Raw genomic sequence first — 55,668 nt, forward strand, 5'->3', positions numbered from 1 at the left:
CCGTCGGCGTCGGTGCCGTCCGCGTCGGTGCCGTCGGCATCCGCGCCGGGGCCGGCGGCGACGCCGGTCGGGTCAACGCCCTCGGTGCTCATCTCGTCGTCGCCGAGGGGGTTGTCAGGAGTCGTCGTCATGGATCCTCCTATGCGCGCCGCGACGGACGGTCCGCCCCGGGTCTGGCGTCGAGTCTGGTGCTCGCCAGCTCCACCGTCCCACACCCTTCGGGACGTGGTCAGCCCCCGACGGACTCCGTCTCACGGACCTCGTAGCGGGTGGTGCCCTTCACCTTGTCGTCGCCGCAGGACTGCCGTCTCGTCGGGCCCGGGACGGCCACGAGCTCGTCGGCGGGGTCGCCGCCGGCGAGGACGTGGAGCTCGCGGGCCTGGTCGAGTGCCGGACGGCCCGCCCGGCCCCGCGTCAACGGCAGGGGCACCTCGCCGCGCTCGACCGCGGCGCACGCCTCGACGGCGGTGTCGGTGTCGAGCCGGCCGAGGGTGATCCCGCTGGGAAGCCCCAGCAGGGTGCCGGAGAACCGGTGGCCGCCGAGGTGGGTGGTCTCCCACGTCGCGTTGGGCCACGTCTCCGCGAGCCGGCGGGCGATCGGTCGGCCGATCTCGGCGCAGCAGCGGTCGCGCTTGCCGTTGGTGCAGACCAGCCACAGCGCGCCGTCGTACGCCGGCATGCGGGCGAGGTCGAGCTGCAGGAGGTCCTCCGGACGGTCGAGCACCGCGGCGCGGACGTCGTAGCCCGTCTCGGTGGCGCGGGCGTGGAAGACGTGGGTGCCGGCACCGGCGCTGCCGTCGGGTCGGCGGAGCAGGAGGACCTTCACGTCCATCGAACCGAGGTGCTCGCGGACCGCCTCGGGGAGGCGGTTGTCGCTGACGGCGTCGCGCCCCCACGGGCCGGGGCTCTCCACGAGGAGGACCTCGGCGTCCGTGGGCGCCGTCCCGACCATCGGCTCGTCGTCGACGAGGCTGGCGATCGAGCAACGGAAGTCAGGCATGGCGAGAAGTCTGACCGACGGGTCCCACCCGGCTGCTGCCAGTACTGCTGGTCCGCCCGAGCACACCTGCTGCGGCGTGCTCCGCGGTACGACGCCCGACGCGGCCTCGTGTCAGAGGAGCCCGCGGCGGCGAGCCACCGCGGCCGCCTCGGTGCGCGACGCGGCCTCGAGCTTGGCCAGGATGTTGGAGACGTGGACCGACACCGTCTTGGTGCTGATGAAGAGCTGCTTGCCGATCTCGCCGTTGGAACGTCCCTCGGCGACGAGCGCGAGGATCTCGCCCTCCCGCGGGGTGAGGGTCGCCGCCTGCGCGCCGGTGGCGGGCGCGGGCGCGGACCCCTGGGCGGTGAGCTCGTCGAGCATCGGCCGGGCACCGAGCGCGTGGGCAGCCTGCCGCGCCTGGTCGGCGACGGTCCGCGCGCCGGCGGCGTCCCCGACCGCGCGCAGCACCCCGGCCAGCCGCACCCGGGTCTGCGCGACCTCCGGGACGCTGCCGTAGGCGACGGCGGTCTCCTCCGCGGCGCGCCAGGCCGCGACGAGCTCGTCGGCCGAGGGCGGGTCGACCTGCGCCAGCCAGCGCCAGCGCAGGTGCTCGGCGGTGCGGCGGGCCACCCACATGCGGTACTCCGGGCCGTGGCTGCCGTCGTAGGGCGCGTAGAAGTCCATCACCCGGGCGCCGTCGGCCATCAGGCGCTCGACGTCGTGGGCCGCCGACTCCCGCTCCTCGGCCGACTGGTGCGGCGCGGCAGCAGCGAGCGCGGCCAGGGTGAGGGTCGCGAGCCGGAGCCGCGCCTGGAACCACTCGTGCCACAGCGGCACGACCGCCGCCACCACGTCGTCGTAGACCGACACTGCGCGGGGCCCGTCGCCGGCGCTGGTGGCCCGCAGGATCTCGGCGCCGCCGGACGAGATGGCCGTCAGCCCGTCGGTGCCCCAGTAGTCGCGGAGCCGCTCGAGGGCGTGCTCCTTGCGGTGGCCGCGGAGGCCGATGGTGATCAGCATCTGGTGGGCGAAGTAGAGCCACTCGTAGACCATGGGCGGGTTCTGCCCGCTGACGTCGAGGAGGTCCCAGGCCTTGTCGAGCAGACCCTGGTGGGTCAGCGCGACCGCCAGCAGCAACCGCGCCTCGGCGGGGTAGGGCGACCAGGTCAGCCCACCGACCTCACTCCGCTCGATCACCTCGCGGTAGACCTCGACGGCCCGGGGCAGGTCACCGTCGTCGTGGTGGAGCCGGCCGAGCAGGTAGAGCGCCCGCAGCTCGGGCTCGATCAGCCCGGCGCGCCGCGCTCGCTCGGCCGCCGCCCGCCAGCCGGCGCTCGGGCTCACACCGCCCTCGGGGTCGAGCCCGGCGACCGTCGCGTGGAGCTCGACGGCGAGGCTGGTGAGGTCGTTGCGCTCGGCCAGCTCGAGGGCCTGGACCGCGACGCTCCGTGCCTCGTCGGCGTGCCACCCGCCCAGGCTCTGGGCAAGCACGAGGAGCGCGCGGGCGAGCAGCTTGGGCGGGCCGCTCCGCAGCAGCTCGACGGCCTCGGCCGCGATCTCGCGGGGCGAGTCGGTGGTGTCGGTGAGCAGCAGCGCCGACGCCAGGGCCGTGAGCAGCTGTCCGCGGTCGACGGCGGCGCCCTCGGCCGGCAGGGTCGCGAGTCGCGCCCGCAGCACCTTCACCGCCTTGGGCACCCGGCCCGAGGCGACGAGCGCCTCGGCGCACCGGCGGGCCAGCGCGAAGGCGTCGACGTCGGGCAGCGGCTCGCGGGCGGTGTCGACCAGCTCGAGCGCGTCGAGGAAGTGGGTCGCCGCCTCCGAGGGTCCGCCGACGGCCAGCGCCTCCTCGCCCGCCTCGATGGAGGCGCGGACGGCGACCGGTCGGTCGTCGGCGCGGCGGGCGTGCTGCGCGAGCTCGGCCGCCGTGCCGATGGCTCGGCCCTCACCCAGCGCGGCGACGAAGGCGGCGTGGAGCCGCATCCGCTCGCCGGGCAGCAGGTCGTCGTAGACCGCCTCGCCGAGCAGCGCGTGCCGGAAGGCGTAGGTGCCGCCGCGCGAGGCCACCAGGACATGGGCGTCGACAGCGGTGCGCAGCGCGCCCTCGAGCTCGGCGGAGTCGAGGTCGGAGACGGCGGCCAGCAGGCTGTGGCTGACCTGACGGCCCGCGACCGAGACCAGCCGCACGACGCGGCGGGTCGTCTCGTCGAGGCGGTCGAGGTGGACGAGCAGCACGTCGGCGAGCTCGCCGGGGACCTGGCCGGACCACGCCGCGCCGACGAGCTCCTCGATGAAGAACGGGTTGCCCTCGGCACGGTCGACGATGGAGGCGTACTCCGCCTCGGACAGCGTGGACGGGTGGAGCGCGCGGACGAGGCGGCGTACGTCGTCGTCGGCGAGCGGCTCGACCGCGAGCCGCTCGACCTCGCGCAGGCGCATCCACTCCGCGACCTGACGACGGAGCGGGTGGCGGCGGTGCAGGTCGTCGGAACGGTAGGACACGACGAGCGCGACGCCCGGCACCGGACGGGAGAAGAGGAAGCTGAGCATGTCGCGAGTGGACTCGTCGGCCCAGTGGGCGTCCTCGACCACGACGAGGACCGGGGCGCGCTCGGCGACGGCGGCGAGGAGGTGGCCGAACGCGTCGTAGACGTTGCCGCGGTCGAGCGCCTGGTCGCCCGACGCGGTCTCGCTGCTGCGGATCCGGCGGCCGGGCTGGAGGCGGGCGAGGGTGGGGTGCACCTCGAGCACGCGGCCGGCCACGTCGGGGAGGTCGACCATGAGGCGACCGAGGATCTCGGAGAAGGGGAGGTAGGGGAGGGAGCTGTCGGCGAGGTCGAGGCAGTGGCCGGCGACGACCTGCCAGTCGGCCTCGAGGGCCGCGTCGCGCAGGGCCATCAGGAGGCGGGTCTTGCCCACGCCGGCGTCGCCGCCGACGAGCACGGCTCGCGCGGGAGCAGTGCGGGCATCATCGGCCCCGGCCCCGGCAGGGTCTGCGGACGTGCGAATGCCGAGCTGGGCGGTCAGTTGCTCCAGCTCGGCATCGCGTCCGATGAGATCGGTGGTCCGCAGGGCCGGCACGGACGACATTGTGTCGTGCCGCTCCGACACTCGCGGGTCGATCGCGGTGCGGGTCACTTCTGGGTGTCGTCGGTGCGGACGCGGGTCCAGCGGTGGTGCCCGTAGTCCTTCCGGATCCTGTCCTGTCGGTAGGTGATCTCGGCTCCCAGGAAGCTGTCGGTGGTGAACATGTCCTTCTCCTCTTCTCCTCGGCCCGGTTTCGGACCGTGAGTAGAGATTCCGTCCATGAGGTAGGCCGGGACATCGGGCGCGTGCCCTATCTCCGGGTGGCCGGCTACCTCAGACGCGGTCCCGGACGGCGTACGACGGTGGTCTGAGGTAGCTGTGGACTACCCCGGGACGACGGGGCGGCCCGCCTGCCAGACGCCCGCGACGAGCGGGACGCCGGGACGGTAGGCGAGGTGGACGTACGACGGCGCGTCGAGGAGGACCAGGTCGGCCACCTTGCCGGGGGCGAGGACCCCGACGTCGTCGCGGGCGAGGGCGGCCGCGCCCATGGCGGTCGCGCCGTGCAGGGCCTCGGCCGGGGTCATCCGCATCTCGCGGACGGCCAGGGCGATGCAGAGCGCCATGGAGGACGTGAAGCAGGAGCCGGGATTGCAGTCGCTCGCCAGCGCGACCCGTACGCCGGCGTCGAGCAGGCGGCGCGCGTCGGGGTAGGGCTGGCGGGTGGAGAACTCCACGCCCGGCAGGAGCGTGGCGATGGTCCCTGAGTCTCCCAGCGACTCAACGTCCAGGTCGCTCAGGAAGGTGCAGTGGTCGACCGCGACGAGGCCGAGCTCGCAGGCCAGCTGCACGCCTCCGCCGTACGTCAGCTGGTTGGCGTGGAGGCGTCCGCGCAGGCCGCTGTCGGACCCGGCGGCGAGGATGGCTCGCGCCTGGTCGACGTCGAAGGCGCCGTCCTCGCAGAACACGTCGATCCACCGGGCGTGCGGTGCGGCCGCCGCGAGCATGGGGCCGGTGACGAGGTCGACGTAGTCCTCGGGGTTGGTGGTGTCTCCCTGGAACTCGACAGGCACGACGTGGGCGCCGAGGAAGGTCGTGTCCTGCGTGAACTGGCGGGCGACCGCGAGGCCGCGCGCCTCGTCGTGGACCGTCAACCCGTATCCGCTCTTGATCTCGACGGAGGTGGTGCCCTGGGCCCGCATCTCGGCGACGAGCCGGGCGACGTGCGAGGTGAGCTGCTCGTCGGTGGCGGCACGGGTCCTGGCGACCGTGGTGCGGATCCCGCCGGCCGTGTAGGGCTGGCCGGTCATCCGCGCCTCGAACTCGGCGGAGCGGTCGCCGGCGAAGACGAGGTGGCTGTGCGAGTCGACGAAGCCGGGGATCACCGCGCGGCCGCCGGCGTCGACCTGGACGTCGGCGGCGGGTGCCTCGGCGGCCGGACCGACCCACGCGACCCGGCTGCCCTCGACGACGACGGCGGCGTCGCGCACGAGCCCGAGGAGGCCGCCCTCCTCGACCCGCGTCGGGTCGTTGGTGGCGAGCTCGCCGATGCCGGTGATCACGGTCGTGCTCATCAGTGGTCCTCTCCCCAGGTGCGGGCGACGGCTGCCTCGAGCTCGAGCCCGATGTCGTACCGCTCGCCCTCCTGCACCACCCACCGGCCGTCGACCATCACGCGCTGCACGTCCTCGGCGGACGCGGCGAAGACCACCGCGCCCTCGTCCCTGCCGGCTCCTGCGGTCCGCGGGCTGGCCGGGTCGACGACCACGAGGTCGGCACGCCGGCCGACGGCGATGGCGCCGGCGTCGTCCCAGCCGAGCGACCCGTGCCCGGCGGTGGTGGCGGCGGTGAGCAGCTCGGCGGCGGTCCAGTGACCGCGCTGCTGGGTGGCCAACCGCTCGTCGAGCTCGACGGCGCGCATCTCCTCGAAGAGGTCGATCACGGCGTGGCTGTCGGAGCCGAGGGTCAGTCGTGCGCCCGCGTCGTGCAGCCGACGGCTCGGCCCGATGCCGTCGCCGAGGTCGCGCTCGGTCGTCGGGCAGAAGCTCGCGTGGGCGCCGGCTCCCCCGATCAGCCCGATGTCGTCGTCGGTCAGGTGGGTGGCGTGCACCAGGCTGGACGTCGGTCCCAGCAGGCCGTTGTCCGCGAGCAGCCGCGCCGGCGTGACGCCGTACGCCTCGAGGCAGGCGGTGTTCTCGGCGACCTGCTCGGAGAGGTGCACGTGGAAGGGCCGGCCCTCGAGGCGTGCGGCCACCGCCGGCAGCTCGGCGGCCGGCACCGCGCGGACGGAGTGGACCGCCATGCCGGTGACGGCGTGCGGGGCGGCGTCCAGGGCGTCGCCCATGGCGTCGACCCGGTCGGCCCACGCCCCGAGGCTGCCGTCGCTGTAGCGGAGCTGCGCGCCCTCGGGCGGCACCCCGAAGCCGGAGGAGAGGTAGAGCGTGTCGAGGAGCGTGATCCGGATGCCGGCCTGCCGGGCCGCCTCGACCAGCACGTCGCCCATCTCGTTGGGGTCGGCGTAGGTCGAGCCGTCCGGGCGGTGGTGGACGTAGTGGAACTCGCCCACGCACGTGATCCCGGCCGCGGCCATCTCGCGGTACGTCGCTCGCGCCAGGGCGAGGTAGGTGTCCGGGTCAAGCCGCGCGGCGACGGCGTACATCTGGTCGCGCCAGGTCCAGAAGGTGCCACGCTCGCGCTGGGTGCGGCCGCGGAGCGCGCGGTGGAAGGCGTGGCTGTGGGTGTTGGCGAGGCCGGGGACGACGAGGCCACGCACGGGGATCGCGCGGGGCGGGTCGGAGTCCGGGGTGACGGAGGTGAAGCGACCGTCCTCGACCTCGACCAGCACGTCGTCGAGGAAGCGGTCGCCGACCCAGGCGCGCTCGAGGAGGTACGCCGTCACGCGGGCGCCCCGGGACGAGCGAGCTCGGCGAGCACGTCGGCGAGCGCCTCGACGCCGGCCAGGCAGTCGGCGGTCTCGGCGTGCTCGTCGGGCGAGTGCGAGACCCCGGTCGGGTTGCGCACGAAGACCATCGCGGTGGGGATGCCTGCGTCGGAGAGGATGCCCGCGTCGTGGCCGGCCTGGGTGGGGATGACCGGCCACCCGGCAAGGCCGGCGAGGCGGGCAGCCAGGTCCGGGTCGAACGCGACGGAGCCCGAGACCGACTCCGCGGTGACGTCGAGCGACGTGCCGTCGCGGTCCGCGCGGTCGTGCGCCTGCCGCGAGACCGCCTCCACGAGGGTCGCGAGGGCCTCGTCGGACGACGCCCGCGCGTCGAGCCAGGCGGTGACCAGCGACGGGACGGCGTTCGTGCCGTTGGGCTCGACGGCGATGCGGCCGAAGGTGGCGCGCTGACTGGCGATCCGGGCCTGCTTGTTGGCGGCGAGCGCCGTCATGGCGTAGGTCAGCATCGGGTCGCGCCGGTCCTCCATGCGGGTGGTGCCGGCGTGGTTGGCCTGGCCCGCGAAGTCGAAGCGCCACCGTCCGTGCGGCCAGATCTCGCTGGCCAGCCCGACGGCCACGTCCCGGTCGACGAGGTCGCGGCCCTGTTCCACGTGGAGCTCGACGAAGGTGCCGACGCGGTCGAGGTCCAGGAGGCCGTGCGCAGGGTCCAGCCCGGCGGCGTCGATCGCGTCGGCGAGGAACACGCCGTCACGGTCGCGGAGCTCCTTCGCCTGCTCCCACGTCGTGGCGCCGGTGACCAGCCGCGAGCCGAGGCAGGCGCGCCCGAACCGCGACCCCTCCTCCTCCACGAAGACACCGATCCCGATCGGGCGGCCGGGCTCGAAGCCCCGGGCCCGCAGGGTGTCGACGGCGGCGAGCGCGGACGCGACGCCGAGCGGGCCGTCGTACGCACCGCCGTCGAGGACCGAGTCGAGGTGCGAGCCGGTGAGCACGCCCTTGTCGTCGGGGTGCGCGCCGGCGGAGGGCTCCCACCAGGCGACCTGGTTGCCGATGCCGTCGGTCTCGACGGCCAGCCCGCGCGCCGCGCACTCCTCGGCGAACCACGACCTCAGCTCCGACTCCGCCGCCGTCCAGGGCTGGCGGAAGTAGCCGCCCGACGAGCTCGACCGGCCGACCGGTGCCAGGTCGCGCCACATCTGCTCGAAGTCCGACGTCGGGGCCATGCGTGCAGTCCACCGGGATCGCCGACGCGGGTCAACGAGCCGCCCCGGTGCGGCGTCTCGGATCCCAGACCGGTCCGGCGGGCGGGCAGCGGGTGAGAGGCTCGGCCCATGGAGTTCCGCGAGGTCGTACGCCGCCGACGGATGGTGCGCCGCTACGCCGACCGGCCGGTCGACCCGGCCGTCGTCGACCGGATGCTCGAGCACGCCCAGCGCGCACCCAACGCCGGTTTCACCCAGGGGTGGGCGTTCCTGGTGCTGGACACCCCCGAGGACGTCGCGCTCTTCTGGGCGACCACGGGCGCCGACCCCGACGCCCACAACGCCTGGCTCGACGGCATGCGCACGGCCCCGGTCGTGGTCGTTCCGCTGACCAGCAAGGCCGCCTACCTCGACCGCTACGCCCTGCCGGACAAGGGCTGGACCGACCGGGACGAGGCCCGCTGGCCGGTCCCGTACTGGTGGGTCGACGCCGGGATGGCGGCGCTGCTCGTCCTGCAGACCGCCGTCGACGAGGGCCTGGGCGCCTGCTTCTTCGGCATCGAGGCCCGCCACCTCGACGGGTTCCGGGAGGCGTTCGGCATCCCGGAGGACCACGCGCCGGTCGGCGCGATCACGGTCGGCCACCGCGAGACCGACACCGGTGCGCCGGGGTCACCGGCGCGTCGCGAACGACGTACGAATCTCGTCCACCGCGGGCGGTGGGGCACTACGGTCGGCGCATGACCGACCGCGTGGTCGCCGCCCTGCAGGCGCTCGTCCGCATCCCGACCGTCTCCGACCGCGACCCCGCGCGCGTCGACACCGACGCCTTCGACCGGCTGCTGGCCGAGCTCGGGACGCAGTTCCCGCTGCTGCACGAGCGGCTGGAGCTCACGCGGGTCGGCACGCACGGCCTGCTCCTCCACTGGGCCGGCGCCAGAGCCGAGCGTCCGGTCGTGCTGATGGCGCACCTCGATGTCGTGCCGGTCGACGCCGATGCCCCGTGGCAGCACGACCCGTTCGGCGGCGAGATCCACGACTCGCCCACCGGCCCGGCGATCTGGGGCCGCGGGACGCTCGACGACAAGGGCTGCGTCGTGGCCGTCTGCGAGGCTGTCGAGTCCCTCCTCGAGGCCGGGCACACCCCCGCCCAGGACGTGTGGCTGTCGTTCGGCTGCGACGAGGAGGTCAGCGGCACCGCGGCGGTCGAGGCGGTCGGCGTGCTTCGCGACCGCGGCGTCACCCCGTGGCTCGTGCTCGACGAGGGCGGCGCGATCGCGGGAGGGGCGTTCCCGGGCGTGAAGGCCCCGCTGGGCGTCGTCGGCGTCACCGAGAAGGGCACCACCTCGCTCGAGCTCGTCGCCGAGGGGCGCGGCGGGCACGCCTCCACGCCCGCGAGGAACGGCCCGACGGCGCGCATCGCCCGCGCCATCCTGCGGATCGAGAAGGCGCCGTTCCCGGCGTCCGCCCCGGCGCCGACGCTCGAGCTGATGCGCCGCCTCGCGCCGCACGTGCCGCTGCCGCTGCGCCCGCTGCTCGGTCGGGCCGACCGGCTGGCCCCGGTGGTGACCCGGGCGCTGCTCGCTGCGGGCCCGGAGGCCGCGGCCATGACGCGTACGACGGTCGCGGCCACCACCCTCAGCGGGTCGCCCGCCCTCAACGTGATCGCCTCGACCGCGAAGGCCGGGCTCAACATCCGCGTGATGGTGGGTGACACGGTGGCCGGCGTGGTGGAGCACGTCCGGAAGGCGGTCGACGACGACTCGATCCGCATCGACGTGGTCGAGTCGGGCGAGCCGTCGCCGATCTCCCCGATGGACGAGGCGTTCGAGCTGCTCGAGGACTGCATCGCCGACGTCTTCCCTGACGCGGTCGCGACGCCCTACGTGATGATGGCCGCCACCGACTCGCGCCACTTCACCGCGATCAGCGAGCACGTGTACCGCTTCGCCCCGTTCCGGATGACCAGGGCCCAGCGCGAGGCCATCCACTCCTACGACGAGCACATCGGTGTCGCCGACCTCGTCGACGGCGCCCGCTGGTACCAGCTGCTGATCGAGAGGCTCCCGTCATGACGACCACGAGGCCCCAGGCCCAGACGGCGGTCAAGGGCCTCGCCGCGATCGTCGGCTTCCTCGTGATGGTGGAGTTCGCCAGCGGCATCCTGCAGGGCTACTACACCCCGATCTACCCGCAGATCGCCGATCACCTCTCGATCAGCGAGGGTGACATCAACTGGTTCGAGGCCGCGCAGCTCATCGTGAGCGCCCTCTGCATCCCGTTGCTGGCGCGGCTCGGGGACCTGTCCGGGCACAAGCGCGTGCTGCTCGTGTCGACGGCCGTGACCGCGCTCGGCTCGTGGTGGCTGGCGTTCGCGCCGTCGTTCACGACCTTCCTCGTGGGCTGGGCGATCCAGGGCGCGTACGTCGTGTGGTTGCCGCTGGAGGTCGCGATCGTCCACCGCCGCACGCGCGACTCCGGCCGTCAGGAGCTGCTCACCCGGCGCGGGGCCGCGATCCTCGTCGGCTCCCTCGAGCTCGCCGTCATCGTTGGTGCCGTCAGCAGCGGCCTCCTCGTCGAGACCCTCGACATGAACGTCCTGCTCGCCGTGCCCGCCGTCGTGGTGACGGCGGTCTTCTTCGTCATCCTCTTCGGCATCGAGCAGGCGCCCGGCGACGACTCCGGCAGCATCGACTGGACCGGGCTGGCACTGATCACCGTCGCCCTGGGCGTGCTGATGGGCGGCCTGGTCCGGCTGCGCCTCGACGGCGCCGGGTCGCTGCTCGGCTGGTCGACGATCGTGCTGTCCGTCGCGGTGTTCGCCGTGTTCTGGCGCTTCGAGCTGCGCCACCCGGACCCGATCGTCGACGTGCGCCTGCTCAGCAGCCCGGCGCAGTGGCCGGTGCAGGTGACGGCGTTCCTCTTCGGGATCCCGGTGCTGGGTGGGCAGATCCCGCTGTCGACCTACGCCCAGGCCGACCCGGCCGAGCGCGGCTACGGGCTGGGCGCGGATCCGGCGTTCATCTCCACGCTGATCGGGCTCTACGTCGTGACCCTGGCGATCGGGGCCTTCACCCTGCCGCTGACGACCCGCCTGTTCGGCGGCGTACGACGCGCGCTGGTCGTCGCGTGCTGCCTCGTCGGGCTGGGCTACCTGCTGTGGCTGCCGTTCAACTCCGAGACCTGGCAGGCACTGATCAACATGGGCATCGCCGGCCTGGGCTCGGGCGCCCTGGTGGCCGCGCTCCCCGCCGCTGCGGCAGCCGCCGCACCGCCCGAGCGCACCGGCATCGCCACCGGCATGACCAACGGCACCAAGACCGTCGGCGGTGCGATCGCCTCCGCGATCTTCGCGATCGCGCTCACCGCGACCGGATCGCTCGACGCGACGTCCGAGCAGGTGGCGCCCTTCAGCGGCTACCTCACCGTGTGGGCCGTCTGCGCCGGCGCGTCCTTCCTCGCCGCGCTCGCCCTCCTCGCCGCACCCCGCCACGCCTTCAGCGACGTACCGACCTCACCGGTGCCGTGATCGCCGCCGAGGGGCGCGCGTCGCTGGTGGCGCGTTCCCCGGATATCCGGGGAACCACCCGCTTGTCGGCCGAAACTCCGGCCGACAAGCGGGTGGTTCGGCCGACAAGTCCGCCGGATCAGGCGTCGCCGCCGGGCCGTTGCTCGCGCGAGCTGAACGGTGACTCGGGCCGCTCCTGGCGCACCCCGTCGACGGTGAGGTCCACCAGCTCGTTGTAGAACGCCACCCGGCCGGCGACGGCGCCGACCGCCGGTGCCGGCGAGGAGTACATCCAAGCCACGTTGGGCAGGGCGGGCGGACCCGGCCAGGTCCAGTAGCCGTCGGTGCGGCCCTTGTAGGGGCAGACGGAGACGTTCTCCGTCGGCTCCAGCAGGTCGAGCCGTACGTCCTCGACCGGGAGGTAGTAGCGCGTGGGGAGGTTGGTCTCGAAGAGCAGGACCGGCCGGTCGCTGCTGGCGAGCGTCACGCCGTCGACGGTGACCTCCACCCGCCGCGAGCTCGCGATGGCCTCGACCCGCTTGTGCGGGTCGCGGGGGTGCCCGGTGACCGGCTCGTCCTCCTCGGTCCACTCCAGCAGCCCGGGCTCCCACGTGAGCACGACGCGGTCGGCCACTGCCTCGTCGGCCAGCGCCCAGGCGGCCGCCGGAAGCCCGCGGCCCGCTGCAGCGACGTCGTACCACTGCGACACCGGGACCTGCGGGGCGAAGAAGGAGAAGCCTTCACGCACCGGCGGATCGGTGGGCAGGAGCACCCCGTCGGCGATCTCGTCGCGACGGAACGCGTAGACCGGCGGGAACATGCCCTGCCACACGAGCAGGGGCTCGCGGGACTCGACGACCACCTCGCCGTCGAGACGGCCCCGCACCCACTTGTCGATCGGCTCGGTCCGCAGCACCTCGCCAGTGTGCTCCCGCTGCTGACTGCTACGCCACCGTCCCGCACGACTTCCTCGGAGGGCGCCTCAGCTCGTGAGAGCTCCCTCGAGCCGCTCCAGCCCGGCTCCGGCGAGGTCGTCGAGCGCCGCGGCGCGACCGGAGACGGCCATCAGCAACGACACCAGTGGACCGCTGACCTCCGCGCCGTCGCCGTGGGACCAGTCGGCGTCGGTCGCGACGAGCCGGACCCCGGCCGCGCGTTGCCTGCCACCGCCCAACCCGACCGACGTCCGGAGCTGGTGGGCAAGGGCGCGCTCGACGGTCTCCGTCGAGTAGTCACGGTGCACACCGAGCGGGCGTCGTACGTCCTCGCCGTGGACGACCTCCTCGACGAGCCGGCTGTCGAGCGGTGCGGGAGGGGTCGTACGCCGTCCCACCACCGCGCGGAGCCGGTCGAGCGTCTCGGCCGGGGTCGCGCCCTTCTCCCGCGCGACGCCGGCGTCGTTCTGCCGGTCGAAGTCGAAGCGTGCGCGCACCATGGCGACCACGATGCCGAGGCGGGTGGTGCGGGCGTTGTCGACGAGGTGGGCGGCGACGTCGTGGACCGTCCAGCCGCCGCACAGCGACGGCAGCTCCCACTGCTCGTCGGTCAGCCCGGTCAGGTCCTCGACCAGCGCCTCGCGCTCGCGGCGCACCAGCTCCCACACGTCCGTCATGTCGCCAGCCTGTCAGGACCCGACGACACTGCACGGCCGACGGGCGAGCGGCGGCGCCGTCAGCGCAGGTGCGGGGCGGCCGCGGCGGCCTCGATGCTGTCCTCGGAGGGCATCAGGAACCACAGCAGCGGGTAGACGAGGAACTGGCTGCCCGGCAGCACGAAGAGCGTCACGACGAACAGCAGCCGGGTCACCCACGGCGTGAGCCCCAAGCGCCGGCCAACGCCGGCGCAGACGCCGCCGATGATGGCCCGGTCGGTCGAGCGGACGAGGCCCTGACGGGCGAGGGAGGTGCGGATCTTTTCCATGCCTCCAGCATGCGCCGCGCGGGCGCTGCGCACCATCGGGGTCAGCCCCTGCCGCACCCCGACCTCGGCTCGGGACTTCTCTCCGGGCCATTTAGCCTTGGACGTACGGAGGTGATGCGAATGTCCGACCTCGAGCCGTCCCCGGAGGAGTCCGGCGTCGAGCCCGTACGCCGTGAGGCCGCACGCGACGACCGCACCGGCCGGTCCGCCGCCGCCGCCCGGATCGCCCAGCAGTCGACCTGGGTCGACCTGCAGGTGCGCCAGGCGATGGAGCGGGGTGAGTTCGACGACCTGCCCGGACGGGGCAAGCCGATCGAGGACCTCGGCGTCGAGCACGACCCGGACTGGTGGGTCAAGAAGCTCGTCGAGCGCGAGAACATCGCCCTCCTCCCGCCCGCGATCGCCCTGCGCAAGGAGGACGCCGAGCTCGACGACCGGCTGGACGCGATCACGGCCGAGAGCGAGGTACGGCGCGAGCTCGACGACTTCAACAGGAGGGTCGTCGAGATCCGCCGGCAGCTGCAGGGCGGCCCGCCCGTGGTGACCCCCACCCGCGACGTCGACGCCGAGGTCGCAGCCTGGCGCGAACGTCGTACGGCCCGGGTCGAGGCGCAGCGCGCAGCCGTCGCCGCGACCCGGCCGGCACCGGGCAAGCGGTCGTGGTGGAGGCGCCGGCGCGGCCGCTGAGCGCCCGGTCGGGTCAGTCCCCGCCGAGGCGGTCGCGCGTCGGTCAGACCGTCCGGACCCGGACTTCGCTGCCGAAGCTCCCGCTTCGCCCCCGAAACTTCGGCCGACAAGCGGGAGGTTCCCCGGATATCCGGGGATCGCAAGGGGAGAGACATGCGTCATATCCGGCCCCCGGCGCGCGGCGGTAGTTTGCGGCCATGACACGCCCCGCCAAGGACTTCTTCGCCCCGCTCGCCGTCGGTGCGCCCGCGCCGCCGCGCGAGATCCCGGCCCGCCCGAGCCGCGCCATCCACTTCTTCGACCCGGGCAACGAGAAGATGGCCGCCAAGGTGCCCGACATGGTCGGCACGGTCGACGTGCTGCTCGGCAACCTCGAGGACGCGGTCAAGGCGGAGAACAAGGAGAGGTCGCGCCAGGGCCTCGTCGACATAGGGAAGGGAACCGACTTCGGTCCCACGCAGTTCTGGACCCGCATCAACTCGCTCGACAGCCCGTGGGTGCTCGACGACCTCACCACCCTGGTGCCCGAGATCGGCGACAAGCTCGACGTGATCATGGTGCCGAAGGTGCAGGGCGCGGAGGACATCCACTACGTCGACCGCCTGCTCGCCCAGCTCGAGGCGAAGGCCGGCCTCGACCGGCCGATCCTGGTGCACGCCATCCTGGAGACGGCGCGGGGCGTGGCGAACATCGAGGAGATCTGCGCCGCCAGCCCGCGCATGCAGGGCCTGTCGCTCGGTCCGGCCGACCTGGCCGCGGACCGCCGGATGAAGACGACGCGCGTCGGCGGCGGCCACCCCGGCTACCTCGTCCGCGAGGACCCGGTGCGTGACGACCTCGGCGTGCCGCAGTACGACGCCCAGCGGACGTCGTACCAGCAGGACCTGTGGCACTACACGATCGCCCGGATGGTCGACGCGTGTGCGATGCACGGCATCTACCCCTACTACGGGCCGTTCGGCGACATCAAGGACACCGTCGCGTGCGAGGACCAGTTCCGCAACGCGTTCCTCCTGGGCTGTGTCGGCGCCTGGAGCCTGCACCCGGCGCAGATCGCGATCGCCAACAAGGTCTTCTCCCCCAGCGTCGAGGACGTCGCGCACGCCCGACGGGTGATCGCCGCGATGGGCGACGGGACCGGTGCCGTGATGATCGACGGGAAGATGGAGGACGACGCCTCCGTGAAGCAGTGCCAGGTGATGGTGGCGCTCGCCGAGGAGCTCGCCGCCATCGACCCCAGGCTCAAGGAGCAGTACGACGCCATCTCGAACCAGGACGAGGTGACGGCATGAGCGAGTTCACCCCTCTCCGCTCGGTCCTCTACATGCCGAGCTCCAACGAGCGCGCGCTGGAGAAGGCGAGGACGATCGCCTGCGACGGCCTGATCCTCGACCTCGAGGACGCCGTGGCGCCCGACGCCAAGCCGGCCGCCCGGGAGGCGGCGGCCGCCGCGGCGGCCAGCGGTGACTACGGGCGTCGCACGGTCACCATCCGCGTCAACGGCCTGGGCACCCAGTGGCACGACGACGACATCGTCGCCGCCAGCCAGGCCGGGCCCGCCGCGATCGTGGTCCCGAAGGTCGACAGCGCCGAGGACGTCGGGCGGCTGGTCGCGGCGATGGAGAAGGCCGGCGCACCCGACCACACCCGTCTCTGGGCGATGGTCGAGACTCCGGTCGCGATCCTGGACGCCCTCGCCATCGCGCGGGCCTCGGAGCGGATCGGTGCCTTCGTCCTCGGCACCAACGACCTGGTCAAGGAGCTGTACGCCGAGCACGTGCCGGGGCGCGGGCCGATCCTGCCCAGCCTGCACACCGCCCTCCTCGCCGGCCGGGCCGCGGGCATCGCGGTCATCGACGGCGTCTACAACGACGTGAAGGACACCGAGGGCTTCCTGGCCGAGTGCGAGCAGGGCCGCCAGATGGGCTTCGACGGCAAGACGCTCATCCACCCCGGTCAGGTGGAGGGCGCCAACCGGGCCTTCGCCCCGAGCGATCAGGCGGTCGAGGACGCGCGGGGACTGATCGCTGCCTGGGAGGACGGCAAGGGCGCGGGTGTGGTCACGTTCAACGGCAAGATGGTGGAGAACCTCCACGTCGAGTCTGCACGTCGCACGCTGGCGATCGACGAGGCGATCCGGGCGCTCGGCACCGACTGAGCGCGCTCCCGTCGGGACGGACACAGCACGAACAGGTCCTCACCCGAAGGGAGGACCCCACTTTGCCAACGCGGTCGGGGACCGCCAGAGTGATCCGGCCCGCCCCCCATGGGCCGGATCGCATCACCCCGCACCACCTAGGAGGCACACCCATGATTGTCCTCGGACTGATCCTTCTCATCCTCGGACTCCTGCTCCCCCAGCAGATCCTGCTGACCCTCGGCATCATCCTGATCGTGGTCGGTCTGGTGCTGAACTTCGTGCCGATCGGTGGCTCCGCCCGACGGGTCTGGTAGCGCCTCGCCACCACCTGGCGACAGGGCCCCGGACACCAGCTGGTGTCCGGGGCCCCGCTGCGTGACGGGCCCGTGCCGGACCGGAAATTCGGGTGCCGGGGGCAGGTGGACGGGGACACAATCCTCCGGTGACGACCGACGACCGGCAGGCGGCTGCCCGCACCAGGACCCACCACGTCGCGCTGGTCCACGACGGGACGGTCTGGTCGGAGGACGGCGTGCTCCCCTCCTTCGTCCACAGCGACGACGACGACGACGACCCGACCCGGGCGGCGACCCGCCACGTGGCCGACGGCGTGCACGCCGCCCCACCCATCTCGCTGCCCCCACCCGACGAGGCCGGCAGGGCGAACGTCCTCCACGTCCTGGCGCTGAGGGGAGATCCCGACCTCGTCGCCGGTGGCACGTGGTCGCCGGTCGGCGACCTCGCCGAACCGTTCGGCGCGCGGGTCGGCGCCGCGCTCGCGCAGCACGTCGGCACGGCGCCGCGGCAGCGACCCGACTGGTTCCGCGCCGGGTGGTACGACCGGGTCGAGACCTGGATCGACGACTGCCTGGTCGCTCGCGGCAGCCGACGGACGGAGCCGCTCCGCACCCACCGCGTGTGGTCGATCTCCGCGGTGCTCGAGGTCCCCACGTCGGACGGCGTCCTCTGGTTCAAGGCGTGCTGCGACCACTTCCGCGCCGAGGCGGCGATCCTCCAGCGCCTCTCCATGCGGCTGCCCGACCTGGTGCCGACCGTGGTGGCGGCCGACGACGCGGCGGGCTGGTTGCTGATGGAGCCGCTCGCAGGCGCGTCGGACCGCGCCGCCGGCGCGCCCGAGGCGCTCGCACCCGTCTGGGCGGCAGCCCAGCTCGCGTCGCTCGCCTGGCTCGACGAGCTCCGGGCGGCCGGCTGCCCGGACCGCGGCCCCGGGCCCACGCTGGCAGCCTGGCGCGGCGTGCTGGCCCACGACCCGGAGATGGCACTGCTGAGCGACGAGGAGCGTGATGCGGTCCTCGGATCGGCCGACGAGGTGGAGGCGCGCGTCCGGGAGCTCTGGAGCACCGGCCTGCCCGACACGTTGGCCCACGGCGACCTGCACCCCGGCAACGTCGCCTACGACGGGCAGGACCTCCGCCTGTTCGACTGGACCGACGCGTGCATCAGCCACCCGTTCCTCGACGGCAGCCACCTGGCGTACTTCGTGTCCTCCGACGACGCGGAGGCGGATGCCGAGCAGCTGCTTGCCGCCTTCGCCGAGCCGTGGCGGGAGTCGTACCCCGAGGCGGACGTCGACCGTGCCCTGACCCTGGCGCCGCTCGCCGACCTCGTCTTCCAGACCGTCACCTTCGCGGCCATCGCGGCCGCCACCGAGGCGGGCGCGGGCGACTTCCCCGGGATCGTCGCCTTCCTGCTGAAGGCGTCGGCGCGACGGGTGGGCGCCCTTCCTGCTGAGACCTGACCCGCCCCGGACGTCCGGGAGCGCGCTCAGGCGCTCTCGGGCCCCCGGCGGAAGCGGTCGTTGATCCAGGTGCTGGCCGCCCCCATCCATCCGGCGAGGTCGTGGACCAGCCGGCCGAGGGTGTCCTGGGTGCGCGCGAACGTCGCGGTGTAGCTGGCAGCCGCCTCCTGGGCTGCCGCACTGACCGACGCCGTGGCGTCGTCGGCCCGGCGCGGGTAGTCGCCACCGAGGATCGTCGTGTAGGCGCCGGAGTCGATCCAGCGCCGCAGCTCGGTCGCCCGGACTACTGCGAACGGGTGGCTCTGCTGCTGCAGCAGCGAGAGCTTGATCAGGGACTCGCGGACGTCGCCGCCCTCGTCGTACTCCGATCCCTGCTGGAGGAACGACGTGACGTCGAGCTCCTCGAGCGTGCCGCCGCTCGCGATCTTCATGTGGGTGCGCAGGGCCGCGGTGGGGTCCTGGGTCGCCAGCAGACCGGCGCGGTCCGCGGAGAGCTCGGCCTTGCGCGACCACTCCAGCAGGCCGACGGTCACCATCCGGATGCCGATCGCGCCGCCGGGCAGGGCGTAGAGCAGCCCGCCGAGGCCGAGGAGCCGCACCAGCAGCGTGCGGTAGACCGCGTGCCCGCTGACGGCGTGACCGAGCTCGTGGCCGATCACGAAGCGCAGCTCGTCGTCGTCGAGGTGGTGCACGAGCCCGGACGAGAGCATGATGATCGGCTTGTCCATGCCGACCGTGACGGCGCTGAGCGAGGGGTCTGCCTGGACGTACAGCTCGGGCAGGTCGCTGACGTCGAGGTTGCGGCCGACCTCGGCGAGCAGTCGGTGCAGCCGCGCGAACTGCCGCTCGTCCACCCGCACCGCGGAGCCGAGCAGCGTCAGCCGCCAGGCCCGCTCCCGGAAGACCCCCGACATGGTCTTGAGCAGCACGTCGAAGCCCTGGAGCTTGCGCAGCGCGACCAGCGCGCCCTTGTCGGCCGGGTGCTCCCACGCCCGCGAGCTGATCTCCGTGAGCACGACGCGCGCACGCGCCGGCTTCTTCTCCCCCGATGCCATGGAGGGATCCTGACGTACGCCGCCGTGGATGTCAGCCGTTCGACGACGGACGCGGTGCGGTCAGTCCCCTGCCGCGCGCGCGGCCGCCTCGATCCGCGCGCGTCGGTCGGCCCAGAACGCCGTGCCGTGCCCCTCCGCCGCCATCGCCTCCGCGTCCGTGCCGACCGCTCCGTCCAGCTCCTCGCGGAGGATGTCCGCGTGGCCCGCGTGCCGGCTCGTCTCGGCGAGCAGGTGCACCAGGACGTTGAAGAGCGGCACCTCGGCACCGCCCCACCACTCGACCCGGCCGACCGCGTCGAGGTCGAGCGCCGCCACGGTCGCATCGCCGTGGGCCCACACCCGCCGGTAGCGGTCGACGACGTCGCTGCGCGACTCGTCCTCGGTCGCCCACATGTCCGCGAGCCGGTCCGCCTCCACGTCCCACCGGGGAAGCGGCTCGGGGAACGGACGGTCGAAGACCTCGCCGAGGTAGCGCGCCTCCCAGGTCGCCAGGTGCTTGACCAGCCCGAGGAGGTTGGTCCCGGTGACGGTCAACGGGCGCCGGACGTCGTACTCCGACAGGTCGTTGAGCTTGGCGAGCACCGCGTGGCGCTCGTGCTTCAGGTAGGTGTGCAGGTTGGCCTTCGCGGCGTCGGCGTCCATGGGACTGCACCCTGTCACCGACGCCGCGACGGCCGCTGGTCATCCGTGCGGGTCGGGGACGAACGGCCCGCGCTCACGGATCGTGTCCGCGGGCACCGTGTCCCGCGTCCACAGCGACCCGTCGGCAGCGGCCCGGAGGATCGCCGTGCCGGCGACCTCGGTCTGCTTCGCGATCATGCCGCTGCTGGGCTGGCCCATGTCACCGCGAGCCTCGTACAGCACCGAGGCGGACCCGAGAAGGCCGTAGGCGTTGCGGGCGATGCCGGGGAACGGGGTGCTCGGGTAGCGCGTGATGTTGGCGTATCCCTTGCCCTCCAGCGCATCGAGCATCTCCGACACCACGCGCTTGGAGTCGGTCACGACGCCGGCGAACTGCTCGCTGATGCCGAGGGCCGCCGCCTCCGCCTCCGCGTTGGGCCACATCACCGAGCCGGTGATCATCCGACCGTCGTCGTCGACGTACGTCCCCTGGTGGTGGAAGTCCACGACGAGCCGCGGCCGCCGCTCGTCCCACAGCAGCCGCATCGCGATGGCCTCCGGCACCGGGTTGTCGGTGTCCGGGCCGGGCTGGTACGGGTGGTCGTAGGCGCTCGCGGAGTAGGAGTGGTAGCGATTGATGTCGTAGCCGCGACCGGCTTGGTAGAACTCGCAGAAGCTCGGGCACGAGGTGTCGAAGTTCTGTCGCCACGGCGTCGTGTTGCCGGCCAGGTCCACCACGTCGGCGTCGAAGCCGTCGACGTTGACGCGCGGGACGATCGTGACGGTGAGCGCGTCCCTGATCGCCCGCGCCTCCGCGGATCCCCCGGCGAGCCCGCGGACGACGCTGATCATGGCGTTGGAGACGATGTACTCGTCGCCGTGCTGGTTGGCGACGAACATGATGTCGGTGTCGCCGTCGCCGATCGTCACCACGGGGATCTCCCGGCCGGTGTTCGAGGTGAGCGGCGCCGGGCTGAGGTCGAACGCTCCCTGCGCACGACCCTCGATCGACTCCAGGGTGCTCCAGAGCTGTTCGTAGCTGCGGATGGCGTTGGTGTTCTCGCCGCCCTGCGGCCACGGACCGCCCGGGGTGGTGACCGGGTCGGCCGTGGCCGGTGGCAGCAGGGCGAGGCTGAGGGGCAGGGCGGCGGCCACAGCGGTGGCGACGAGCAGGCGCGGACGGATCACGAAAACCTCCCGATAGGTTCTGCGACGGTTGCAGGGGTCCATCCCATGCAGCGCCGGCCCGGGGTGTCAACGCATCCCCGTCGGTAACCTCCGGGTCGTCGCGGCTCAGTCGCCGTTCCGGGGCTCACGCCGAGCGGTCGGGGACATGGGGATCCGCACGCCGCGCTCGTCGGCGACCTCGACCGCCCGGTCGTAGCCCGCGTCGACGTGGCGGATGACGCCCATGCCGGGGTCGTTGGTGAGCACGCGCGCGATCTTCTCCGCCGCGAGGTCAGTGCCGTCGGCGACGGTGACCTGGCCGGCGTGCAGCGACCGCCCGATGCCGACCCCGCCGCCGTGGTGGAAGGACACCCAGGTGGCACCCGACGCGGTGTTGACCAGCGCGTTGAGGATCGCCCAGTCGGCGATCGCGTCCGAGCCGTCGAGCATCGCCTCGGTCTCGCGGTAGGGGGAGGCGACCGAGCCGCAGTCGAGGTGGTCGCGGCCGATCACGATCGGCGCCGTGAGCTCTCCGTTGGCGACCATCTCGTTGAACTTCGCCCCGGCCTTCGCGCGGTCGCCGTACCCCAGCCAGCAGATGCGGGCCGGCAGGCCCTGGAACTGCACGCGCTCGGCGGCCATGTCGAGCCACGCGTGCAGCCGGGCGTACTCCGGCTTCTCGTCGGCCGGGAAGAGCTCCTTGATGGCGCGGTCGGTGGCGTAGATGTCCTCGGCGTCGCCGGACAGCGCGGCCCAGCGGAACGGGCCCTTGCCCTCGCAGAACAGGGGACGGATGTAGGCCGGCACGAAGCCGGGGAACTCGAAGGCCCGGTCGTAGCCGCCCTTGCGGGCCTCGTCGCGGATGGAGTTGCCGTAGTCGAAGACCTCGGCGCCCGCGTCCTGCAGCTCGACCATCGCGTGGACGTGGCGCGCCATCGACTCCTGGCTGCGCTTGGTGAACCCGCGCGGGTCCTCGGTGCGCTCGCGCTCCCAGTCGTCGTACGACGTCCCTGCCGGCAGGTAGAACAGCGGGTCGTGCGCCGAGGTCTGGTCGGTGACGATGTCGACGAGCGGCCCGTCGCCGCGCTCCTGCCGCTCCAGGTGGCGCTCGAGGACCTCGGGAAGCACCTCCGCAGCGTTGCCGAGGAGGCCGATCGACAGGCCGCGCCGCGCGGCGCGCGCCTCGAGCGCGAGCTCGAGCGCGTGGTCGAGGTCGCGCGCCTGGACGTCCAGGTAGCGGGTCTCGAGGCGACGGTCGATGCGGTGCTGGTCGCACTCGACGCAGATGGCCACACCGTCGTTCATCGTCACCGCCAGCGGCTGCGCGCCACCCATGCCACCGAGGCCGGCGGTGATGGTGATGGTGCCGGCGAGGGTCCCCCCGTACTTCTTGTCCGCGATCGCGGCGAACGTCTCGAACGTCCCTTGGAGGATCCCCTGGGTACCGATGTAGATCCACGAGCCGGCCGTCATCTGGCCGTACATCGTGAGGCCGAGGTCCTCGAGCCGGCGGAACTCCTCCCAGTCGGCCCAGTCGCCGACGAGGTTCGAGTTGGCGATCAGCACGCGCGGCGCCCACGCGTGCGTGCGCATGATCCCGACCGGCTTGCCCGACTGCACGAGCAGCGTCTCGTCGTCCTCGAGGTCGCGCAGGGAGCGGACGATGGCGTCGTACGCCTCCCAGCTGCGCGCGGCCTTGCCGGTGCCGCCGTAGACGACGAGGTCCTCAGGACGCTCGGCGTTGTCGGGGTCGAGGTTGTTCATCAGCATCCGCAGCGGCGCCTCGGTCTGCCACGACTTCGCGGTCAGCTCGGTGCCGGTGGCGGCGTGGATCGGCAGGCGCGGGTTGCCGTGAGGAGCGTTCGTGGTCATGCCTTCATGAAAACGCCGCATCGCTGGCGACCGAAAGAGGTCGATCCGGATCCAAGTCTGTGATCCGAGACTTGCGCCGGGAAGTGGTCAGCGACTGCTGTTCCGGGCGCGAGCCCAGGCCCGCGCAGAGCTCATCAGCTCGTCGCGGGTGATGTAGGAGTCAGCCGGTCGCAGGTAGGGACGCACCTGGCTCACGCCGTTGGAGCACAGGGCGTCGTTGTGCCAGTTGCGGTCCATCGTCGGAGACCACCAACACCTCCACAGCGCAGCCGACGAGGGTGCCGCGGCGGAACGCGGACTTCCAGCTCCCGACGACGCCTGGGCCGCGGGTCCGACCCCGGCCGCGGCGAGGATGCCCACCAGGACGATTGTGCACATGCTCCTTCTCACGAGACGGAAGCTAGTACCGGCGCCGAGCTGCGTCTCCCGAACGGCACAAACCGCACCGGCACGGGAGGGGAGTACCGCGTCCTGACCTCAGGCCAGCGGACCGACCACACCCTCCGCGGCGGCCAGCACGGCGCCGGACTGGACGAGGTCGACGGTGGCCTCGATCTCGGGCGAGAGGTGACGGTCGGGGCCGGGGCCGGCGATGCCGTTGCTGCGCAGGAGGTCGACGACCGCACCGGTCGCCGGTGACGGCTCGAGCGGCGCGCGGAGGTCGAGCGCGCGTGCCGCGGTGAGCACCTCGACGGCGACCACCCGCGACAGCCCGTCGACGGACCGGCGCAGCTTGCGGGCGGCGTTCCAGCCCATCGACACGTGGTCCTCCTGCATCGCGCTGGAGGGGATGGAGTCCACCGACGCCGGGACCGCGAGCCGCTTCAGCTCCGCGACGATCGAGGCCTGGGTGTACTGCGCGATCATGTGCCCGCTGTCGACCCCCGGGTCGGAGGCGAGGAACGGCGGCAACCCGTGGCTGCGCGCCCGGTCGAGGAAGCGGTCCGTACGTCGTTCGCTGATCGACGCGACGTCGGCGGCGACGATCGCGAGGAAGTCGAGCACGTAGCCGATCGGGGCCCCGTGGAAGTTGCCGTTGGACTCGACGCGGTCGCCGACCACCACGGGGTTGTCGATCGCGCTGGCGAGCTCGCGGCCGGCGACGGTCGCGGCGTGCTCGACGGTGTCGCGGGCCGCGCCGTGCACCTGCGGCGAGCAGCGCAGCGAGTAGGCGTCCTGGACGCGGTTGCAGTCGCCGGTGCGGTGCGAGGCGACGATCGCGGAGCCGGCCATCAGCGCGGTCAGGTTGGCCGCCGACAGGGCCTGGCCGGGGTGCGGGCGGATGTCCTGCAGCTCGGCGGCGAAGACCCGGTCGGTGCCGAGCTGTGCCTCGACGCTCATCGCCGCGGCGACGTCGGCGGTGCGCAGCAGCATCCGCAGGTCGGTGATCGCCATGACGAGCATGCCCAGCATCCCGTCGGTGCCGTTGATGAGCGCGAGGCCCTCCTTGGCGACCAGCTCCACGGGCTCGAGGCCGGCGGCCCCGAGCGCCTCGGCGGCGGGCACCAGCGCGCCGTCGACGTCGCGGACCTCGCCCTCGCCCATCAGCGCGAGCGCGCAGTGCGAGAGCGGCGCGAGGTCACCGGAGCAGCCGAGCGAGCCGTACTCCCGCACCACCGGCGTGATGCCGTGCGACAGCAGGTCGGCCATCAGCTGCGCGGTCTCGCGGCGTACGCCGGTGCGACCGGTCGCGAGCGTCGAGAGCCGCAGCAGCATGAGCGCCCGCACCACCTCGCGCTCCACCTCCGGACCGGACCCGGCGGCATGGGACCGCACGAGGGACCGCTGCAGCTGGGCGCGCATGTCGCTGGGGATGTGCCGGGTGGCGAGGGCGCCGAAGCCGGTGCTGACGCCGTACGTCGGCGTCTCCGCGGCGGCGAGCGCCTCGACCACGCCCCGGGCACGGTCGATCGCACCCAGCGCCTCGTCGGTCAGGACGACGGAGGCGCCCTCACGGGCGACGTGGACGAGGTCGTCGAACGAGACGGGGCCGACCCCGACGTGAACGGTCTGCATGCACCTCATCCAACTCCGCCCGCCCCATCGTGAAAACCCCATGCTGAACCGTCGGTGTCTCGGATCCCAGACCACCCGAATTCGGGATGACGCGGGCTCGCGCAAGGTCTAGCGTCGGTCGGCGGGAGGGTGAGCGATGCCGGACCTCGTGCTCAACGAGACCAAGCAGCAGGCGATGCGCCACCTGCTGGGGGCCGCCCCCTGCCCGGGAATGCCTCTCCCCTCCCAGCACGTCCTCCAGTGGCTTGCGGCGCTGATCCCGTGCGACGGCGTCGTGGTGGTCTTCCACGACTCCGCTCGCGGGGTCACCTCCACGGTCGAGCTGGGGTACCCACCCCCGGACGACCCGGCGCCGGAGCTCCAAGGCCGATCGCCCGGCATCAGCGTGCGGCAGCGGCGTCCGGGGCGTGCCGGAACGCTCGCCATCTCCTGCCCCAACGGCCCGGACGGGTTCGTGCGGGTGCTGCTCGGCAGGCGCCTCAGCTCTTTCACCGAGGACGACGTCGCCCTCGCCCGCATGATCACACCCGTGCTGGTGCGACTCGTCCACGAGCGGCCGACCCCGAGCGTGCCGCCCACCATGACGACGCAGGAGCGGGCGGTGCTGGCCCACCTGACGTCCGGTGCCTCGAACGCGCAGATCGCGCGGGACCTCGGCATCGCCGAGTCGACGGTCCGCAAGCACCTCGAGCACGCCTACCGCAAGCTCGGGGTGAGCGGCCGGACCGCCGCGGTCGCGCGGCTGCAGGAGCGCGACCTGCCCGGCCTCGACCTCAAGGAGCGGATCGCCCGCGTGGTCTAGACGATCGTCGGCAAGGTTCGCGCGAACGCGAATGGTGGCGGCCGGACGCCAGTCCGAGACTCGCAGGAGGCCCCTGTCCCCGAAAGGCGCATGCCATGACCTCCTTGCGTCGCTCACTCGTGCTGCTGTGCTCCAGCGTCCTCGTGCTCCCCCTCTTCGCGACCGTCGCTGACGCCGTCCCCGCGAGCGACCGCTCCGCCCGTGCGTCGGCCGGCCCGCAGGACGACCACGTCAAGGCCGCCGAGGCCGCCGTGATGTGGCAACGCATCGCCGTCCGCACCATCTGGACGGAGACCTCTCCCCTCCCCGCGCCGCCCGTCGGCTCGATGTACCTCACGTTCACCTCGCTCGCGGTGCACGACGCCGCCAGCGAGGCCCAGCGCCGAGGACGGGTGGCTGCGACCGCCGCGGTGGCCACCGCGGCACACGACGTGCTGTGGGAGTACTTCCCGGCATCGCGGACCAACCTCGATGCCGACCTGACCGCGACGATGGCGAGGGTCCCGGACGGGAAGAAGGCCGACGCAGGTGCCGCCATCGGCGCAGCCGCGGCCGACGCGATGATCGCCTCCAGGGTCGGTGACGGTCGCTTCGACCTGTCTCGGGTCTACTCCAAGGAGCCCGGCGTGGGCGTGTGGCAGCCCGGCCCGGGTGCCCCGACGACCGGTGGTGGCATGGCGCTGGCGTGGCTCGGCTTCCTCAAGCCGGTCGTCGACGTCGCGCCCGTCGCGCTCGACGGGCACGACCCGCTGACGAGCCCCGCCTACGCCGCCGACTACATCGAGGTGGCCGACCTCGGCTCCACGACGTCCACCACCCGCACCCCCGAGCAGACCGCGATCGCGCAGTTCTTCAACACGCCGACCGTCAGTGCGGCCTACCGCCTCGCGGTCTGCGACGTGCTCGACGGCGAGCCCATGGGGCTGCTGCCCACCACGCGGATGTTCGCCAGAATGGACGCAGCCGTCCTGACGAGCTTCATCCAGACCTTCCGGCTCAAGTTCGACGTCGGCTTCTGGCGTCCGTACCAGGCGATCGCCGGTGCCGCGTCCGACGGGAACCCGGCCACCACCCCGCAGACGGAATGGACGCCGCTGGTCACCAACCCGTCGTACTCCGACTACACCAGCGGTCACGCGGCCGCCACGGGGTCGTGGGTCGAGGTCGTCCGCCAGACCTTGGGCGACGACACCGCCCTGGTCCTGCGGATCGGGTCGCAGGCACGGCCGTACGCCAACCTGACCGCACTCGAGCACGACACCCTGCACGCGCGGATCTGGGGCGGCCTGCACTTCCGGGACGCCATGGACGACGGGTACTACCTCGCCCACACGACGGCGGACCGAGTCATGGCGGCGATCCACTGAGCGCGGTCGACCACGGAATGTGACCCCTCCGGGGGGGCCGCTCAGGCTGGTTGCTGTGCCACGGTGAGGGCGTGGCGACCCGCACGCGGTCGCCGGAGCAGGAGGTTCGCCATGGAAACGACCGAGTGGATCATCATCATCGTGGTCGTCGTCCTGGTCCTGGCGGCACTCGCCGCCTGGCTGATGGCCCAGCAGCGCAAGAAGAAGCAGCACGAGCACGCCGAGCACCTGCGGCACGAGGCCCAGGAGCACGCCGCCGAGATCCCGGAGACGCAGGTGCGCGCCAAGGAGGCGGAGGCACAGGCCGAGCGTGCCCGGCTCGAGGCCGAGCGTGCCGAGAGGCAGGCACGCGACGCACAGGTCGCGGCCACCCAGCAGCAGGCCGTCCACGAGGACCGGCTCCGCACGGCCGACCAGGTCGACCCGCACGTGGACACCTCGTCAGACGAGTACGCCCCCGGCACGACGACCCACCACGACACGACCACGCACGACACGACCACTCACGACCCCGACACGCTGCTCGACGCGGACGACCCGCGCCGCGCGGACGGGACCGAGGGCAGCCACCGCGCCTGATCCGCGCGCCTCGCGACGCAACGCAGGACAGGGACGACCAGTGCTGGAAGACTGGGCGTCCCTGTCCCGTGAAAGAGGAAGCCCGTGACCACGCTCATCATCGTCCTCGTCATCATCGCCGTCGTGATCGCTGTTGCGGCGTTCCTCATCCGGAAGAAGAACCGCGAGGCCAACGTCGCTCGCGCCGAGCAGCTCCGCGCCCAGGCCGCGACACAGGCGCAGGCCACGATCGCCCCCGCCCAGGAGCGCGCGGCGGCCGCTGAGGCCGAGGCCGAGGAGGCCCGCGCCGCAGCCGCCAAGGCCGAGGCGCAGGCCCACGAGGCCCGACTGGCCGCGCAGCAGATCGAGGCGACCCACGAGGGACAGGTCCGCGCGGCCGACCGGGTCGACCCGCGCGTCGACCACAAGGCCGACGACTACGCGCCCCAGGTCCCTGGCACCGCCGACCACACCCCGACCCCGCCGTCCGAGGTCAACACCGAGCCGGCCGCCACCCAGGCGACTGCCACCGAGCCGGCTACCGAGCCAACCGCCGCCGAGTCGACCGCCGCCGAGCCGCCCACCCAGCCGACCGCGGACGACACCCAGGACGACACCCAGGACGGCCGGGCCCCGCTGCTCCCGCGCCGCACGCCCGGCGCCAACGAGATGCCCGGCAAGCCGATCGAGCAGACCGACAGCGGCGGGGGCTGGTTCACCAAGGGCTCGGACAAGTCCTGAGCCCACAGCCGTGAGCCAGGTCCCCGCAGCGACGCGCGCCCTGCGCGTGCTGCGGTTCCTGGCCACGCAGGCCGACCCGGTCCCGCTCGACCGGATCGTCCGCGCGTGCGACCTGCCGCGCAGCACGGCGTACCACCTGCTCAACACGATGATCGACGAGGGCTTCGTCGTGCACCTGCCCGACGAGCACCGCTACGGGCTCGGAGTCGCCGCCTTCGAGGTGGGCAGCGGCTTCACCCGCCAGGAGCCGCTCGCCCGGCTCGCGCGCCGGCCGCTCGCCGAGCTCGTCGACCGGACCGGCCACGGCGCGCACCTCGCCGTGCTCCACGGACGCGACGTCCTCTACGTCATCGAGGAGCGGGCGCCCGGGCGGCCGCCGCTGGTCACGGACGTCGGCGTACGCCTGCCCGCCCACCTGACCGCCTCCGGGCGGACCATCCTCGCCGCACTGCCGGCCAGCCAGGTCCGGGCGCTGTACCCCGACCGGGGCGCGTTCGTCGACCGCCACGGCAAGGGCCCGTCGTCGTTGAGCGCCCTGCGCACCGTGCTGTCCGAGACCCGACAGCGCGGCCACGCGACCGAGGACGGCGAGGTCACGCCCGGGCTGCAGAGCGTGGCCGCAGCCGTGCTCGACCACAACGCCCACCCGGTGGCCGGGGTGGCGGTGACCTTCCCCAGCGACGCCGGCGACGTCGACGCGATCGCGACTGCCGTGACCCGGACGGCTGTCCGGCTGACGCGTCGGGTCAGTGGGAGGGCAGCAGGCGCGCGTTGACGATGATCCGGGTGCGGTAGACACCCGTCAGGTCGTTGCGGTCGCCGCAGGTGAGGAGGACGAGGCGCGCGGCGCCCCGATCACTGAAGAGTGCAGCGACGGCCGAGCGCGACATGCCGGTGACCCGGCGCACGCGGGTGACCTCGAAGCGGTTGCGGCCGACCACGACGAGGTTCCCGGGGCGGAGCCTGCCGAGGTCGTCGAACACGCCGGGGCCCTTGGACCACGTGTGCCCCGCGAGGACGGCGCTCCCCTGCTGGCCAGGCAGCACACCCGAGCGCCAGCGGTAGACGTCGCGGACGCTGCGCCCGATCGCGAGGTGGCCGGCCCGCGTCACGCCGACCGGGATGATCCCGGCGTCCACGCCGATCGCCGGGATCGAGAGTCGGCCGAGCGCCGCGAACCGCTCGGCACCGCCGGCGGCGGTCGTCACGGGACCGGCACCCGCGGGCGCGCCCGCGAGCACGGCGCCCACGAGCAGCACGACGACCAGCAACCTGCGCATGCCCCACATCGCTCGACCCCTCCGTCAGCCCGCCGGACGAGCCCCCTCCTCCGGCTCCCGCAGGCTACGCCCGCGTCGGCTCGCCTGAGTCGATCTTCGACCAATGTGGGAGGAGCCTTCGAGCAGCGGCCCGAATCCTCAGCCCCGCGGCCACCAGCGCCGCGTCTCGTCCGGATCGTCGAGGATCTTCGAGCTCCGGCGGCGAGCCTGCGCGAGGGTGACGGACTCCTCGACGAATCGTGCTCGTACGACCGCCCAGTCGGCGCTCTCCACGAGCGAGCGCTGCGTCCCCCGGTCGCCGAGGTACCAGACCCGGTAGGTGCCGTCCTCGAGCTGCTCGAGGCCGATGTACTCGCTGGAGAGGCCGCTCGGGACCGGGCGGCCGCGGACGAAGAAGTCGTGGCCCTCACCGAGGCCGCGGGCGACCAGGTGCTCGGCGACCTCGACGAGCTCCTCGGGCGCGCGGTGGGCCTCGGCGATCTCGACGCCGCGCTCCACCACCCGCCGGGCGAGGTCGCGCAGGTCGTCGGCACGCAGGCCGGGCCAGCCGTGCACGAGCCCCAGCCACTCCTCGGGCAGCGACGAGGCGCCGTGGACGGCGCCGAGCAACGCCCCGGCGATCGCGGCGACGGTGTCGGTGTCGTCGCCCGCGTGCACCGCGGCGACGAGCGAGGCGACGAGCGGACGTCCGTCACCGGCCGGATGGCGGATCGCCGACCACGCGGCCTGGAAGGCGGTGACGACGTAGCCGTTGGGCGCGAACGCGGACGGCGTACGCCCCTCGGCGTCGGTGATCCAGCCGGCCCACTGCTCCTGCCGGGCGAGCGGCAGGACGCCGACGAGCCCGGCCAGCTCGGGCAGCGAGCCGTCGAGGACGGCCAACCGGATCGCGTGGCACCACAGGACGCACGCGTCGCCCGCGAGGGGGTCGTGGTGGGTGGCCTCGGAGAGCCAGCGTGCCGCGAGGGTCAGCGTCGCGGGGTCGTCGAGGAACGACAGTGCCACTGGCGCCGTGCGCATCAGCGACCCGTTGCCGGCCGTCCGTCCCGTGCGTCGGTGCAGCGCAGCCGCTGCCGCAGACGACGACCCCCACGGCCGCGTGGAACCGTCGGCCGCGACCGCACCGAGCACCTGTCGGGTCTGCGCGCCCACGTCGGTGGCGCCACCGCCGAGCCAGTCGACCCAGCCCTGGACGACCGCGTCGAGGGCGGTGACGTGACGGAGGCCGTGGTCCGCGGCCACGCTCGCGATGACGACGCCCATCTGCGTGTCGTCGCTCCACTCGCCGGGCGCGTAGGGCCCGAGCCCGCCGCCAACCATCCGGGGCTCCTCGCCCGGGGCAAGCGAGCTCGAGCCGAGCTCGTACGGCACTCCGAGCGCGTCACCGCACGCCGCGCCGAGCAGGACGCCCTCGATGCGGTCGGACCGCGCGTCGGTCGTCGTCACGCGATGTCGCCGGCGAACTTTCCCTCGATGGGGTCGGGAACCCGGTCGCCCAGCTCCGCCTCGAGGATGGCGCGGCCGATCTGCTCCTGCACTGCCGCGAGGTCGAACGCGGGCTCCTGCCCGGCCGAGGGATCGAACTCCTCGACGATGGTGACGCCGAGGTCCTTGACGCGCACCCGGGTCACGAGGGTGAGGACGGTGCCGGGAAGCAGGACGACCTCGCGCTCGTGACGGGCCGCCGAGAACGGCTCGATCGAGCGACCCGTCCTGCTCAGCACGGCGTACACGGCGTCGGTGGAGAAGTTCTCCGTAGCGACGCGCGGGTCACGCGACGTCGACAGCAGCCGGTCGGTCACGTGGGCACGCCCGGACCACCGCTCGTGGCTGCGCGCCTCGCAGCCGCGGAAGACCATCCCGACATGGGGCGGGAGCTGCTCGAGCGTGGTCAGCAGCTTGTCGAGGTCCGGCGTCTGCGTCACGGCTGACCCTCCATGTTGGTCTGCAGGGTCCAGCGCTCCGGGCTTGCCGCGGCTGCCTCGGGGCGGGCGAGGACGGGCACCCGGAGGGTCTCGACGCGCACCCGGCCGTTGCGGTCGGGGTCCCAGTCGGTGCCGTCGGCCCGCGCACAGGCCCAGGTGACACCGTCGAGTTCGACCAGCAGCTCGTCGTGCTCCCGTCCCTGACGCACGCCGCCCAGCGTGCCCTCGGTGGCCGCCCCGTCGCCCCGGTCGACCAGCACCCGGTCTCCGGCCCGGGTGTGGAACATGTAGGCCACGACCTTCCAGTGGGGGTAGTCGTCGCGCTTGACGCGGCTGATCTCGGGCACGGGTTGACCGGCGAACGCCTCACGAGACGCGGCGCGCTGGCGCTCGGCCCAGGCCCTGATCTCCTCCGGCGTCATGCGATCGAGGTCGTCGTCACTCATCTGACCTCCCTGACCACGAGGTGACGGACTCCGTTGGCGTCGACGGAGTTCTCGAGCACCTGGAACTCGGTGCCTCCGCGGAACAGGATCTCAGCCTCGCCCTGCGCGGCCGAGAAGGGGCCGACGTTGGTGCCGGAATGGCCCTGCACGGTGATGCTCGTCGGGTTGTCCCGATCGAGCTTCATGAAGCCGTCCGCCACGTCCGGGCTCAGGGAGCTGCTGGTGAAGGCGCCGTCGGAGAGGTTGCCGCCGTTGTTGATGTGCTCGACCATGGCGTCCGGGAGGTTGGTGCCGCGATAGGTGGTGCCGTCGTAGCTGGGCAGCTGGTCCAGGCCGCGGTTGGTGGCATCGATCCTCGCCTGCACGTGGGCCTCGTTGGGCCCGATCTCGCGCATGTTGTTGTTCATCACCCGGTAGCCGTCGTCGGTCGTGTAGTCCCAGATGCCGCGGATCCCCTCGCGGTCCAGCTCGGGGTGCGCCGCCGTGACCTCGTCCAGCCACGGTTCGAGCGCCGGGTCGCCGAGGGTGCGATCCACCCCCTGCGGCGCCGGGGTGACGTCGTCGTAGCGGTGGAGGTCGGGAAGGTCGTCGAGCCGGTTCAGGCGCGAGAGGTCGTCGAGGCTGTCGAGCTTGTTGAGGTCCGACAGGTTGTCGAGCTTCGAGAGGTCGGACAGCCCGTCCAGCAGGTCCATGCCGCCCTTCGCGCCGCGGGTGGCCAGTGCGCCGGCGCCGGCGGTGGCGACGGCGGCGACGGCGTCGGGCACGAGGTGGCCGATCGCGCGGGCCGGGTCGTCGGCCCAGGTGTCCCAGTCGAGCAGCGACTTGCCGAGCTCCTTGCCGAAGCCGACCGGGTCGGTGGTGAGGCCGGTGTAGATGCCCTGCGCCATCGTCCACGCGTTCTCGGCCGAGAGCTCGTACTTCTTCGTCAGCTCCTCGGCCGTGAGGTCACCCGTCGCGAGCTTGTAGGAGTCGATGACCAGGTTGACAGGGCTGAACGGCACCATCGTCAGCAGGTCCCACACCGCCTCGCCGGCGCCCTCGAAGATGCCGCCGACGAACTTCAGGCCCGACTCCAGCCAGTTGGGCTCCTCCGGCGCGTCGGCGCATCCGGCGCGCACGTCGCCCGCACAGACCGCCGCGGCGTTGTCGAGGTCGGCCCTCGCGGCGTTCAACGCGGCGAGCGCCTCCTGCTGGATCGGGTCGCCCCAGTCGACGAACGGCTCCGCCTGGTCGGTGCCGCCACTGCTCCAGTAGGCCCGCATCCGGCCCAGGTAGGAGTCGTACTGCGTGCGCGCGGTCGCCGACTCCCGCTCCCCGCGCTCGTGCTCGGCCTTGGCCTCGGCTGCCCTCCGCTGCGCGTCCTCGAGGGCGCCGGCGTACGTCGTCAGACCGGCAGCGGCCTTCTTGAAGCCGTTGCCCGCCTTGACCCAGCGGTCCGGCTCGAGGTCGTGCGCCTCGCGGAACTCGTCGGCGGCGCGGCCGGTCCAGCCCGACACGTCGATCTTCGACAGCGCGTCGCCGGTGTCGTAGAAGAGCTGGCCCTTCTGCTCCATCGTGAGGGCCTTGGCCCGCACGTTGCCGGGGTTGCCCTCGATCACGAAGTCCGGCACGTCACATGACCTTGATGGCGGCGATGGTGCCCTTGAGCGCGGACAGGGCGTCGTAGCCGGCCTTGTCGGTGTCGAAGTAGTTCATCGCGATCTTGCCCAGGCGTCCGGACATCTCCTCGACGTCCTGGCAGAGGTTGTTGACGCCCTCCTCCCAGCGGTTCTTGAACTCGTCGAGGGCGTCCCACACGACGTCGCTCCCGACGTCGTCCTTGCCGGGGACGAGGTCCTCGACGTCGTTGTCCTTGAAGAGCTGGACGGTCTCGCCGAGGCCCTGGGCGGCCTGGCCCATGCTCTCGAGGTCGACCTCGTAGTCGTACGACGGCATGGGGTCCCGATTCCCCGGAGAGCGGTCGCTCAAACCGGGGAGGAACCCGTTCTTGTTCCGAGGTGTGTGAGCCGGCGGCGCACGGGGTAGGAAGGTGCTCATCGATCCCAGCGAGAGGGGGCGGCCGTGGCCGTCGGACTTGTCTACTCCGAGATGCAGGCAGCGGCCCAGGCCGTGGCCGACGCGGTGGAGCCGTTGCAGAAGACCCTGCAGGACCTCGGCGCCACCATCGAGACCGAGGCCGGCAAGGGCTTCAGCGGCCAGGCAGCCGCCGGCTTCGGCGAGGCGGTCAACGCGTGGTTCGACGTGGCGATCACCTTGGGCCCGGTCCTCGAGGGCTACTCGCAGAACCTGATGTACGTCGCGCAGGAGCACGCGACCAACGACGTCTCCCAGGCCGACCGGGCCGGGCAGCTGGCCGACCGCCTCGGCGGTGGCCCCCGATGAGCGCACGTGGCCTGATCGTCCACCAAGGCTCCCTCTCTGCGCTGGAGACAGCGCTCGCCGACGCCACGACGGCGATCACCACCCAGATCGGCGAGCTCCTCGAGCAGGTCGAGTCCCTCACGCCGGGCTGGGACCGGTCGAGCGAGTCGCACGCGGCCCACCTCGAGCACCAGCAGCGGCTCCGCGACGGTGTCCAGCGGCTGACCGAGGCCCTCGACCAGGTGAGGAGCAAGGTCGCGACCTACCGCGAGGACGCGCGTGAGATCGAGGTCGAGAACGTCGCGATCGTGAACTGAGAGCCGCCCCCGGACGACGGCAAGTTACCTGCGGGTAGGATTCTTCTCACTACGCAGGGCCCTGCCGTCGGCATGTTCGGCGGATCTAGGCTGCGGCTCTGTACGCCCCTACCGAGGAGCAGCCCTTCATGCAGATCTTCGCGATCGTCATCTCGTTCGCACTGACCGTCGCCGCGGTGGCCATGCTGGTCCCGGCCGTACGGCGCATGCTGGGCGTCATCCGCAGCGGCCAGCCGGCACCCGGCCGCAGCGACAACCCGACCGGTCGCACGGTCACGATGCTCAAGGAGACGTTCCTCCACACCCGGATGCTGCAGTGGCACTGGGTCGGCATCATGCACTGGTTCGTCTACGCAGCGTTCCTGTTCCTCAGCACCGCGGTCCTGGCGGCGTACTTCCAGCTCTTCAAGCCCGACTTCGCCTGGCCGATCATCGGCCACTGGTACCCCTACGAGTGGTTCAGCGAGCTGATCGGCCTGCTCAGCACGGTGGGCATCGTCTTCCTGATCGTCTACCGGCAGAAGCACCACCCACGCTCCGAGGGCCGACGCAGCCGCTTCTTCGGCTCGACCTTCTGGCAGGCCTACTTCGTAGAGGCGCTGGCGCTGCTCGAGGGCTCGGCGATCCTCTTCGTGCGCGCGGCCGAGTGGAAGCTCGACGAGGGGGCCGGCCGGTCCCACTACCCGATCTCGTCGTGGATCGGCGACGCGATCTACCCGGTCGAGCCGTCGTCGCTGGAGAACCTCATCTACGCCATCGCCGCGTTCAAGATCGCGCTGGCGATGATCTGGCTGATGGTGATCGCCCGCAACCTCACCATGGGCATCGCGTGGCACCGCTTCACCACCTGGTTCAACATCTGGTTCAAGCGCGAGGCGGACGGCACCACCGCGCTGGGCGCGATGAAGCCGCTCACCTCCGAGGGCAAGGCGATCACCCTCGACGACATCGACGACCTCGACGAGGACTCCGTCCTCGGCGTCGGCAAGGTCGAGGACTTCGCCTGGAAGGGCATCCTCGACTTCACCACCTGCACCGAGTGCGGTCGCTGCCAGTCGCAGTGCCCCGCCTGGAACACCGAGAAGCCGCTCTCCCCCAAGCTCCTGATCACCAGCCTCCGCGACCACGCGTACGCCAAGCACGACGCCAAGCACGCGGACCACGAGGCCCATGCCGAGCGCGAGCTGGTGGGGGTCGGCTCCAAGGGCGAGAGCGCGGGTGCGGGCACCGACGTGCTCGACTACTTCTACAACCCCGCCGACGGCGACTTCGTCATCGACGAGGACGTGCTGTGGAGCTGCACCTCGTGCGGCGCCTGCGTCCAGCAGTGCCCCGTCGACATCGAGCACGTCGACCACATCATGGACATGCGGCGCTACCAGCTGCTCGTCGAGTCCAACTTCCCGGCCGAGCTCAACCAGCTGTTCAAGGGCCTCGAGAACAAGGGCAACCCGTGGAACATGTCCGCCACCGCGCGGATGGACTGGGCCAAGGGCCTGGAGTTCGACGTCCCTGTCGTCGGCGAGGACCTCGAGTCCCTCGAGTCGGTCGATTGGCTGTTCTGGGTCGGCTGCGCGGGAGCGTACGAGGACCGCGCCAAGAAGACGACGCGGGCGGTCGCCGAGCTGCTCGACATGGCCGGGATCTCCTTCGGCGTGCTCGGCAACGGCGAGACCTGCACCGGCGACCCGGCACGTCGCGCCGGCAACGAGTTCGTCTTCCAGGGCCTTGCCCAGCAGAACGTCGAGACGTTCAAGGAGTACAAGGTCAAGAAGGTCGTCTCGACCTGCGCCCACTGCTTCAACACGCTCAAGAACGAGTACAAGGACTTCGGCATCGAGCTCGAGGTCGTGCACCACACACAGCTGCTCAACCGCCTCGTGCGCGACGGCAGGCTGACGCCGGTCCAGGACGGCGCCGGCGCCGCGAAGCGCTCGATCACCTACCACGACCCGTGCTACCTCGGCCGCCACAACCAGGTGTACTCGCCGCCGCGTGAGCTGCTCCAGGTGCTGCCGGGCGCCGAGTACGTCGAGATGGAGCGCAACTCCGAGCGCTCGTTCTGCTGCGGCGCCGGTGGCGCGCGTATGTGGATGGAGGAGAACCTCGGCGAGCGGATCAACATGAACCGCACCAGGGAGGCCGTCGGCACCGGCGCCGACCAGATCGCCGTCGGCTGCCCGTTCTGCCGGGTGATGCTCGCCGACGGACTGACCTCGCAGCAGGCGTCCGGCGAGGCCCGCGAGGAGGTCGAGGTCCTCGACGTCGCGCAGATGCTGCTCGCGTCGGTCAAGGGCGAGCAGGCGACCAAGGCCGCCCCGAGCTCGGCGCCTGCCGCTGCCCCGGCAGCTGCCTCTGCTTCTGCTGGTGCTGGTGCCGCTGCGACCGCCACCGACGTGGCGACCAAGGACGAGCCGGAGGCCGGTGACGTCACCGTCACTGAGGACACCGTCACCGAGACCGCCGACGTCGGTCCGGCCGCCAAGGCGTCCGGGGGCTCGTCGCTCTTCGACACCCCGGCCCCGGAGGAGTCCGCGCCTGCCGCCGAGCCGGCGTCCTCCGGATCGCTGTTCGACACCCCTGCGCCCGCACCCGCGGAGGCGCAGGCAGCCACGACCGCCGAGGCACCCGCGGCCAAGCCGGCCGAGGCGTTCTCCGGCGGGTCGCTGTTCGACACCCCCGCGCCCGCGGAGGCGCCGGCAGCCACTACCGCCGAGGCACCCGCGGCCAAGCCGGCCGAGGCGTTCTCCGGCGGGTCGCTCTTCGACACCCCCGCGCCCGAGCCCGAGGCACCCAAGGACGAGGCATCCGCCGCGGCCCCGCCGGCAGCCACGGACCAACCCGCCGCCACCGAGGAGAAGCCCGCTCCCGCGCCGACCGCGGACCTGGGCAGCGGAGGGTCGCTCTTCGACATCGCGGCTCCCGAGCCGGTCGCTGCCGCGCCAGCGGCGGCCGAGCCCGCCGCGTCGGCACCGGCGGAGAAGGAGCCTGAGCCCGCAGTGGACGTTGAGTCTCCCAGCGACTCAACGCCCAGTGCCCCTGCTGCACCCGCCCCCCAGGCCGACCTCGGCAGCGGGTCGCTCTTCGACCTCCCGGCCCCCGAGCCGGCTGCCACCGAGCCTGCAGCCGCAGAACCCGAGGCCGCAGTGGCCGTTGAGTCTCCTGGAGACTCAGAGGCCAGCGAGCAGGCCGAGGCCGCCGTCGAGCCGGCCGCCGAACCGACGCCCGAGCCGACATCCGAGGTGGAGCCGCCCGCTGGCGCGTCGGCGCCGGCGAGCGGTACGACGTCCACGCTCGCGACGGACGTCGACCTGTCGAGCCTGGGGTCGCTGTTCGACCTGGAGGCGCCCGCGACCCAGCCAGCAGACTCGCCCGCACCTGCCGACGCCCCGGCCGAGACCGATGCCGATGCCGATGCCGATGCCACCGTGGACGTTGAGTCTCCCAGCGACTCAACGTCGAGCACGCCCGCCGAGGCGACGTCCGAGCCCGAGCCGCAGGCTGAGTCCCCGTCCGCACCACCGACCGGGTCGGACCTGAGCCAAGCGGCCCTCTTCCGCGACGCCGACGACGCAACGGCGCCAGCTGAGGCCGAGTCCGAGCAGGCCGAGCCAGCGCCGACGGAGGACCCGGCGACCGTGCTCGACGCGGACGACACGGACAGCGAGCCCGCAGCCGAAGAAGCGCGGGACGCAGACGACGTACCTGCCCCGACGGAGGAGGAGCGCAGGCCCGCCTCCGACGGCGCGGCTCACACGCCCCGCACGGATGTCGACATCAGCGGTTCCGGCTCACTCTTTGACCTCTGACGCAGCCCTGGCCGACAGGGTTGTCAGGCACTTCCTGAGCTGGTGACGTCACGACGACAGCAAATGACATCACGTAGGCATTGACATGACATCACTGTGATGTCAGAGTGGTGCGCATGGACATCACCCCCTACGTCGACAGCCTGCGACGCGACCTCGTGGCCGCGTCCGAGGCGGGCAGCGACGAGCTCAAGCAGGCCGCCGAGCGCCTGGCGTACGCCTTGGACCCGAGCGCCCGCCTCGCGCTGATGGAGGCCATCTCCCACGCCGCGGCCGAGATCACCGCCGAGCTCCCGGACGGGAGCGTCGACGTCCGATTGGTGGGCCGCGAGCTCGACTTCGTCGTCGAGATCGCTCCCCCGGCCGCGATGCCCGAGCCGCCCCCGCCGCCGGCACCCCCGGCGCCGCTGGACGAGGAGGCCGGCGACCTGGCCCGCATCACCCTCCGCATCCCCGAGGCCGTCAAGGCCCGGGCCGAGGAGAAGGCGGCCGCCGCCGGGCAGAGCCTCAACACCTGGATGGTCAACGTGGTGCGCAGCGCCACCAACGACCACTCCATCAATGTCGACATCGACCTCAGCAGCGTCCCCTTCGTCGGCTACGACCCGTTCGCGGGCAGCCGCAGGCAGGGACAGGGCAACCGCCGGATGAGCGGCTGGCTCTGACCACCACGACCTGACCTCCCGGGGCCTCCGCGCCCCACCACCTATCGCTTCACGGACCGGCACCGCCGGCCCGCTGGACGAGCACACCCTCAGGAGACCCGATGAGCAACCAGCTGGACCTCACCTTCGACACCCCGGAGCCGATCGGCCTCTACGTCGAGAACGGTCGCGGGAGCGTCGACGTGACCGCCACCGACACCATCGAGACCACCGTCCGCATCACCGGGGAGCGCGCCGAGGAGTTCGACGTGCGCGACCTCGGCGACCGCATCGCGATCATCGCCCCGCACCGCAGCGGCGGCTTCCTTGGCAAGGACCCACGCGCCGAGATCGTCGTCGAGGTCCCGGTCGCCAGCGGGCTGCAGGCCAAGGTCGGCAGCAGCGACGTGGCGGCCCACGGCCGGTTCGGCGACACGCGCATCGACAGCGGGTCCGGCGACGTGTCCCTCGACGTGGTCGACGGCGACACCCTCGTCCAGACCGGCTCCGGCGACCTGGTCGCCGCGCACCTCCTCGGCGACGCGCGCCTCAAGTCGGGCTCCGGCGACGTCGTCGTACGTCGTGCCGAGTCCGCGCTGGTCGTGACGACCGGCAGCGGCGACGTCCGCGTCGAGTCCGCGCGCGACGAGCTCGCCGTCAAGACCGGCTCGGGCGACGCCCACGTCCTGTCGATGGGCGGCGAGGCGGTGTTCACCACCGGCTCGGGCGACCTGGTCGTCACCGAGGTCGCCTCGGGCCGGGTCACCGCCAAGACCGCGAGCGGCGACGTGCGCATCGGCGTCGTGTCGGGTACGCCGGTGTGGACCGACGTCCGGACCGCGAGCGGCCGCCTCACCTCCACCCTGCCGAGCACGGGCGAGCCCGCGCCCGACCAGCCGTACCTCGAGGTGCGTGCCACCACCGCCTCGGGCGACGTCACCCTCCACGAGAGCTGACGGACAGCTCCTCGACCACCGAGACCCGAAAGGAGCACGGCCATGCATGACTCACTCACCGAGATCGAGCTCATCGCACGACACCGCATCGCCGAGCGCGTGGGCTACTCCCCCCGCGCGCCCCGCACCAAGCGCCGCTGACGGCGCCGCAGTCAGGACTTCATCGCGACGCCGCGTCGCCAGTAGCCCATGAAGGCGACCTGGCTGCGGTCGAACCCGAGCTCCGTGACCAGGTGCCGGCGCAGGCCCGTGACGACCTTCGACTCACCGGCGATCCACGCGTAGGTCCCGCCGACGCCCGTCACGTCGCCGGCGACCTCCTCCCCCGAGGAGGAGTAGAACGGCGTCTCCCACAGGTCGGGATCGACCTCGTCGGGCGCGACCTCGACCTGTGCGCCGGGGATGCCGAGGTGGGTCACCACGGCATCGTGCAGGCCGAGACCGAGCTCGTCGCCCTCGCGGGCCAGCCACACGACCTCGACGCCCGCCGGACGGCGTACGTCCTGGACGTCGGCAGCGACGGGGACCTCGAGGAACGCCGTCCCCCGCGCGTCGTCGGGCAGCTGCTCGAGCACGGTGCAGATGGCGGGCACGGCGGTCTCGTCGCCCACGAGGAGCAGGTCGGCGCCCGGGCCGGGCGTGAACTCGATGCCGCCGTAGGGGTACCCCCGCCGTGGCGCGAGCAACGCGATGCGGTCACCGACGCTGGCGGTGGACGCCCAGAGCGAGCCGGGGCCGACGAGCTCGCCCTCGGGGTGGAGGACCATGTCGACGACGAAGATCGTCGCGGCCCCGGACCCGCGGACGTCGCGGATCGTGTAGGTGCGCATGTGGCCGCGCTCGGCCGCCGGACGCTCGAGCCAGGTCGAGAACCAGGTGGCGTCGGCGCCCTCGGTGGAGGTGATGCCACCCGTCTCGGGGTCGGGGAGGATGAGCTTGATGCGCTGGTCCCAGCGGGGACCGTCGACGCCGAAGTCGGCGAGGTCGGGGCTGCCGAGCTCCACGCGCACGAACGTCGGCGAGAGCCGCTCGACCGCGACGACCTCGACCTCGGTGAAGAGCATGGGCAGGGCGGCCTGGTTCGGGTTGGCGGTCACGGTCATCGGAGCTCCTGGCTCGAGGAAGTGGCGGAGGTGGCAGGACGGGACGGGTCGGGGCGGCGCGGCTGGTGGCGGCCGACGGGTACGACGAGGGGCGTGTGCGAGACCGGGTCGTCGATCACGCGGTTGTCGAGGCCGAACACCGTCCGCACGACCTCCTCGGTGACGACCTCGCGGGGACTGCCCTCGGCGACGATCCGCCCGGTGTGCAGGGCGACGAGGTGGTCGGCGTAGCGGGCGGAGAGGTTGAGGTCGTGGAGCACCATCACGATCGTGGTGCCGCGCCGGGCGTTGAGCTCCGCGAGGAGGTCGAGCATCTCGACCTGGTGCGCGACGTCGAGGTAGGTCGTGGGCTCGTCGAGCAGAAGCAGCTCGGTGCCCTGCGCGAGCGCCATCGCGATCCAGACGCGCTGGCGCTGGCCACCGGAGAGCTCGTCGACGACGCGGTCGGCGAGCCCGAGGGTGTCGGTGAGGGCGAGCGCCTCGGCGACCGCCTCGTCGTCGGCGCTGGTCCAGCGGCCGAAGGGTCCGTGGTGCGGGTGGCGACCGCGACCGACCAGGTCGGCGACGGTCACGCCCTCCGGCGCGACAGGGTTCTGCGGCAGCAGGCCCAGCGTGCGGGCGACCTGCTTGGTCGGGAGCCGGTGGATCGCCTCACCGTCGAGCAGGACCGAGCCCGATCGCGGTCGGAGCAGGCGGGCGAGCCCGCGCAGCAGCGTGGACTTGCCGCAGGCGTTGGCGCCGACGATGACGGTGATGCGGCCGTGCGGGACCTGCAGGTCCAGGTCGCGCACCACGGCGGTGTCGGTGTAGCCGAGCGTGAGGCTGCTGGCCTCCAGCCGGGCGGGCTGGGTGGGCGTGGCGGTGGTCATGCCGCCCTCCTTCCACGGTGTCCTCTGAGGGGGCCGCGGGCGAGCAGCCAGAGCAGGAACGGCGCACCGAAGGCGCCGGTGACGACGCCCACGGGCAGGTTGAGGTCGGCGAAGGCGTAGGCGCCGGCGTAGTCGCCCGCCAGCACGATCACCGCTCCGACGAGGGCCGCCGCCGGGAGCGTCGTACGGCCCCGGTTGAGGGCGCGGGCGATCGGTCCGGACAGGAAGGCGACGAACGCGACGGGACCCGCCGCGGCGACGGCGACCGCGATGAGCAGCACGCCGAGGAGCATGAGCAGGTCCGTGCGGCCGCGCCCGACGCCGAGGCCGGCTGCGGTGTCGTCGCCGAGCTCGGTGGCGCGCAGCGAGCGGGCCACCCACGCGGTGGCGGGCAGCAGGACGGCCAAGGCGAGCGTGAGCAGCCCGATCGCCTGCCACGCGACACCGTTGACGCTGCCGGTCAGCCAGCGCAGCACCAGCTGGACGTCGTACTCGTCGACGCGGGTGAAGACGTACTGGATGACCGACTGCATGGCGGCGGCGAGGCCGATGCCGGCCAGCACGAGCCGGAAGCCGCCGTGGTCGCCGGCGACGGCGCGCACGGCCAGCGCCACGACGAGGGCACCGACGATGGCGGCGGCGGAGACCGGCCAGCCCGACCAGCCGGCCAGGGCGATCACGGTGATGGCGGCAGCGCTCGCACCGAGGCTGACGCCGACGATGTCGGGGCTCGCGAGCGGGTTGCGCAGCGTGGTCTGGAAGATGGCGCCGCCCACGCCGAAGGCCGCACCGACCAGAACCGCCAGCACGGCCCGCGGGAGCTTGGACTCCATCACGATGTAGGTGGCGCCGGGGATCTGCTCCCCGCCGAGGATCCGCACGAAGTCGGGGACCGTGACGGTGAAGTCGCCCAGCAGCACGCGGGCGGCGAACGCACCGACCAGCACCACCACGAGGCCCGCGAGGAGGCGCCGGTGGTGGCGCACCGGTGCGCGGCGCGCACGTCGTACGACCTCCAGGGCGTCCGTCGTGGCAGGCGTGGGCGGCTCGGTGGTGAGGGGGCGGCCGAGGGTCACGGTCAAAACGCCCTCCCGGTGCGGCGGATCAGGGCGAGGAAGACGGGGACGCCGACGACGGCGGCCATGATGCCGACCTGCACCTCCGACGGCGGCAGCACGACGCGTCCCACCGTGTCGGCGACGACGACGAGAACGGCGCCGCCGAGCATGGAGAACGGCAGCAGCCGGCGGTGGTCGGGGCCGACGAGGGCGCGTACGACGTGGGGCACGACGAGGCCGACGAAGGCGATCGGCCCGGCCAGCGCGGTCGCCGTGCCGGCGAGCAGCACGATGGCGAGCGCGATCACGAGGCGGTCGCGGGTGGTCCGGCGGCCCAGGCCACGGGCCAGGTCGTCGCCGAGGGCGAGGGTGTTGAGCAGGCGCGCGCCCGCGAGCGCCAGCGCTGCGCCGAGGAGCAGGAACGGGAGGCCGGCGAGGAGGACGTCGGTGCCCCGCCCGGCGACGGTGCCGACCTGCCAGAAGCGGAAGCTCTCCATCGTCTTGCGGTCGGCCAGGAGCAGGCCGGTCGTCCAGCTGGCGAGGCCGGCGCTGAGCGCCGCGCCGGTGATCGCGAGCTTCATCGGGGTCGCGCCGTCACGACCCAGCGACGCGATGCCGTGGACGGCCACCGCGGCGATGGCGGCACCGACGAAGGCCAGCGGCAGGAACTGACCCATCCCGGAGAACCCGAAGGCCGTCATCCCGACGACCATCGCGAATGTGGCGCCGGCGTTGACGCCGAGGATGCCGGGATCGGCCAGCGGGTTGCGGGTCAGGCCCTGGATGAGCGCCCCGGCCAGCCCGAGAGCGGCACCGACGGCGAGGCCGAGGAGGGTGCGGTCGAGGCGGGCCTCGACCACCGCGTGCATGGGATGCGCGGCGTCCCAGACGGAGGCGAGCGGAACCGCTCGCGCCCCCACCAGCAGCGACAGCGCGCCGGCACCGGCCAGCGCCACGACCGAGATCGCGACGCTGACCGGCAGGGCGGGACGACGTCCTTGGCCTCCCCCCGGAGCCCTGGTGACGTCGTCCCGCGTCGGGACGAGGGCTGTCATCAGCCCTCGATGGCCTCGACCACGCGAGGCAGGAAGTCGCTCACGATGACCGGGATGGAGAGAGGCGTGGGGTTGGTGGACGCCATCGCGTTCTGCTTGTCGGTCTCGGCGTACCAGTGGCCCTCGGCGATCGCGGGGATCTGGCCGAGCAGCTTGTCGTTCTCGATCGTCTCGACGCTGTCGGGCGAGTCGACCCAGGTCAGGAACACGTCGGAGTCGAGGTCGGGCGACCGCTCGGCGGAGACGGTGCCGTAGAACTCGCCCGGCTCGATGGCGTCGGCGACCGCCGGAGCGTCGACCATGCCGAAGTCGCGCAGGATCGACACCCGCGGGTCCGCGGGGGCGTACATGCCGACGGTGGAGAGGTCGGTGGCGGCGAGGTAGCCGTAGATCAGCTCCGCGCCCTGGAGCTCCGGGTTGGCCTCGGCGGCCTCGTCGATCGTGGCCTGGGTGTCGGCCGCGACGTCCTCGGCGAGCGCCGTACGACCGAGCGCCTCGCCGACCATCTCGAGCGAGGTCTGCCACGGCGTGGTCCAGGGCGCCTCGGGGTAGGCGACGACCGGCGCGATCTTGGAGAGCTTGGCGTACTCCGCCTCGGTGATGCCGGAGTTGGTGGCCAGGATCAGGTCGGGCGCGAGCTCGGCGACCTCGTCGATCGGCGCGCCGTCGGCGTCGTCGTAGCGCACGGGCGCCTCGGCGCCGGCCTCCTCGACGGCCGCGTCGAACCAGTCGGTCGAGCCGCCGTCGTTGCCGCCCCACGTGATCTTGGTGGCGCCGACGGGGACGACACCCAGCGCGAGGGCGTGGTCGTGGTCGGTCCAGCCGAGGGTGGCGACCCGGGTCGGCTCGGACTCGATGGTGGTCTCGCCGAGCGCGTGCTCGATGGTGACCGGGAAGGCGTCGGGGTCGACGGACGTGGTCGACGTCGGCTCGGCCGCCGCCTCCGTGCCGCTGGTGGACCCGGTGCTGCAGCCGGCGAGGGCTGCGAACAGGACGGTGACCGCGGCGACCTTGGTCAGGGCGGGGGCGGCGAGGCTTCGCTTCATCAGGACTCCGTGTGCTCGGTAAGGCAAGGCTAACTTAGGAAAGCCTAACCATACGAGTCCGGATTAAGACAACGCGGGTGTGCCGTAATCCGCGATGTGGACCGCTCGCACCTCAGATGGAGGTGCGGTGGAACCCCTGGAACGACCGGCTCGGGGTCGGCCCGCGCTGGCCCTGGTAGCGCGAGCCGTACTTCTCGGAGCCGTAGGGGTGCTCGCTCGGCGAGGAGAGCCGGAAGAAACAGAACTGCCCGATCTTCATGCCGGGGTAGAGCTTGATCGGCAGGGTCGCGACGTTGGCCAGCTCGAGGGTGACGTGGCCCGAGAACCCCGGGTCCACGAACCCTGCGGTCGCGTGGGTGAGCAGGCCGAGCCGGCCCAGCGACGACTTCCCCTCCACCCGAGCGGCGACGTCGTCGGGCAGCGAGACGACCTCGTACGTCGACCCGAGCACGAACTCGCCCGGGTGCAGGATGAACGGCTCGTCGCCCTCCGGCTCGACCTCGCGGGTCAGCTCGGACTGGTCGGCCGCCGGGTCGATGTGGGGGTAGCGGTGGTTCTCGAAGACGCGGAAGTAGCGGTCGAGCCGGACGTCGATGCTCGAGGGCTGCATCATCTGCGGGTCCCACGGCTCGAGGGCGATCCGGCCGGCGTCGATCTCGGCAGCGATGTCGCGATCAGAGAGCAGCACGCGGCCGACCCTATCTTTTGTGCCCGCTGGTTGAGGAGGGACGGAGTCCCGTCACGAAAACCGAGGGCGTCACAATGGATCGGTGACCTTCCACCGCTACGTCGCCCTGGGCGACTCCTTCACCGAGGGCGTGGGCGACCCCGACCCTGCTCGACCCAACGGCCTGCGAGGCTGGGCCGACCGCGTCGCCGAGGTGCTCGCGCAGCAGACCGACGACTTCGGCTACGCCAACCTCGCCATCCGCGGTCGCAAGCTCGGCGCCATCGTCGCCGATCAGGTCGACGCGGCGCTCGCCCTCGAGCCCGACCTGGTCACCATCCACGGCGGCGGCAACGACGTGCTCCGCCCGCGGGTCGACATCGACGCCCTCGCCCGGACGTACGACGACGCCATCGCGCGGCTCAGCGCGACCGGCGCGGAGGTCGTCATGTTCACCATCTTCGACCCCGGCGCCGGCGGGATCTACGGCCCGATGCGCGGCCGGATGGCGATCTTCAACGAGTGGGTCCGCGAGATCGCCGACCGCCACGGCGCGATCGTCGTCGACATGTGGCGGATGCGCGACATCGAGATCGCCGGCGTGATGGACACCGACCGGATGCACCTCAACAGCTCCGGCCACACCCACATCGCCCACGCGGTCCTCGAGGCCATCGGCGTCGAGCACGGCCTCGACCCCGTGACCGTCGGCCCGCTCCCCGTCCTCGGGCGCCGCCAGACCTGGGCTGCCAACGCCCAGTGGACCCGCGAGTTCCTCGTGCCGTGGGTGCACCGCCGGCTCACCGGGCGCTCGTCCGGCGACACCGTGTCGCCCAAGCACCCCGCCCTCTCCAGCGTTCGCCCGCCGGTCCGGTAGCATCTGGCCCGCCGTCCCGGACGGCGCTGCGGATGTAGCTCAGCTGGTAGAGCGCGACCTTCCCAAGGTCGATGTCGCGAGTTCGAATCTCGTCATCCGCTCCACGTTGTCCCCGTTGCGCCGAGCGCGACGCTCTGCCCATCGTCGATGTCGCGAGTTCGAATCTCGTCATCCGCTCCACGTTGTCCCCGTTGCGCCGAGCGCGACGCTCTGCCCATCGTCGATGTCGCGAGTTCGAATCTCGTCATCCGCTCCACCGTTTCCTCCACGCACGCCTCGGCCACCCCTCGTACGAGCGGTGGCTCAGGCGGCTTTCAAGGTCGCTGAATCCCCATCACGCACCGCTCCCACGGACGACGTAGGCGTGTCGGCGCTCGAGCGGTGCGCCAGGCGGCTTTACAGGCCGCCGAATCCTCCTCACGCACCGCTCCGGCGGCTCGCGCGCGTTGCCCACATCCCCTGGTTGGGGCAGGAGTGAAACTTGCGACTTCTGGGACCAAAGAGGACAGTGAGCCGTCCGTCTGTCTCGGATCGAAGGTTCTTCCCCATGCCTGCACTTCCCCGCCCGACCCTCCGCAAGGTCGCCCACAGCATCGCCGAGGAGGACGCCTCGCGCCCGCTCTGGCGCCACCCCGTGACGATCGCGGCCGCGGCCCTCGCGCTGACCCTCGGCGCCGTTCCGCTCCTCCCCGACGGCGGCAAGGACGACCGGGGTGAGATCGCTCCGACCGCCGAGACGACCCGTGCTCCCGGCGCCGTCGGCCACGGCGGACTCACGCCCGCGATGCGCGCCGAGATCGACCGCGTGCTGGCCGAGGGTGCTGCCCTCGACCGCGCGGAGGGGCGTACGGCGCTCGCACAGGCGTCGGTGCGCTGCGCCACCTTCGAGGACCAGCGCTACTGCCTCGGCTTCGGCTGGACCAACCAGTCGGAGGAAGCCCTCGCGGCACGTCTCGAGACCCGCCCGACGGCTCGCAACGCCGAGCGCACCGGCGACCTGGACGCCGACGGGCTGCTGGCCCGCGCCCAGTCGCGTACGTCGACCGCCCGTACGGAGGCGGAGCGCGCCGAGCTGACGATGGCGGCCCGGTCGGTCGGCAAGGTCTGGATGCTGCGCCACGAGATCCAGGGCGTGCCGTTGCCCGAGGGCTTCGCCGCGCGCCACCCCGAGCTCGCGGTGGGTATCGACTCACGCGGCGGATTCGGGGAGTCCTACCCGGAGCGCTCCAAGATCCTCAGCAGCAAGGTGGCGCAGGCGCAGAACACGACCTACTGGTGCGGCCCCGCGACGATGCAGGCCATCGGCTGGGGCGCGCAGGAGAAGCGGAAGAACCAGTCCTACTGGGCCCGCCGACTCGGCACGAGCACGGCGGGCACCGCGATCACCGACATGGTGCGCGTGGTCAACAACAAGACCGACTACGACGCGGACACCCACGCCGGTCCCTACGTCGTGCTCGACATCAGCGACTTCAGCTTCAAGCAGTGGTACCGCCTGATGATGCGCCACGTCCACGACTACCAGGCGCCCGTCGTCCTCCACCCGTCGCTGCTCACGCAGTACTACCCCTACCTCGACGACGACGCGAGCGGCCACTTCCAGGTCGGCCGCGGCTTCGACCAGAATCCGGGCGGCAACCCGCAGCTCGGCTACTTCGAGCCGTGGGACCAGTCGAAGTTCGACCCCTCCGAGCCGGCCATCGGCCGCGTGCAGTGGCGCAACGCCTACCGCTCGTTCCGCGCCAACCTCGCCCACTTCCAGCACAACGTCGGCGTCTGACGTGCGCGGACGTACGACGGCCACGCTGGCGCTGCTGCTCGCGCTCGCCGGCTGCGCCGGGACCGACCGGCCCGGTCCGGGCGACGACTCGAGCCATGACCCCAGCCACGACCCCAGCCACGACCCGGGCCACACGGACGGCGCGAGCAGCACCGACGAGCCCGCCGGCCTGCCGAGCGGCGGCCCGGTCGACGACCCGGTCGAGGTGGAGCCCGCACCCGCGCCGCTGGACTGGCAGGACACCGGGGTCGAGCCCGGCACCCGCTACGTCAAGGGGCCGGACTGGGAGGCGCTCGGCGACGCGGGTGACACGCGGGTCGAGCTCGCGCGCGACGGGAAGGCCGTGACGGTCGTGGCCGGCCGCGGCCGGAGGATCTCCGAGGTCCTGATGAGCGAGGAGTGGGCGGTCGTCGTCCGGCAGGACACGGCCGAGACGGCGCCGAGCGAGGTGGCGGTCGTCGACCTCGCCACCGGCGAGACCGGCGAGGTCGCCACTCCCCCTGCGGCGAGCGGCGGCTCGTGGGCCCTCGCCGCCGGCGACCTCTGGTTCCCGACGTACGGCGACGGCGGGGCGTACTGCCTGGCCAGCGCCGCCCTGGCCGACAGCAACGGCGAGGACGGCTGGTGCGCCCCCGACCGCAGCGGCTTCTCCGGGCTCACGGCGAGCGAGCACGGGGTCGGGATGATGACCTTCGACGACGCCCGTCCGGTGGCGTGCCGCACGGTCAACGTCCTCGACGACAGCGGCGTGCCGCAACCGCTCGAGGGTCCGGAGGACTGCACGGCGTGGGACGTCGCCGCCACGGCCGACGGCGCGGTGTGGTCCGAGGTGCCCAGGCCCCGCCGACAGGAGGAGGCGCGCTTCCGCGCCTCCGCCGACGGGACGTACTTCGACCTCGGACCGGGCACCACCGGCACCGCCGTCCCCTGCGGGGACTCGGTCTTCTTCGTCCGCGACTCGCAGGGACCCGACGAGCCGGCTCGGCTGATGCGCTGGACACCGCAGCGCACGCTCGAGGTCGCCTACGAGTCCCCGTCCACGGGCAACGCCTTCCTCGGCGAGCCGGCCTGCGGCGGTGGCGTCCTCACGCTGGCGTCGTACGGCGAGGAGGGCGACCAGCACGTCTGGGCTACCGTCTCCTGACGTGAGCTTCACCGGATTCCCCGTCGCCGCGCTCGACTTCTACGACGACCTCGAGATGGACAACACCAGGTCCTTCTGGGAGAGCCACAAGCACGTCTGGAAGGAGTCGGTCGAGGCGCCGACGAAGGCGCTGATGGCCGCGCTCGAGCCGGAGTTCGGACCGGCCAAGGTGTTCCGGCCCTACCGCGACGTCCGGTTCGCCAAGGACAAGACGCCCTACAAGACCCACCAGGGAGCATTCGTCGCCGCCGGTCCCCGCACGGGCTGGTACTTCGAGATCTCGCCTCGCGGCACGCGCGTCGGCGCCGGCTTCTACGACGCGGACGGACCCACCCTCGCTGCGATCCGCGACGCGATGGCCGACGACAAGACCGGCGCGGCCCTCGACCGCCTGCTGAAGCGGCTCGAGAAGGACGGCTTCGAGGTCGGCGGCGAGCAGCTGAAGACGTCGCCGCGGGGCTACGGCACCGACCACCCGCGCATCCACCTGCTGCGCCGCAAGCAGCTCTTCGTCGGCCGGTCGTACGGCTTCGAGGCAGACGCGATCGACGCCGGTCTCGTCGATCGGGTGCGCGCCGACTGGAAGGCCCTGCGCCCGCTCGTCAGCTGGCTGCGCGCCGTTCCCGTGGCCTGATCGGGGAACACTCGGGCTGTCCGACCGGCGATCCAGCAACCCGACGGTTCCCCGGACACGCCTCCGCATCGCGGCAGGACCGGACCTGCGCGGACCCGAGCTGTTCGAACCAACGACAGGCCGTGTTCACGCGAGGTTCGGGCGCGCCGAGGAGGCTCGCGCCATGGCGAAGAGACTGTTCATCCTCCACCTCGGCCCCGACGCGGTGGACGTGTCGTCGATGGCCGAGGCGCTCGCGGTCGGCGGCGTCAGGACACCAGCCGTGGACGCCGACGCCCTCGCCCACGCCGAGGTGGAGATCCTGCGCGCGCACCGGGCGGCCGGCCTCCGACGCAAGGACGTCGAGGGAGCGTGGGCACGGGTGTGCCGACGGGCCCGGAAGACCCGGACGGACTGCTTCGTGAGCATGCCGGGGTGGTTCGGGGCGACGTCCGAACAGGCGGCCCTGGCGCTCGACGGGCTCGCGGACTTCCGCGTCGTGCTCGTGGCGACCAGCGGGTTCACCGACCCGCCGCGCGCCTGGCTGTCACTGGTCAAGGACGAGCGTGCGCACGTGCTGCCCGCCCGGCTCGGCGACGAGCAGCTGGCCGCACAGGTCGCGCGGATCGCGCTGATGGAGGAGGAGGCGCGCCTCGACCGACTGCTCGCCAAGGTGTCCCGGCGACGCCGGATGCTCGACCGGAGGTCGGCCGCCTGACGGGAGCCGTCAGTGCGGCTGCCAGGCGTCGTCGTCCTCGGTGAGGGCCGAGACCGCCTGCGGCAGCGTGCCGTCGGCCAGCTGCTGGATGGTCACCTGCTCGAACACCATCCGGAGCGAGTGCCGGGCAGCGATCCACACGTGCTGCAGCACCTGCGCGCTGTCGTCGTACTCGACCGCCTCGGGGCGCAGGCCGTAGACCGACACGAGCGGGCCGTCGACCGCGCGGATCACGTCGGCGACCGTCACCGACTCGGGCTTGCGCGCGAAGCGCCAGCCGCCGGACTGACCGCGCTGCGACACCACGATGTCGGCGCGTCGGAGGTCGGCGAGGATCGCCTGGAGGAAGCCGTGGGGGATGCCCTGCGCCTTGCCGAGCTGCTCGGCGCTGACCGCTGTCCCGTCGGTGCGCACCGCGATCTCGATCAGGGCCCGAAGGGCATAGTCGGCTTTGGCGGAGACGCGCATTTGCCCAGTTTGTCAGATATGTCGGCAGAGACAGTGCTCTTGGTCGACACGGAGCCCGCACGCACGCACGTACGCCGCCCCCGCGGGCGCGCGAGACGGCGTACGTCGACGAAGATGGCGGGTCAGGCGGTGGCGGTCTCGAGCTCCGCCTCGTCGGCCCGGGCGGCACGGGAGAGGCGCTCCTGCTTGACGGCCCACACGATCGCGGAGATCCAGAGGACGAAGACGACCGCGGCGATGACGGCGACACCGACACCCGGGACACCGACGGCCTCGAGCAGCGTCTTGGAGTTGGTGAGGATGATCAGGCCACCGGCGGCGGTGCCGAGGACGCGGGCGGCGAGGTGCTTGACCAGCCACGCGGCGATCGGGGCGGCGACCACACCGCCGGCGAGCAGCGCACCGGCGTAGCCCCAGTTGATGCCGGCCGCGCCGAGTCCGATGAGGAAGCCGAGCGAGCCACCGACCGCGACGACGAACTCCGAGGTGTCGATCGAGCCGACGACCTTGCGGGGCTCGAGGCGACCGCTGGAGAGCAGCGACGTGGTGCCGACCGGGCCCCAGCCGCCGCCGCCGACGGCGTCGAGCGTGCCGGCGACGAGACCCATCGGGGCCAGGAAGGCCGCGGAGGGGTGGCCCTTGAACGTGGGGCGCTCGCCGCCGAGACGCAGGAAGCGGTAGACGACGTAGAAGCCGAGGCTGAGCAGGATGACCGCGACGACCGGCTTGGCGACCGCGGCGTCCATGTTGGACAGCAGCGTGGCGCCCAGGAAGGCGCCGACGAAGCCCGGCACCGCGAGGATCGACACGGTGCGCCAGTCGACGTTGCCGAGCTTGTGGTGCGAAGCGCCGGAGACCAGCGAGGTGCCGATCTCGGAGAAGTGGACGGCGGCCGAGGCGGCGGCGGGAGCGACCCCGGCTGCCAGCAGCAGCGTCGAGGAGGTCACGCCGTAGGCCATGCCCAGGGAGCCGTCGATGAGCTGGGCGATGAGGCCCACCACACCGAGAACGATGAGCTTGCGCATGATGCGAGGTCCTTCCGGGACGGAGCAGCGAGCAGTTGTCGTGCGACTGGGGTATGTCAGGTGAAAGAGTAGACATACTTGGGCCGATAAACAAAGCCGACATGGCTCTCGGCGTGTCCTTGCACCGACCCCCGGCGCCGATGTCGTACGCCGCGCCCTGCCGGACGCGCTTGGTCGATCCCACCCGTGCGGACCCGTTTCGCGCGTTCGTGTTGCGCGAACCCCGGATGCGAGGCATCATTAAGTTACCGACGAGTAGCACGCGCCTCGGGCAACGCGCCTCGCCTCGGAGAACGCATCCCAGCGACACAGCAACCCACGCGACATGGACAGGTGAGAGCCGTGAGCCACTACAAGACCAACCTCCGCGACATCGAGTTCAACCTCTTCGAGGTGCTCGGCCGCGACGCCGTCCTCGGCACCGGACCCTTCGGCGAGGTCGACGGCGAGAGCGCGCGCGAGATCCTCCGCGAGGTCGAGCGCCTGTCCCGCGAGGACCTGGCCGCCTCCTACGAGGACAGTGACCGCAACCCGCCCGTCTTCGACCCCGCCACCCACACCGCTCCGGTGCCCGAGTCGTTCAGGACCAGCTACCAGGCGTGGATGGACTCCGAGTTCTGGCGCCTCCAGGTGTTCGAGGAGATGGGCGGCACCCCCGCCCCCTCGTCCCTGATCTGGGCGCTCGGCGAGATGGTGCTCGGCGCCAACGCGCCCGTGTGGATGTACGCCGCCGGCCCGGCGTTCGCCAACGTCGTCCACCGCAACGGCAACGAGCGCGACAAGGCCGTCGCCCAGCACATGGTCGACCGCCAGTGGGGCTGCACCATGGTCCTCACCGAGCCCGACGCCGGCTCCGACGTCGGCGCCGGCCGCGCGAAGGCCGTCCCCAACGAGGACGGCTCGTGGAACATCACCGGCGTGAAGCGCTTCATCACCAGCGCGACCCACGACATGAGCGAGAACATCATGCACCTCGTCCTCGCGCGCCCCGAGGGCGTCGAGGGCGTCGGCGGCCCCGGCACGAAGGGCCTCTCGCTCTTCTGGATGCCGGAGCACCACTTCGACCCCGAGACCGGCGAGCTGACCGGTGAGCGCAACGGCGTCTACGTCACCAACGTCGAGCACAAGATGGGCATCAAGGTCTCCAACACCTGCGAGGTCACCTTCGGCGACCCGCAGGTCGGCGGCGGCGAGCCGGCCAAGGGCTGGCTGCTCGGTGAGGTCCACAACGGCATCGCCCAGATGTTCCAGGTCATCGAGAACGCTCGCATGATGGTCGGCACCAAGGCCATCGCCACCCTCTCGACCGGCTACCTCAACGCCCTCGACTACGCCAAGGAGCGGGTCCAGGGCGCCGACCTCACCCAGGCCGCCGACAAGACCGCGCCCCGCGTGACGATCACCCACCACCCCGACGTACGCCGCTCGCTGATGACGCAGAAGTCGTTCGCCGAGGCGATGCGCGCGCTGGTGCTCTACACGGCGACGTGGCAGGACCAGGTGATGATCGCCGAGCACGAGGGCACCGCCGACTCCGACGAGGCCCGCCTCGCCGCCGCGGTCAACGACCTGCTGCTCCCGATCGTCAAGGGCTACGGCTCCGAGCGCTCGTGGGTGCTGCTGGGCACCGAGTCGCTGCAGACCTTCGGCGGCTCCGGCTTCCTGCAGGAGTACCCGATCGAGCAGTACGTCCGCGACGCCAAGATCGACACCCTCTACGAGGGCACCACCGCGATCCAGGGCCAGGACTTCTTCTTCCGCAAGATCGTCAAGGACCAGGGCAAGGCGCTCGGCCACCTGGCCAAGGAGATCGAGGGCTTCATCGCCGCCGAGGCCGGCAACGGTCGCCTCAAGAACGAGCGGGCGCTGCTCGCCACCGCCCTCGAGGACGCCAACGCCGTCGTCGGCCACATGATCAACGACCTCATGTCGTCGGCCGAGGAGCTGCGCAACATCTACAAGGTGGGGCTCAACACCTCCCGCCTGCTGATGGTGCTCGGCGACGTCGTGTGCGCCTGGCTGCTCCTGCGCCAGGCCGAGGTCGCCCTGGAGAAGCTGGGCGGCGAGGTGTCGGAGAAGGACAAGGCGTTCTACGAGGGCAAGGTCCTCGCGGCCCAGTTCTTCGCCCAGACCAACCTGCCGAAGGTCAGCGCCGAGCGCGCCATCGCCGAGGCCACCACCCTCGACCTGATGGACCTCGACGAGGCGTCCTTCTGACAGCTGATCCATCGAGCGGTGGCTCAGCCACATTCCGAGGTCGCGGAATGTGGGTGGGCCACCGCTCGTGGTCATTTCGGATGACAGGTGTCACGGACAGGTCGTGACAGTTCCCTCAGGGTCCAGAGGCCGTACGGCGACAGGCTGGCCGCATGACCGACACCCCAGCCATCCACGCGACCGGGCTGCGCAAGGCCTTCCGCTCGACCGACGGGACGCCCGTGGTCGCCGTCGACGACGTCGACCTGACCGTCCAGCCCGGCGAGATCGTGGCGTTCCTCGGCCCCAACGGTGCCGGCAAGACCACGACCGTGGACATGCTGCTCGGCCTCACCGCGCCGGACTCCGGGACGATCGAGGTGTACGGCTCGTCCCCCGCCGACGCCGTACGGCAGGGGCGGGTGTCCGCGGTGATGCAGACGGGTGGCCTGCTCAACGACTTCACCGTCGAGGAGACCGTGCGCGTGATCGCCGCCCTGCACGGCCGGTCCGACCGGGTCGAGGTGGTGCTCGAGCGCGCCCGCCTCACCGACCTGGCCGAGCGACGGGTGGAGGCCTGCTCGGGCGGTGAGCAGCAGCGGCTGAAGTTCGCGCTCGCCCTGCTGCCCGACCCGGACCTGGTCGTCCTCGACGAGCCGACCGCTGGCATGGACGTCGGCGCGCGGCAGGAGTTCTGGCGGGCGATGCGCGAGGACGCCGCGCTCGGTCGCACCATCGTCTTCGCCACCCACTACCTCGCCGAGGCCGACGAGTTCGCCGAGCGCACCGTCCTGATGAACCGCGGCCGCATCGTCCACGACGCCGCGACGAGCGACGTGCGGGCGGCGTACGGCGGTCGCACGCTGACCTTCCGGCCGCCGGCCCAGGTGGTCGGCACCGACGGCATCGACGACGCCTGGCTCGCCCGGGTGCGGCACGCGCTCGCCCCTCTCGGCGTCACCGACCTCGAGGTGTCGGCGGCCAGCCT

54 protein-coding genes and 1 tRNA gene (2 of these 55 only partly in view) are annotated in these 55,668 nt (G+C 72.4%); 26 read left to right on the plus strand and 29 right to left on the minus strand.

Going from position 1 to position 55,668, the window contains the following annotated elements; translation table 11 throughout:
* The 6 genes from ACFQW6_RS11770 to ACFQW6_RS11795 all read right to left on the minus strand — a co-directional run.
* Window positions 1-131, minus strand: the 5' portion of a protein-coding gene (locus tag ACFQW6_RS11770) for a hypothetical protein (RefSeq protein WP_378544960.1). It extends 100 nt beyond the left edge of the window; only the first 131 of its 231 coding nucleotides appear in the window; its start codon is at window positions 129-131; its stop codon lies beyond the left edge, outside the window.
* Window positions 132-229: 98 nt separating this feature from the next.
* Window positions 230-1,000 (minus strand): sucrase ferredoxin, encoded by a 771-nt coding sequence (locus ACFQW6_RS11775; protein ID WP_378544963.1) that lies wholly within the window; start codon window positions 998-1,000, stop codon window positions 230-232.
* A gap of 111 nt (window positions 1,001-1,111) precedes the next feature.
* Window positions 1,112-4,060 (minus strand): AAA family ATPase, encoded by a 2,949-nt coding sequence (locus ACFQW6_RS11780; protein WP_378544967.1) that lies wholly within the window; start codon window positions 4,058-4,060, stop codon window positions 1,112-1,114.
* Window positions 4,061-4,389: 329 nt separating this feature from the next.
* Complete coding sequence (gene hutI, locus ACFQW6_RS11785) at window positions 4,390-5,580, minus strand: imidazolonepropionase (protein WP_378544970.1); 1,191 nt, start codon at window positions 5,578-5,580, stop codon at window positions 4,390-4,392.
* Window positions 5,580-6,905: a formimidoylglutamate deiminase gene (locus tag ACFQW6_RS11790; RefSeq protein WP_378544973.1), complete on the minus strand. Its 1,326-nt coding sequence runs from the start codon at window positions 6,903-6,905 to the stop codon at window positions 5,580-5,582. Before ACFQW6_RS11790 ends, hutI begins: the two co-directional genes overlap by 1 nt.
* Window positions 6,902-8,131, minus strand: coding sequence for an allantoate amidohydrolase (locus ACFQW6_RS11795; RefSeq protein WP_378544976.1), 1,230 nt, complete (start codon window positions 8,129-8,131; stop codon window positions 6,902-6,904). Before ACFQW6_RS11795 ends, ACFQW6_RS11790 begins: the two co-directional genes overlap by 4 nt.
* Window positions 8,132-8,239: 108 nt before the next feature.
* Between ACFQW6_RS11795 and ACFQW6_RS11800 the strand changes: the two genes are divergently transcribed.
* Genes ACFQW6_RS11800 through ACFQW6_RS11810 form a run of 3 tightly spaced genes read left to right on the plus strand, consistent with a single transcriptional unit; the run spans window position 8,240 to window position 11,639 of the window.
* Window positions 8,240-8,854: a nitroreductase family protein gene (locus tag ACFQW6_RS11800; RefSeq protein WP_378544979.1), complete on the plus strand. Its 615-nt coding sequence runs from the start codon at window positions 8,240-8,242 to the stop codon at window positions 8,852-8,854.
* The gene (locus ACFQW6_RS11805) at window positions 8,851-10,185 is read left to right on the plus strand and encodes a M20/M25/M40 family metallo-hydrolase (RefSeq protein WP_378544982.1); all 1,335 of its coding nucleotides are present in this window, start codon (window positions 8,851-8,853) and stop codon (window positions 10,183-10,185) included. The genes ACFQW6_RS11800 and ACFQW6_RS11805 overlap by 4 nt, the downstream gene beginning before the upstream one ends.
* The gene (locus ACFQW6_RS11810) at window positions 10,182-11,639 is read left to right on the plus strand and encodes an MFS transporter (protein WP_378544985.1); all 1,458 of its coding nucleotides are present in this window, start codon (window positions 10,182-10,184) and stop codon (window positions 11,637-11,639) included. The genes ACFQW6_RS11805 and ACFQW6_RS11810 overlap by 4 nt, the downstream gene beginning before the upstream one ends.
* 118 nt (window positions 11,640-11,757) lie before the next feature.
* On the opposite strand, the gene ACFQW6_RS11815 is transcribed toward ACFQW6_RS11810, so the two are convergent.
* The 3 genes from ACFQW6_RS11815 to ACFQW6_RS11825 form a co-directional block, all read right to left on the minus strand.
* Window positions 11,758-12,534, minus strand: coding sequence for a DUF427 domain-containing protein (locus ACFQW6_RS11815; protein WP_378544988.1), 777 nt, complete (start codon window positions 12,532-12,534; stop codon window positions 11,758-11,760).
* Between the two features lie 66 nt (window positions 12,535-12,600).
* Complete coding sequence (locus ACFQW6_RS11820; protein ID WP_378544991.1) at window positions 12,601-13,230, minus strand: maleylpyruvate isomerase family mycothiol-dependent enzyme; 630 nt, start codon at window positions 13,228-13,230, stop codon at window positions 12,601-12,603.
* A gap of 59 nt (window positions 13,231-13,289) precedes the next feature.
* Window positions 13,290-13,538 (minus strand): PspC domain-containing protein, encoded by a 249-nt coding sequence (locus ACFQW6_RS11825; RefSeq protein WP_378544994.1) that lies wholly within the window; start codon window positions 13,536-13,538, stop codon window positions 13,290-13,292.
* A 120-nt stretch (window positions 13,539-13,658) separates the two neighbouring features.
* On the opposite strand from ACFQW6_RS11825, the gene ACFQW6_RS11830 reads away from it, so the two are divergent.
* The 5 genes from ACFQW6_RS11830 (at window position 13,659) to ACFQW6_RS11850 (ending at window position 18,124) form a co-directional block, all read left to right on the plus strand.
* Window positions 13,659-14,225 (plus strand): DnaJ family domain-containing protein, encoded by a 567-nt coding sequence (locus ACFQW6_RS11830; RefSeq protein ID WP_378544997.1) that lies wholly within the window; start codon window positions 13,659-13,661, stop codon window positions 14,223-14,225.
* A 197-nt stretch (window positions 14,226-14,422) separates the two neighbouring features.
* On the plus strand, window positions 14,423-15,517 hold the full coding sequence (locus tag ACFQW6_RS11835) for an HpcH/HpaI aldolase/citrate lyase family protein (protein WP_378544999.1): 1,095 nt from the start codon (window positions 14,423-14,425) through the stop codon (window positions 15,515-15,517).
* Complete coding sequence (locus ACFQW6_RS11840; protein WP_378545002.1) at window positions 15,514-16,383, plus strand: HpcH/HpaI aldolase/citrate lyase family protein; 870 nt, start codon at window positions 15,514-15,516, stop codon at window positions 16,381-16,383. The genes ACFQW6_RS11835 and ACFQW6_RS11840 overlap by 4 nt, the downstream gene beginning before the upstream one ends.
* A gap of 152 nt (window positions 16,384-16,535) precedes the next feature.
* Window positions 16,536-16,679: a hypothetical protein gene (locus ACFQW6_RS11845; RefSeq protein WP_378545005.1), complete on the plus strand. Its 144-nt coding sequence runs from the start codon at window positions 16,536-16,538 to the stop codon at window positions 16,677-16,679.
* 128 nt (window positions 16,680-16,807) lie between these two features.
* A complete protein-coding gene (locus tag ACFQW6_RS11850; protein ID WP_378545008.1) occupies window positions 16,808-18,124 on the plus strand; it encodes an aminoglycoside phosphotransferase family protein in 1,317 nt (438 codons plus the stop codon).
* A 26-nt stretch (window positions 18,125-18,150) separates the two neighbouring features.
* Here ACFQW6_RS11850 and ACFQW6_RS11855 read toward each other — a convergent pair whose 3' ends face one another.
* The 6 genes from ACFQW6_RS11855 to hutH form a co-directional block, all read right to left on the minus strand.
* Entirely contained in the window at window positions 18,151-19,179 is a 1,029-nt protein-coding gene (locus ACFQW6_RS11855) for a M48 family metallopeptidase (protein WP_378545011.1), read from the minus strand.
* 60 nt (window positions 19,180-19,239) lie between these two features.
* Window positions 19,240-19,821, minus strand: coding sequence for a DinB family protein (locus tag ACFQW6_RS11860; RefSeq protein WP_378545014.1), 582 nt, complete (start codon window positions 19,819-19,821; stop codon window positions 19,240-19,242).
* 39 nt (window positions 19,822-19,860) lie between these two features.
* Entirely contained in the window at window positions 19,861-20,988 is a 1,128-nt protein-coding gene (locus ACFQW6_RS11865) for a M14 family zinc carboxypeptidase (RefSeq protein WP_378545017.1), read from the minus strand.
* Window positions 20,989-21,093: 105 nt separating this feature from the next.
* Window positions 21,094-22,839 (minus strand): urocanate hydratase, encoded by a 1,746-nt coding sequence (hutU, locus tag ACFQW6_RS11870; RefSeq protein WP_378545020.1) that lies wholly within the window; start codon window positions 22,837-22,839, stop codon window positions 21,094-21,096.
* Window positions 22,840-22,926: 87 nt separating this feature from the next.
* On the minus strand, window positions 22,927-23,076 hold the full coding sequence (locus ACFQW6_RS11875) for a hypothetical protein (RefSeq protein ID WP_378545023.1): 150 nt from the start codon (window positions 23,074-23,076) through the stop codon (window positions 22,927-22,929).
* 240 nt (window positions 23,077-23,316) lie between these two features.
* On the minus strand, window positions 23,317-24,855 hold the full coding sequence (hutH, locus tag ACFQW6_RS11880) for a histidine ammonia-lyase (RefSeq protein ID WP_378545026.1): 1,539 nt from the start codon (window positions 24,853-24,855) through the stop codon (window positions 23,317-23,319).
* A 136-nt stretch (window positions 24,856-24,991) separates the two neighbouring features.
* On the opposite strand from hutH, the gene ACFQW6_RS11885 reads away from it, so the two are divergent.
* The 5 genes from ACFQW6_RS11885 (at window position 24,992) to ACFQW6_RS11905 (ending at window position 29,098) form a co-directional block, all read left to right on the plus strand.
* Entirely contained in the window at window positions 24,992-25,657 is a 666-nt protein-coding gene (locus ACFQW6_RS11885) for a response regulator transcription factor (protein WP_378545029.1), read from the plus strand.
* Window positions 25,658-25,752: 95 nt separating this feature from the next.
* Window positions 25,753-27,024 carry a vanadium-dependent haloperoxidase gene (locus ACFQW6_RS11890; protein WP_378545032.1) on the plus strand — a complete coding sequence of 424 codons (1,272 nt, stop codon included), beginning with the start codon at window positions 25,753-25,755 and terminating at the stop codon, window positions 27,022-27,024.
* Window positions 27,025-27,135: 111 nt separating this feature from the next.
* Window positions 27,136-27,603 carry a hypothetical protein gene (locus tag ACFQW6_RS11895; RefSeq protein ID WP_378545035.1) on the plus strand — a complete coding sequence of 156 codons (468 nt, stop codon included), beginning with the start codon at window positions 27,136-27,138 and terminating at the stop codon, window positions 27,601-27,603.
* 84 nt (window positions 27,604-27,687) lie between these two features.
* On the plus strand, window positions 27,688-28,323 hold the full coding sequence (locus ACFQW6_RS11900; RefSeq protein WP_378545038.1) for a hypothetical protein: 636 nt from the start codon (window positions 27,688-27,690) through the stop codon (window positions 28,321-28,323).
* 10 nt (window positions 28,324-28,333) lie between these two features.
* On the plus strand, window positions 28,334-29,098 hold the full coding sequence (locus ACFQW6_RS11905) for an IclR family transcriptional regulator (RefSeq protein ID WP_378545041.1): 765 nt from the start codon (window positions 28,334-28,336) through the stop codon (window positions 29,096-29,098).
* Here ACFQW6_RS11905 and ACFQW6_RS11910 read toward each other — a convergent pair.
* The 6 genes from ACFQW6_RS11910 to ACFQW6_RS11935 all read right to left on the minus strand — a co-directional run bounded on the left by ACFQW6_RS11910 (window position 29,070) and on the right by ACFQW6_RS11935 (window position 33,909).
* Complete coding sequence (locus tag ACFQW6_RS11910; protein WP_378545044.1) at window positions 29,070-29,612, minus strand: class F sortase; 543 nt, start codon at window positions 29,610-29,612, stop codon at window positions 29,070-29,072. The two genes, ACFQW6_RS11905 and ACFQW6_RS11910, sit on opposite strands and share 29 nt — an antisense overlap.
* Window positions 29,613-29,741: 129 nt before the next feature.
* Window positions 29,742-31,049: an ADP-ribosylglycohydrolase family protein gene (locus ACFQW6_RS11915; protein WP_378545047.1), complete on the minus strand. Its 1,308-nt coding sequence runs from the start codon at window positions 31,047-31,049 to the stop codon at window positions 29,742-29,744.
* On the minus strand, window positions 31,046-31,528 hold the full coding sequence (locus ACFQW6_RS11920; protein ID WP_378545050.1) for an ADP-ribosyltransferase domain-containing protein: 483 nt from the start codon (window positions 31,526-31,528) through the stop codon (window positions 31,046-31,048). The genes ACFQW6_RS11915 and ACFQW6_RS11920 overlap by 4 nt, the downstream gene beginning before the upstream one ends.
* Window positions 31,525-31,974 (minus strand): hypothetical protein, encoded by a 450-nt coding sequence (locus tag ACFQW6_RS11925; protein WP_378545053.1) that lies wholly within the window; start codon window positions 31,972-31,974, stop codon window positions 31,525-31,527. The genes ACFQW6_RS11920 and ACFQW6_RS11925 overlap by 4 nt, the downstream gene beginning before the upstream one ends.
* Window positions 31,971-33,584: a putative T7SS-secreted protein gene (locus tag ACFQW6_RS11930; protein WP_378545056.1), complete on the minus strand. Its 1,614-nt coding sequence runs from the start codon at window positions 33,582-33,584 to the stop codon at window positions 31,971-31,973. The genes ACFQW6_RS11925 and ACFQW6_RS11930 overlap by 4 nt, the downstream gene beginning before the upstream one ends.
* 1 nt (window position 33,585) lies before the next feature.
* The gene (locus tag ACFQW6_RS11935) at window positions 33,586-33,909 is read right to left on the minus strand and encodes a hypothetical protein (protein WP_378545058.1); all 324 of its coding nucleotides are present in this window, start codon (window positions 33,907-33,909) and stop codon (window positions 33,586-33,588) included.
* 126 nt (window positions 33,910-34,035) lie between these two features.
* Here ACFQW6_RS11935 and ACFQW6_RS11940 point away from each other — a divergent pair, with 126 nt between their 5' ends.
* The 5 genes from ACFQW6_RS11940 (at window position 34,036) to ACFQW6_RS11960 (ending at window position 40,061) form a co-directional block, all read left to right on the plus strand.
* Window positions 34,036-34,356, plus strand: a complete 321-nt coding sequence (locus ACFQW6_RS11940) for a WXG100 family type VII secretion target (RefSeq protein WP_378545061.1) — start codon at window positions 34,036-34,038, stop codon at window positions 34,354-34,356.
* Entirely contained in the window at window positions 34,353-34,652 is a 300-nt protein-coding gene (locus ACFQW6_RS11945) for a hypothetical protein (protein ID WP_378545064.1), read from the plus strand. The genes ACFQW6_RS11940 and ACFQW6_RS11945 overlap by 4 nt, the downstream gene beginning before the upstream one ends.
* 128 nt (window positions 34,653-34,780) lie before the next feature.
* The gene (locus ACFQW6_RS11950; RefSeq protein WP_378545067.1) at window positions 34,781-38,461 is read left to right on the plus strand and encodes a heterodisulfide reductase-related iron-sulfur binding cluster; all 3,681 of its coding nucleotides are present in this window, start codon (window positions 34,781-34,783) and stop codon (window positions 38,459-38,461) included.
* Window positions 38,462-38,577: 116 nt separating this feature from the next.
* Window positions 38,578-39,126: a toxin-antitoxin system HicB family antitoxin gene (locus tag ACFQW6_RS11955; protein WP_378545070.1), complete on the plus strand. Its 549-nt coding sequence runs from the start codon at window positions 38,578-38,580 to the stop codon at window positions 39,124-39,126.
* A gap of 101 nt (window positions 39,127-39,227) precedes the next feature.
* Window positions 39,228-40,061 (plus strand): DUF4097 domain-containing protein, encoded by an 834-nt coding sequence (locus tag ACFQW6_RS11960; RefSeq protein WP_378545073.1) that lies wholly within the window; start codon window positions 39,228-39,230, stop codon window positions 40,059-40,061.
* 152 nt (window positions 40,062-40,213) lie between these two features.
* On the opposite strand, the gene ACFQW6_RS11965 is transcribed toward ACFQW6_RS11960, so the two are convergent.
* The 6 genes from ACFQW6_RS11965 to dcd form a co-directional block, all read right to left on the minus strand.
* Window positions 40,214-41,164, minus strand: coding sequence for a siderophore-interacting protein (locus ACFQW6_RS11965; protein WP_378545076.1), 951 nt, complete (start codon window positions 41,162-41,164; stop codon window positions 40,214-40,216).
* On the minus strand, window positions 41,161-42,033 hold the full coding sequence (locus ACFQW6_RS11970; protein ID WP_378545079.1) for an ABC transporter ATP-binding protein: 873 nt from the start codon (window positions 42,031-42,033) through the stop codon (window positions 41,161-41,163). Before ACFQW6_RS11970 ends, ACFQW6_RS11965 begins: the two co-directional genes overlap by 4 nt.
* Complete coding sequence (locus ACFQW6_RS11975; RefSeq protein ID WP_378545082.1) at window positions 42,030-43,109, minus strand: FecCD family ABC transporter permease; 1,080 nt, start codon at window positions 43,107-43,109, stop codon at window positions 42,030-42,032. Before ACFQW6_RS11975 ends, ACFQW6_RS11970 begins: the two co-directional genes overlap by 4 nt.
* 2 nt (window positions 43,110-43,111) lie before the next feature.
* A complete protein-coding gene (locus ACFQW6_RS11980; protein ID WP_378545085.1) occupies window positions 43,112-44,146 on the minus strand; it encodes a FecCD family ABC transporter permease in 1,035 nt (344 codons plus the stop codon).
* Window positions 44,146-45,192: an iron-siderophore ABC transporter substrate-binding protein gene (locus tag ACFQW6_RS11985; protein WP_378545088.1), complete on the minus strand. Its 1,047-nt coding sequence runs from the start codon at window positions 45,190-45,192 to the stop codon at window positions 44,146-44,148. Before ACFQW6_RS11985 ends, ACFQW6_RS11980 begins: the two co-directional genes overlap by 1 nt.
* 112 nt (window positions 45,193-45,304) lie before the next feature.
* Entirely contained in the window at window positions 45,305-45,880 is a 576-nt protein-coding gene (gene dcd / locus ACFQW6_RS11990) for a dCTP deaminase (RefSeq protein WP_191193528.1), read from the minus strand.
* 82 nt (window positions 45,881-45,962) lie between these two features.
* On the opposite strand from dcd, the gene ACFQW6_RS11995 reads away from it, so the two are divergent.
* From ACFQW6_RS11995 to ACFQW6_RS12020, 6 genes are all read left to right on the plus strand, one after another.
* Entirely contained in the window at window positions 45,963-46,736 is a 774-nt protein-coding gene (locus tag ACFQW6_RS11995) for an SGNH/GDSL hydrolase family protein (protein ID WP_378545092.1), read from the plus strand.
* A gap of 28 nt (window positions 46,737-46,764) precedes the next feature.
* Window positions 46,765-46,840, plus strand: a tRNA-Gly gene (locus ACFQW6_RS12000).
* Window positions 46,841-47,283: 443 nt separating this feature from the next.
* Window positions 47,284-48,516: a hypothetical protein gene (locus tag ACFQW6_RS12005; protein WP_378545094.1), complete on the plus strand. Its 1,233-nt coding sequence runs from the start codon at window positions 47,284-47,286 to the stop codon at window positions 48,514-48,516.
* Between the two features lies 1 nt (window position 48,517).
* The gene (locus ACFQW6_RS12010; RefSeq protein WP_378545097.1) at window positions 48,518-49,660 is read left to right on the plus strand and encodes a hypothetical protein; all 1,143 of its coding nucleotides are present in this window, start codon (window positions 48,518-48,520) and stop codon (window positions 49,658-49,660) included.
* Window position 49,661: 1 nt separating this feature from the next.
* Window positions 49,662-50,294 (plus strand): DUF2461 domain-containing protein, encoded by a 633-nt coding sequence (locus tag ACFQW6_RS12015; protein ID WP_378545100.1) that lies wholly within the window; start codon window positions 49,662-49,664, stop codon window positions 50,292-50,294.
* Between the two features lie 163 nt (window positions 50,295-50,457).
* Window positions 50,458-50,991: a hypothetical protein gene (locus tag ACFQW6_RS12020; RefSeq protein ID WP_378545103.1), complete on the plus strand. Its 534-nt coding sequence runs from the start codon at window positions 50,458-50,460 to the stop codon at window positions 50,989-50,991.
* Window positions 50,992-51,000: 9 nt separating this feature from the next.
* On the opposite strand, the gene ACFQW6_RS12025 is transcribed toward ACFQW6_RS12020, so the two are convergent.
* Entirely contained in the window at window positions 51,001-51,459 is a 459-nt protein-coding gene (locus ACFQW6_RS12025) for an Rrf2 family transcriptional regulator (protein WP_300047892.1), read from the minus strand.
* A gap of 122 nt (window positions 51,460-51,581) precedes the next feature.
* Complete coding sequence (locus ACFQW6_RS12030) at window positions 51,582-52,484, minus strand: sulfite exporter TauE/SafE family protein (RefSeq protein WP_378545106.1); 903 nt, start codon at window positions 52,482-52,484, stop codon at window positions 51,582-51,584.
* Between the two features lie 342 nt (window positions 52,485-52,826).
* On the opposite strand from ACFQW6_RS12030, the gene ACFQW6_RS12035 reads away from it, so the two are divergent.
* Window positions 52,827-54,701, plus strand: coding sequence for an acyl-CoA dehydrogenase (locus ACFQW6_RS12035; RefSeq protein WP_378545109.1), 1,875 nt, complete (start codon window positions 52,827-52,829; stop codon window positions 54,699-54,701).
* 152 nt (window positions 54,702-54,853) lie between these two features.
* Window positions 54,854-55,668, plus strand: the 5' portion of a protein-coding gene (locus tag ACFQW6_RS12040) for an ABC transporter ATP-binding protein (protein ID WP_378545112.1). The gene runs 61 nt beyond the window's last position; only the first 815 of its 876 coding nucleotides appear in the window; its start codon is at window positions 54,854-54,856; its stop codon lies off the right edge, out of view.

Source organism: Nocardioides sp. GCM10028917 (assembly GCF_042666175.1).
In the GTDB taxonomy this organism is placed as follows: domain Bacteria; phylum Actinomycetota; class Actinomycetes; order Propionibacteriales; family Nocardioidaceae; genus Nocardioides.

Excerpts from the sequence above, each read along its gene's own strand:
- ACFQW6_RS12020 (WP_378545103.1), top strand. The coding sequence starts at position 50,458 with ATGGCGAAGAGACTGTTCATCCTCCACCTCGGCCCCGACGCGGTGGAC.
- ACFQW6_RS11775 (WP_378544963.1), bottom strand. The coding sequence starts at position 1,000 with ATGCCTGACTTCCGTTGCTCGATCGCCAGCCTCGTCGACGACGAGCCG.
- ACFQW6_RS11845 (WP_378545005.1), top strand. The coding sequence starts at position 16,536 with ATGATTGTCCTCGGACTGATCCTTCTCATCCTCGGACTCCTGCTCCCC.
- ACFQW6_RS11875 (WP_378545023.1), bottom strand. The coding sequence starts at position 23,076 with ATGGACCGCAACTGGCACAACGACGCCCTGTGCTCCAACGGCGTGAGC.
- ACFQW6_RS11800 (WP_378544979.1), top strand. The coding sequence starts at position 8,240 with ATGGAGTTCCGCGAGGTCGTACGCCGCCGACGGATGGTGCGCCGCTAC.
- ACFQW6_RS11830 (WP_378544997.1), top strand. The coding sequence starts at position 13,659 with ATGTCCGACCTCGAGCCGTCCCCGGAGGAGTCCGGCGTCGAGCCCGTA.
- ACFQW6_RS11885 (WP_378545029.1), top strand. The coding sequence starts at position 24,992 with ATGCCGGACCTCGTGCTCAACGAGACCAAGCAGCAGGCGATGCGCCAC.
- ACFQW6_RS11985 (WP_378545088.1), bottom strand. The coding sequence starts at position 45,192 with ATGAAGCGAAGCCTCGCCGCCCCCGCCCTGACCAAGGTCGCCGCGGTC.
- ACFQW6_RS11805 (WP_378544982.1), top strand. The coding sequence starts at position 8,851 with ATGACCGACCGCGTGGTCGCCGCCCTGCAGGCGCTCGTCCGCATCCCG.
- ACFQW6_RS11965 (WP_378545076.1), bottom strand. The coding sequence starts at position 41,164 with ATGACCGTGACCGCCAACCCGAACCAGGCCGCCCTGCCCATGCTCTTC.
- ACFQW6_RS11825 (WP_378544994.1), bottom strand. The coding sequence starts at position 13,538 with ATGGAAAAGATCCGCACCTCCCTCGCCCGTCAGGGCCTCGTCCGCTCG.
- ACFQW6_RS11820 (WP_378544991.1), bottom strand. The coding sequence starts at position 13,230 with ATGACGGACGTGTGGGAGCTGGTGCGCCGCGAGCGCGAGGCGCTGGTC.
- ACFQW6_RS11840 (WP_378545002.1), top strand. The coding sequence starts at position 15,514 with ATGAGCGAGTTCACCCCTCTCCGCTCGGTCCTCTACATGCCGAGCTCC.
- hutU (WP_378545020.1), bottom strand. The coding sequence starts at position 22,839 with ATGACCACGAACGCTCCTCACGGCAACCCGCGCCTGCCGATCCACGCC.
- ACFQW6_RS11910 (WP_378545044.1), bottom strand. The coding sequence starts at position 29,612 with ATGTGGGGCATGCGCAGGTTGCTGGTCGTCGTGCTGCTCGTGGGCGCC.
- ACFQW6_RS11860 (WP_378545014.1), bottom strand. The coding sequence starts at position 19,821 with ATGGACGCCGACGCCGCGAAGGCCAACCTGCACACCTACCTGAAGCAC.
- ACFQW6_RS11955 (WP_378545070.1), top strand. The coding sequence starts at position 38,578 with ATGGACATCACCCCCTACGTCGACAGCCTGCGACGCGACCTCGTGGCC.
- ACFQW6_RS12030 (WP_378545106.1), bottom strand. The coding sequence starts at position 52,484 with ATGCGCAAGCTCATCGTTCTCGGTGTGGTGGGCCTCATCGCCCAGCTC.
- hutH (WP_378545026.1), bottom strand. The coding sequence starts at position 24,855 with ATGCAGACCGTTCACGTCGGGGTCGGCCCCGTCTCGTTCGACGACCTC.
- ACFQW6_RS11935 (WP_378545058.1), bottom strand. The coding sequence starts at position 33,909 with ATGCCGTCGTACGACTACGAGGTCGACCTCGAGAGCATGGGCCAGGCC.
- ACFQW6_RS11810 (WP_378544985.1), top strand. The coding sequence starts at position 10,182 with ATGACGACCACGAGGCCCCAGGCCCAGACGGCGGTCAAGGGCCTCGCC.
- ACFQW6_RS12005 (WP_378545094.1), top strand. The coding sequence starts at position 47,284 with ATGCCTGCACTTCCCCGCCCGACCCTCCGCAAGGTCGCCCACAGCATC.
- ACFQW6_RS11795 (WP_378544976.1), bottom strand. The coding sequence starts at position 8,131 with ATGGCCCCGACGTCGGACTTCGAGCAGATGTGGCGCGACCTGGCACCG.
- ACFQW6_RS11855 (WP_378545011.1), bottom strand. The coding sequence starts at position 19,179 with ATGGCATCGGGGGAGAAGAAGCCGGCGCGTGCGCGCGTCGTGCTCACG.
- ACFQW6_RS11980 (WP_378545085.1), bottom strand. The coding sequence starts at position 44,146 with ATGACAGCCCTCGTCCCGACGCGGGACGACGTCACCAGGGCTCCGGGG.
- ACFQW6_RS11960 (WP_378545073.1), top strand. The coding sequence starts at position 39,228 with ATGAGCAACCAGCTGGACCTCACCTTCGACACCCCGGAGCCGATCGGC.
- ACFQW6_RS11895 (WP_378545035.1), top strand. The coding sequence starts at position 27,136 with ATGGAAACGACCGAGTGGATCATCATCATCGTGGTCGTCGTCCTGGTC.
- ACFQW6_RS11945 (WP_378545064.1), top strand. The coding sequence starts at position 34,353 with ATGAGCGCACGTGGCCTGATCGTCCACCAAGGCTCCCTCTCTGCGCTG.
- ACFQW6_RS11970 (WP_378545079.1), bottom strand. The coding sequence starts at position 42,033 with ATGACCACCGCCACGCCCACCCAGCCCGCCCGGCTGGAGGCCAGCAGC.
- ACFQW6_RS11950 (WP_378545067.1), top strand. The coding sequence starts at position 34,781 with ATGCAGATCTTCGCGATCGTCATCTCGTTCGCACTGACCGTCGCCGCG.
- ACFQW6_RS11835 (WP_378544999.1), top strand. The coding sequence starts at position 14,423 with ATGACACGCCCCGCCAAGGACTTCTTCGCCCCGCTCGCCGTCGGTGCG.
- ACFQW6_RS11925 (WP_378545053.1), bottom strand. The coding sequence starts at position 31,974 with ATGAGTGACGACGACCTCGATCGCATGACGCCGGAGGAGATCAGGGCC.
- ACFQW6_RS12025 (WP_300047892.1), bottom strand. The coding sequence starts at position 51,459 with ATGCGCGTCTCCGCCAAAGCCGACTATGCCCTTCGGGCCCTGATCGAG.
- hutI (WP_378544970.1), bottom strand. The coding sequence starts at position 5,580 with ATGAGCACGACCGTGATCACCGGCATCGGCGAGCTCGCCACCAACGAC.
- ACFQW6_RS11890 (WP_378545032.1), top strand. The coding sequence starts at position 25,753 with ATGACCTCCTTGCGTCGCTCACTCGTGCTGCTGTGCTCCAGCGTCCTC.